General features: G+C 44.2%; 65 protein-coding genes and 3 pseudogenes (1 of these 68 running past the window's edge). 20 read left to right on the top strand and 48 right to left on the bottom strand.

All coding sequences use genetic code 11. The features are described 5' to 3' along the window. Positions 1-91: 91 nt before the first annotated feature. From ATY38_RS11120 to sdhC, 12 genes are all read right to left on the bottom strand, one after another. The gene (locus ATY38_RS11120; RefSeq protein WP_062559363.1) at positions 92-907 is read right to left on the bottom strand and encodes a peptidoglycan-binding protein; all 816 of its coding nucleotides are present in this window, start codon (positions 905-907) and stop codon (positions 92-94) included. A 155-nt stretch (positions 908-1062) separates the two neighbouring features. Continuing rightward, complete coding sequence (locus ATY38_RS16835; RefSeq protein WP_256325573.1) at positions 1063-1194, bottom strand: hypothetical protein; 132 nt, start codon at positions 1192-1194, stop codon at positions 1063-1065. Between the two features lie 4 nt (positions 1195-1198). After that, complete coding sequence (locus ATY38_RS11115; RefSeq protein ID WP_062559362.1) at positions 1199-2170, bottom strand: hypothetical protein; 972 nt, start codon at positions 2168-2170, stop codon at positions 1199-1201. Then, positions 2163-2507: a hypothetical protein gene (locus ATY38_RS11110; protein ID WP_143023494.1), complete on the bottom strand. Its 345-nt coding sequence runs from the start codon at positions 2505-2507 to the stop codon at positions 2163-2165. The genes ATY38_RS11115 and ATY38_RS11110 overlap by 8 nt, the downstream gene beginning before the upstream one ends. 286 nt (positions 2508-2793) lie before the next feature. Continuing rightward, on the bottom strand, positions 2794-3882 hold the full coding sequence (locus ATY38_RS11105) for a response regulator transcription factor (protein ID WP_062559360.1): 1089 nt from the start codon (positions 3880-3882) through the stop codon (positions 2794-2796). A gap of 230 nt (positions 3883-4112) precedes the next feature. Beyond that, on the bottom strand, positions 4113-5312 hold the full coding sequence (locus ATY38_RS11100) for an alpha/beta fold hydrolase (RefSeq protein ID WP_235590267.1): 1200 nt from the start codon (positions 5310-5312) through the stop codon (positions 4113-4115). Positions 5313-5537: 225 nt separating this feature from the next. Continuing rightward, positions 5538-5918: a hypothetical protein gene (locus ATY38_RS11095; protein ID WP_062559358.1), complete on the bottom strand. Its 381-nt coding sequence runs from the start codon at positions 5916-5918 to the stop codon at positions 5538-5540. Between the two features lie 54 nt (positions 5919-5972). Continuing rightward, positions 5973-6725: a hypothetical protein gene (locus tag ATY38_RS11090; protein WP_062559357.1), complete on the bottom strand. Its 753-nt coding sequence runs from the start codon at positions 6723-6725 to the stop codon at positions 5973-5975. Positions 6726-6751: 26 nt separating this feature from the next. Beyond that, entirely contained in the window at positions 6752-7438 is a 687-nt protein-coding gene (locus ATY38_RS11085; RefSeq protein ID WP_062559356.1) for a TIGR04211 family SH3 domain-containing protein, read from the bottom strand. Positions 7439-7507: 69 nt separating this feature from the next. Continuing rightward, a complete protein-coding gene (sdhA, locus tag ATY38_RS11080; RefSeq protein WP_062559355.1) occupies positions 7508-9271 on the bottom strand; it encodes a succinate dehydrogenase flavoprotein subunit in 1764 nt (587 codons plus the stop codon). A 1-nt stretch (position 9272) separates the two neighbouring features. Further along, the gene (sdhD, locus tag ATY38_RS11075; protein WP_062559354.1) at positions 9273-9626 is read right to left on the bottom strand and encodes a succinate dehydrogenase, hydrophobic membrane anchor protein; all 354 of its coding nucleotides are present in this window, start codon (positions 9624-9626) and stop codon (positions 9273-9275) included. Beyond that, positions 9620-10009: a succinate dehydrogenase, cytochrome b556 subunit gene (gene sdhC, locus ATY38_RS11070; RefSeq protein ID WP_062559353.1), complete on the bottom strand. Its 390-nt coding sequence runs from the start codon at positions 10007-10009 to the stop codon at positions 9620-9622. The genes sdhD and sdhC overlap by 7 nt, the downstream gene beginning before the upstream one ends. Before the next feature lie 305 nt (positions 10010-10314). Between sdhC and ATY38_RS11065 the strand changes: the two genes are divergently transcribed. The 3 genes from ATY38_RS11065 to ATY38_RS11055 all read left to right on the top strand — a co-directional run bounded on the left by ATY38_RS11065 (position 10315) and on the right by ATY38_RS11055 (position 14801). Continuing rightward, positions 10315-11181, top strand: coding sequence for a DUF6279 family lipoprotein (locus ATY38_RS11065; protein WP_062559352.1), 867 nt, complete (start codon positions 10315-10317; stop codon positions 11179-11181). Between the two features lie 216 nt (positions 11182-11397). Next, a complete protein-coding gene (locus ATY38_RS11060) occupies positions 11398-13455 on the top strand; it encodes an integrin alpha (protein WP_062559351.1) in 2058 nt (685 codons plus the stop codon). 557 nt (positions 13456-14012) lie between these two features. Further along, on the top strand, positions 14013-14801 hold the full coding sequence (locus ATY38_RS11055; protein WP_082633027.1) for an IS110 family transposase: 789 nt from the start codon (positions 14013-14015) through the stop codon (positions 14799-14801). 55 nt (positions 14802-14856) lie between these two features. Here ATY38_RS11055 and ATY38_RS11050 read toward each other — a convergent pair whose 3' ends face one another. From ATY38_RS11050 to ATY38_RS16610, 13 genes are all read right to left on the bottom strand, one after another. Next, positions 14857-15615, bottom strand: coding sequence for an IS30 family transposase (locus tag ATY38_RS11050; RefSeq protein WP_418006913.1), 759 nt, complete (start codon positions 15613-15615; stop codon positions 14857-14859). Between the two features lie 64 nt (positions 15616-15679). Further along, the gene (locus ATY38_RS11045; RefSeq protein WP_062559349.1) at positions 15680-16756 is read right to left on the bottom strand and encodes an IS5 family transposase; all 1077 of its coding nucleotides are present in this window, start codon (positions 16754-16756) and stop codon (positions 15680-15682) included. A 218-nt stretch (positions 16757-16974) separates the two neighbouring features. Beyond that, the gene (locus ATY38_RS11040) at positions 16975-17262 is read right to left on the bottom strand and encodes a hypothetical protein (RefSeq protein ID WP_062559348.1); all 288 of its coding nucleotides are present in this window, start codon (positions 17260-17262) and stop codon (positions 16975-16977) included. Positions 17263-17691: 429 nt separating this feature from the next. Further along, on the bottom strand, positions 17692-19098 hold the full coding sequence (locus ATY38_RS11035) for a hypothetical protein (RefSeq protein WP_062559347.1): 1407 nt from the start codon (positions 19096-19098) through the stop codon (positions 17692-17694). A gap of 388 nt (positions 19099-19486) precedes the next feature. Then, entirely contained in the window at positions 19487-19702 is a 216-nt protein-coding gene (locus ATY38_RS11030) for a class I SAM-dependent methyltransferase (protein WP_062559346.1), read from the bottom strand. Between the two features lie 70 nt (positions 19703-19772). Further along, complete coding sequence (locus ATY38_RS11025) at positions 19773-20747, bottom strand: zonular occludens toxin domain-containing protein (RefSeq protein WP_062559345.1); 975 nt, start codon at positions 20745-20747, stop codon at positions 19773-19775. Beyond that, complete coding sequence (locus ATY38_RS11020) at positions 20744-21037, bottom strand: DUF2523 domain-containing protein (RefSeq protein ID WP_062559344.1); 294 nt, start codon at positions 21035-21037, stop codon at positions 20744-20746. Before ATY38_RS11020 ends, ATY38_RS11025 begins: the two co-directional genes overlap by 4 nt. Beyond that, positions 21037-22356, bottom strand: coding sequence for a virulence factor TspB C-terminal domain-related protein (locus ATY38_RS11015; protein ID WP_062559343.1), 1320 nt, complete (start codon positions 22354-22356; stop codon positions 21037-21039). Before ATY38_RS11015 ends, ATY38_RS11020 begins: the two co-directional genes overlap by 1 nt. A 52-nt stretch (positions 22357-22408) precedes the next feature. Then, the gene (locus ATY38_RS11010; protein ID WP_062559342.1) at positions 22409-22723 is read right to left on the bottom strand and encodes a hypothetical protein; all 315 of its coding nucleotides are present in this window, start codon (positions 22721-22723) and stop codon (positions 22409-22411) included. Positions 22724-22776: 53 nt separating this feature from the next. Beyond that, a complete protein-coding gene (locus ATY38_RS11005; protein WP_062559341.1) occupies positions 22777-23139 on the bottom strand; it encodes a major capsid protein in 363 nt (120 codons plus the stop codon). Positions 23140-23215: 76 nt separating this feature from the next. Further along, positions 23216-23512 carry a hypothetical protein gene (locus ATY38_RS11000; protein ID WP_062559340.1) on the bottom strand — a complete coding sequence of 99 codons (297 nt, stop codon included), beginning with the start codon at positions 23510-23512 and terminating at the stop codon, positions 23216-23218. A gap of 75 nt (positions 23513-23587) precedes the next feature. After that, the gene (locus ATY38_RS16615) at positions 23588-23860 is read right to left on the bottom strand and encodes a phage/plasmid replication domain-containing protein (protein WP_235590266.1); all 273 of its coding nucleotides are present in this window, start codon (positions 23858-23860) and stop codon (positions 23588-23590) included. A 127-nt stretch (positions 23861-23987) separates the two neighbouring features. Further along, positions 23988-24599, bottom strand: a complete 612-nt coding sequence (locus tag ATY38_RS16610; RefSeq protein ID WP_235590264.1) for a phage/plasmid replication domain-containing protein — start codon at positions 24597-24599, stop codon at positions 23988-23990. A gap of 458 nt (positions 24600-25057) precedes the next feature. Between ATY38_RS16610 and ATY38_RS10990 the strand changes: the two genes are divergently transcribed. After that, positions 25058-25429, top strand: a complete 372-nt coding sequence (locus tag ATY38_RS10990; RefSeq protein WP_062559339.1) for a hypothetical protein — start codon at positions 25058-25060, stop codon at positions 25427-25429. Positions 25430-25807: 378 nt separating this feature from the next. After that, positions 25808-26590 carry a tetratricopeptide repeat protein gene (locus ATY38_RS10980; protein WP_062559337.1) on the top strand — a complete coding sequence of 261 codons (783 nt, stop codon included), beginning with the start codon at positions 25808-25810 and terminating at the stop codon, positions 26588-26590. A 346-nt stretch (positions 26591-26936) separates the two neighbouring features. Here ATY38_RS10980 and ATY38_RS10975 read toward each other — a convergent pair whose 3' ends face one another. From ATY38_RS10975 to ATY38_RS10960, 5 genes are all read right to left on the bottom strand, one after another. Beyond that, complete coding sequence (locus ATY38_RS10975; protein WP_062559336.1) at positions 26937-27299, bottom strand: hypothetical protein; 363 nt, start codon at positions 27297-27299, stop codon at positions 26937-26939. A gap of 299 nt (positions 27300-27598) precedes the next feature. After that, positions 27599-28264: a zonular occludens toxin domain-containing protein gene (locus tag ATY38_RS10970; protein ID WP_062559335.1), complete on the bottom strand. Its 666-nt coding sequence runs from the start codon at positions 28262-28264 to the stop codon at positions 27599-27601. Further along, on the bottom strand, positions 28249-28374 hold the full coding sequence (locus tag ATY38_RS15550; protein ID WP_235590262.1) for a DUF2523 family protein: 126 nt from the start codon (positions 28372-28374) through the stop codon (positions 28249-28251). Before ATY38_RS15550 ends, ATY38_RS10970 begins: the two co-directional genes overlap by 16 nt. Positions 28375-28531: 157 nt before the next feature. After that, positions 28532-28762, bottom strand: a complete 231-nt coding sequence (locus ATY38_RS16605) for a hypothetical protein (protein WP_235590261.1) — start codon at positions 28760-28762, stop codon at positions 28532-28534. 67 nt (positions 28763-28829) lie between these two features. Further along, a complete protein-coding gene (locus tag ATY38_RS10960; RefSeq protein WP_062559333.1) occupies positions 28830-29165 on the bottom strand; it encodes a hypothetical protein in 336 nt (111 codons plus the stop codon). Between ATY38_RS10960 and ATY38_RS16600 the strand changes: the two genes are divergently transcribed. Both ATY38_RS16600 and ATY38_RS10950 read left to right on the top strand, forming a co-directional pair. Then, positions 29164-29529, top strand: a complete 366-nt coding sequence (locus tag ATY38_RS16600) for a hypothetical protein (RefSeq protein WP_062559332.1) — start codon at positions 29164-29166, stop codon at positions 29527-29529. The genes ATY38_RS10960 and ATY38_RS16600 overlap by 2 nt on opposite strands. A gap of 245 nt (positions 29530-29774) precedes the next feature. Beyond that, positions 29775-30098 carry a BON domain-containing protein gene (locus ATY38_RS10950; RefSeq protein ID WP_062559331.1) on the top strand — a complete coding sequence of 108 codons (324 nt, stop codon included), beginning with the start codon at positions 29775-29777 and terminating at the stop codon, positions 30096-30098. A gap of 168 nt (positions 30099-30266) precedes the next feature. Here the strand turns inward: ATY38_RS10950 and ATY38_RS10945 are convergent, their stop codons facing one another. Then, on the bottom strand, positions 30267-30782 hold the full coding sequence (locus tag ATY38_RS10945; RefSeq protein WP_062559330.1) for a hypothetical protein: 516 nt from the start codon (positions 30780-30782) through the stop codon (positions 30267-30269). Between the two features lie 427 nt (positions 30783-31209). Between ATY38_RS10945 and ATY38_RS10940 the strand changes: the two genes are divergently transcribed. Next, positions 31210-32265: an IS110 family RNA-guided transposase gene (locus tag ATY38_RS10940; protein ID WP_062558878.1), complete on the top strand. Its 1056-nt coding sequence runs from the start codon at positions 31210-31212 to the stop codon at positions 32263-32265. Positions 32266-32569: 304 nt separating this feature from the next. Here ATY38_RS10940 and ATY38_RS16955 read toward each other — a convergent pair. After that, positions 32570-32692, bottom strand: a pseudogene (locus ATY38_RS16955) (IS3 family transposase); the annotation flags it as partial. A 125-nt stretch (positions 32693-32817) separates the two neighbouring features. Between ATY38_RS16955 and ATY38_RS10935 the strand changes: the two are divergent. After that, entirely contained in the window at positions 32818-33984 is a 1167-nt protein-coding gene (locus ATY38_RS10935) for an IS4 family transposase (RefSeq protein WP_062558265.1), read from the top strand. 17 nt (positions 33985-34001) lie between these two features. On the opposite strand, the pseudogene ATY38_RS10930 reads toward ATY38_RS10935, so the two are convergent. From ATY38_RS10930 to ATY38_RS16595, 5 genes and pseudogenes are all read right to left on the bottom strand, one after another. Beyond that, positions 34002-34196, bottom strand: a pseudogene (locus ATY38_RS10930) (IS3 family transposase); the annotation flags it as partial. A gap of 16 nt (positions 34197-34212) precedes the next feature. Further along, positions 34213-34701: pseudogene (locus ATY38_RS10925) on the bottom strand (transposase); the annotation flags it as partial. Positions 34702-34842: 141 nt separating this feature from the next. Continuing rightward, positions 34843-35460, bottom strand: a complete 618-nt coding sequence (locus tag ATY38_RS10920; protein ID WP_158441772.1) for an IS3 family transposase — start codon at positions 35458-35460, stop codon at positions 34843-34845. After that, the gene (locus ATY38_RS10915) at positions 35457-35777 is read right to left on the bottom strand and encodes a transposase (RefSeq protein ID WP_062559326.1); all 321 of its coding nucleotides are present in this window, start codon (positions 35775-35777) and stop codon (positions 35457-35459) included. The genes ATY38_RS10920 and ATY38_RS10915 overlap by 4 nt, the downstream gene beginning before the upstream one ends. A 36-nt stretch (positions 35778-35813) precedes the next feature. After that, positions 35814-36230 carry a hypothetical protein gene (locus tag ATY38_RS16595; RefSeq protein ID WP_235590447.1) on the bottom strand — a complete coding sequence of 139 codons (417 nt, stop codon included), beginning with the start codon at positions 36228-36230 and terminating at the stop codon, positions 35814-35816. Between the two features lie 272 nt (positions 36231-36502). Here ATY38_RS16595 and ATY38_RS10905 point away from each other — a divergent pair, with 272 nt between their 5' ends. From ATY38_RS10905 to ATY38_RS10870, 8 genes are all read left to right on the top strand, one after another. Continuing rightward, positions 36503-37015 carry a hemerythrin domain-containing protein gene (locus tag ATY38_RS10905; protein WP_062559325.1) on the top strand — a complete coding sequence of 171 codons (513 nt, stop codon included), beginning with the start codon at positions 36503-36505 and terminating at the stop codon, positions 37013-37015. Between the two features lie 338 nt (positions 37016-37353). Further along, on the top strand, positions 37354-37539 hold the full coding sequence (locus ATY38_RS10900; RefSeq protein WP_062559324.1) for a hypothetical protein: 186 nt from the start codon (positions 37354-37356) through the stop codon (positions 37537-37539). A 142-nt stretch (positions 37540-37681) separates the two neighbouring features. Then, the gene (locus ATY38_RS10895) at positions 37682-38083 is read left to right on the top strand and encodes a PRC-barrel domain-containing protein (protein WP_062559323.1); all 402 of its coding nucleotides are present in this window, start codon (positions 37682-37684) and stop codon (positions 38081-38083) included. A gap of 620 nt (positions 38084-38703) precedes the next feature. Beyond that, positions 38704-39015: a hypothetical protein gene (locus ATY38_RS10890; protein WP_110381661.1), complete on the top strand. Its 312-nt coding sequence runs from the start codon at positions 38704-38706 to the stop codon at positions 39013-39015. A gap of 94 nt (positions 39016-39109) precedes the next feature. Then, entirely contained in the window at positions 39110-39358 is a 249-nt protein-coding gene (locus ATY38_RS10885; protein ID WP_062559321.1) for a hypothetical protein, read from the top strand. Positions 39359-39473: 115 nt separating this feature from the next. Further along, positions 39474-39686: a hypothetical protein gene (locus ATY38_RS10880; protein ID WP_062559320.1), complete on the top strand. Its 213-nt coding sequence runs from the start codon at positions 39474-39476 to the stop codon at positions 39684-39686. A 436-nt stretch (positions 39687-40122) separates the two neighbouring features. After that, positions 40123-40416, top strand: coding sequence for a hypothetical protein (locus tag ATY38_RS10875; protein WP_062559319.1), 294 nt, complete (start codon positions 40123-40125; stop codon positions 40414-40416). A gap of 215 nt (positions 40417-40631) precedes the next feature. Then, positions 40632-40832, top strand: coding sequence for a hypothetical protein (locus ATY38_RS10870; protein WP_097106007.1), 201 nt, complete (start codon positions 40632-40634; stop codon positions 40830-40832). Between the two features lie 340 nt (positions 40833-41172). On the opposite strand, the gene ATY38_RS10865 is transcribed toward ATY38_RS10870, so the two are convergent. Further along, positions 41173-42507, bottom strand: coding sequence for a DUF3422 family protein (locus ATY38_RS10865; RefSeq protein WP_062560182.1), 1335 nt, complete (start codon positions 42505-42507; stop codon positions 41173-41175). Positions 42508-42677: 170 nt separating this feature from the next. On the opposite strand from ATY38_RS10865, the gene bioA reads away from it, so the two are divergent. Further along, positions 42678-44015, top strand: coding sequence for an adenosylmethionine--8-amino-7-oxononanoate transaminase (gene bioA, locus ATY38_RS10860; RefSeq protein WP_062559317.1), 1338 nt, complete (start codon positions 42678-42680; stop codon positions 44013-44015). A 21-nt stretch (positions 44016-44036) separates the two neighbouring features. Beyond that, on the top strand, positions 44037-45434 hold the full coding sequence (locus tag ATY38_RS10855) for an MBL fold metallo-hydrolase RNA specificity domain-containing protein (protein WP_062559316.1): 1398 nt from the start codon (positions 44037-44039) through the stop codon (positions 45432-45434). A 211-nt stretch (positions 45435-45645) separates the two neighbouring features. Here the strand turns inward: ATY38_RS10855 and ATY38_RS10850 are convergent, their stop codons facing one another. The 6 genes from ATY38_RS10850 to ATY38_RS10825 form a co-directional block, all read right to left on the bottom strand. Beyond that, positions 45646-45981, bottom strand: a complete 336-nt coding sequence (locus ATY38_RS10850) for a P-II family nitrogen regulator (protein ID WP_062559315.1) — start codon at positions 45979-45981, stop codon at positions 45646-45648. Positions 45982-46288: 307 nt separating this feature from the next. Beyond that, complete coding sequence (locus tag ATY38_RS10845; RefSeq protein WP_062559314.1) at positions 46289-48427, bottom strand: FAD-dependent oxidoreductase; 2139 nt, start codon at positions 48425-48427, stop codon at positions 46289-46291. A 46-nt stretch (positions 48428-48473) separates the two neighbouring features. Continuing rightward, on the bottom strand, positions 48474-49319 hold the full coding sequence (locus ATY38_RS10840) for a phosphate ABC transporter ATP-binding protein (RefSeq protein WP_074702158.1): 846 nt from the start codon (positions 49317-49319) through the stop codon (positions 48474-48476). Beyond that, positions 49316-50182, bottom strand: coding sequence for a phosphate ABC transporter permease PstA (pstA, locus tag ATY38_RS10835; protein WP_062559313.1), 867 nt, complete (start codon positions 50180-50182; stop codon positions 49316-49318). The genes ATY38_RS10840 and pstA overlap by 4 nt, the downstream gene beginning before the upstream one ends. Next, positions 50175-51029, bottom strand: a complete 855-nt coding sequence (gene pstC, locus ATY38_RS10830) for a phosphate ABC transporter permease subunit PstC (RefSeq protein ID WP_235590259.1) — start codon at positions 51027-51029, stop codon at positions 50175-50177. The genes pstA and pstC overlap by 8 nt, the downstream gene beginning before the upstream one ends. Further along, the gene (locus ATY38_RS10825; protein ID WP_062559312.1) at positions 51007-51849 is read right to left on the bottom strand and encodes a phosphate ABC transporter substrate-binding protein; all 843 of its coding nucleotides are present in this window, start codon (positions 51847-51849) and stop codon (positions 51007-51009) included. The genes pstC and ATY38_RS10825 overlap by 23 nt, the downstream gene beginning before the upstream one ends. A gap of 336 nt (positions 51850-52185) precedes the next feature. Here ATY38_RS10825 and ATY38_RS10820 point away from each other — a divergent pair, with 336 nt between their 5' ends. Then, entirely contained in the window at positions 52186-52404 is a 219-nt protein-coding gene (locus tag ATY38_RS10820) for a hypothetical protein (RefSeq protein WP_143023511.1), read from the top strand. Between the two features lie 36 nt (positions 52405-52440). Here the strand turns inward: ATY38_RS10820 and ATY38_RS10815 are convergent, their stop codons facing one another. The 4 genes from ATY38_RS10815 to aroG form a co-directional block, all read right to left on the bottom strand. Further along, on the bottom strand, positions 52441-53145 hold the full coding sequence (locus tag ATY38_RS10815) for an MIP/aquaporin family protein (protein ID WP_062559310.1): 705 nt from the start codon (positions 53143-53145) through the stop codon (positions 52441-52443). Between the two features lie 370 nt (positions 53146-53515). Next, positions 53516-54391 carry a hypothetical protein gene (locus ATY38_RS10810; protein ID WP_062559309.1) on the bottom strand — a complete coding sequence of 292 codons (876 nt, stop codon included), beginning with the start codon at positions 54389-54391 and terminating at the stop codon, positions 53516-53518. Between the two features lie 207 nt (positions 54392-54598). Next, a complete protein-coding gene (locus ATY38_RS10805) occupies positions 54599-55216 on the bottom strand; it encodes a PEP-CTERM sorting domain-containing protein (RefSeq protein WP_062559308.1) in 618 nt (205 codons plus the stop codon). 260 nt (positions 55217-55476) lie between these two features. Beyond that, positions 55477-55764: the final stretch of a 3-deoxy-7-phosphoheptulonate synthase AroG gene (aroG, locus tag ATY38_RS10800; protein WP_062559307.1), read on the bottom strand. The gene runs 771 nt beyond the window's last position; 288 of the gene's 1059 nt are visible here — the last part of the coding sequence; its start codon lies beyond the right edge, outside the window — the gene reads right to left on this strand; the stop codon is at positions 55477-55479.

Below are 55764 nucleotides of genomic sequence, written 5' to 3'. Positions count from 1 at the left end.
TCCGAGCATAAAAAACTGCAGTCAACTTAAAAGTGCTAAGTGCTGTATTAAGTTTAATGAGATCTATTCGAATCCGAATTTCATAAATATGCTAAGTTATATCAGGTATTTCTTTTTGCCCAATATTGTATGCTTCAGAAAAACGATCAAGACCATGACTCCCGCCATTAACAAGTTTCCGGGCTGCGCGTAGATCCCCTTCCAATAGCTCTTTCTTAATTCGCAGTTCTTTTTCTTTTAAAAAAGCAGCAAGAATTCTGGCGGCAATTTCAGAGTCATTGGCAAGTTCGGGCTTTTCTATCAGCTTATTTCCCAGTCCGATTTTTTCACCTATTACTTTATAGTTATGACGACCAGTCAACTGGATGAAGCCGCGGCCTTTGTATTTCTCTCCATCCGGTTTTCCAGTATTACCCAGGTCTGCACGGTTATCATACAAATCAAAAGGGTACCCACTGGGTGATGTATTGTATTTCGACTTATATTCGTTAATCGGCTCAAAGCCCGCGGTCTCTGCACGAATCGTCGCCAAAGCCATAAGAACCATCGGTTTATCACTTAAATCCGCAGCTAACAGCTCATCCAATACCGGAGGCAAATGCTTTTTAATATTCCCGATCGGTGCATCCGGAAATATATGCGAAACGCGCTCCACCGTGACCTCGGCAATACTGAGCGAGCGGCCTGGCTCTATAGATATTTCAGGTATATTCAGTGCAGCCGACGTTCGCCTTCCGGCAATACCATCCGCCAGCAAACCTTTACTCAACTGAAAAGCACGAACCGCGGCTTCTGTTCCACCACCGTATTCACCGTCCTGATCACCTGGATTAAAACCTATTTCAAGTAAACGCTTTTGCAGCACTTTTACTTCGTTGCCTATAGAGCCTCTTTTTAATATGGTCATAGTTTATTAATTAAGTTATGAATAATAATCCGTTGAAGACCGAATCGTGAGTTAATTTATTAAGTTAAAACTGGGTCTTCGATAAGCCTGGAGCAAGTAACAAGATACACTTACATCCGTCACGAGCTTATCAAGCCACGGAATAATCAACTTGATCAATTGCTCGCTGTAATTATCCATTTATCATCCACCTTTTTTAACATAATAGTTGTGTAGCCATCTAAAATGAATTGCTCAACAACTGCAGGCACTTTGTCTTCAGAAGTTTTCTTTATTTGTTCTTCCATTTGATCATTCCCCTTTACAGTCAATATTTTTCTCTTTGATAAATTGAGCTCGCACACCAGAAAATTCTTCTGTATAAATTAAAGAAGTTGATTTAAATTTGTGCCCATTCCCTTCCAACCACTTGTTAATTTCTTTTGTCTTTTCCTTTTTTTGTGGTAAATCTGATTCCAACCACTGTTTAATACATATGCTATTTTTATCTTCAGCAAATGTTCCTGTAATTGGACGATCCATTCGAGTTAACAATAACATTTTGATGTTGGGATCTTTTGCTAATTCAACCGCTGCACTTCCAGTAGAAAAGCTTTGCCGGTAAGCTAGATCAAACGTTTGAGGCGTGGCTGTTTCTGAAGTCATTTCAATGGATGCTAAAAATGGAGGCATTCCTACGAGATAAGGGCAGTTTTGAGTACCCTTGTCACTCCCAAATACAGGTGCCAGTGCTAATTCCTTCCGATTGAATCCAATCTTTAGAGAATCTGGAAATTGTGCCGTCATTCCTGACCAAGCTACTTTTAACCCAAATGTGGTGTCTGTTCCAAATACAAAAGGCCGTATTTCGCCTTTTGTTGGCAGAGAAAATCTGGCCAATTCAATTGGACCAAGGTGTAATTTACCTACGGGTTTAACTTGCAAGCATAACTCTGAATTATCTTTTATATTAGATGGATCCGATAACATTAAAGCTGCATTTCCTCCGGCAAAGACAGAAGAGACATCAAAACCGAACAATAACCGATTACCTGTCCTAAAGCCTGCCAATACCGGCGGAGTTTGCCCTTTCTCAAATGCTGGCGCTATAACCAATTCTCTCCTAGCAATCGAAATTTCCGCTGTCGGAGCTTTGGTATCAATATCAACCCCAACATTCGATTTGGTCATAAATAACGTATGATCGAATCCTATGGCACAACCGCTTAAAGAAACTAACAATAGAACAGAGCTACTAATATTTAGAAAATTTGTATTATTCATGATCGTTCTCTTTTTGATTATTTTTCAGTGCATCCTCCATCGGCCAAGATGAACCAATGCGTGTATTCAGAAAATTGCCGTTGGGCCAAGCCAAATCGACTGTGGTATTTTTATCGATAACTTCAATCCAGCGGCGGTTATCCCAACCCAGACTTAGATATCCCCCTTCCTTGGTCTGGCCTATACCTAAGCCTATGATATCCGTGCCCTTCACAACAGCTTGATGACTGCCTTCGGGGATTGAAACTTTCATCACCATATGCCCAATACCGAACACATGTTCTGCGCCGGTTTTTTTATCGTAATAATGCACGGCACAACCGCTTAAAATACTCATAGTAATCATCACATTAATAAAATTAAACAGTGCCTGGATTCTTTTCATAAAGATATTGGCCCTTATACTCAAATCACGAGAACCTTCCCTTCTTCAAATGATTATTGCTCATTTTATGTAAATAATTTTATGCCTCGTGACACAGCTTTGTTTTTGCTTTAATAGCAGCTCGATACTGAATATCTATACTGAGTTATTTTTATACAACAAAATAATTTGCGCATAAATAACCCAATTGAGTCATTTTGAGTAAGTAATTACAAGAATTACAATTGGAGAAATTCCCTTATGCCAGTTTCACCAGCATTTCGCTGCGTGTCGAAACACCCAATTTGCTGTATATACTTTTGATGTGGTTGCGCACGGTGTGATAACTGAGACTAATCTCTTCGGCAATATCCTTGGGGGAGTTACCTTGGTAAATCAGCGTGGCAATTTCAAGTTCGCGGCTGGTTAGACCGGTTCTGTCTAACCGGTTGAAGATTTTTCCATTTTTGTTGGTTACGCGGGATAAATGCAGGAAATAAACATCTTGTTGATAATCGGCATTTGAGTGAATTAAAGTCAGTTTGATTTCATAGAGACGTTTACCTAGTTTTGACAGAAAGCTGTAGTATCCGATTTGATTGCATTGAACAAATTGAATAAGATTCAAGGCTGTCGAAAGAAACAAGTTTAGTTCCGGCCCGATAGCTTTTACAAAGGCTTGGCTTTGTAAAAGAACCGCACCATCATTCCGGATGGCGACGACCGGATCGGCATGATCCGACCAAAAGCTCTGCACTTTCCTGCGATTCAGTGTTTCTTCGCGAAATAATATGAAATTCAGCGTCTGCAACAGAGCGGGTCTAAGTATTTTCAGCAGTTCGATTTCACGTTGACTGAAAATTTGATGATGATTGGTGAGCCGACAAAAATAAAACCGGAATGCGGATTGATGCCCCTCATCAAAAACTGTAATGAGCGTATAGTTGTTATGTGATTGCTGCCAGGATTGATCGCAAGAATGATGACAACTACTCAGACCGTCAAGACACTCAACAAGATTAGCAGAATGGACCGGCAGTGACATATTCACGTTATCGCATATAAACCCTTCTCCTGGCAAATTCTGCAAAACAACGTGTAAGAAACGCTTCCACCCTTCTTGACAACATGTCGACTGATTAATGCTGTCAAGCAACTGCAGCGTATTTCGTTCGCCTGCAAGCCGTCCGTAGAACACACCATTGCATGCCAGAAGTGGCAATAATGCCACTTTCAATGCCTGATTAAATTCATCCCTGGTTTGGCAATTATTCAACCAATTGATCGTAGCCAACGCTATCTGATGATCCCTACACGCAAGCGCATCCCAACAAATTTCTTTATCCATGCTCCTACTCCCACTTTCTTTTTAGTATTTATGAAGCATTTTTAATGAGCAAGAAAAGTGTATCCCATCTAAAAATATAGTGGTTGTGAGAATTCTCACAAAGAATGAAGTAATACTATAAAAATGACGGGTTATTTGAGTTCTCGGATTAACAAATAAATAATGGCCAGGATCAAGCTCAATCCGGCATTCCAATAGCAATAATGATTACTATCGGAACGATGTAACTGTCATTCCAATGAATATAGCCGCTGCTCCATCCATTGCACGATATTCATCAGAAGCTCCGAGCGTGCCGGTTCTTTTAAGAATAGATGCTGGTGATACTGTAGATTAGAAAATATCAGAACCTCGTTATCAGGGTGAGACTGTAAAGTCGCACGGGCAAAATCCCTGCTGCCCCATGCCGGCGTGATCGGATCTTGCTCCGAATACACCAGATAATATGGTGTTGAAAATTCCTTCATGTGACGGCGAAAACTTACAATCTCCGCTTCGATACCTTTCACGAAACGCAGCAAGGTGCGACGGACAATCCAGCCATCAGCACGCAGGCGTGCTTTTTCTTCTTCACTATCGGTCAAATAATCCTGCACCCACTCCGGAGAAACCGGCGACAGAAAGCTGCGCAAGCCGGGCCAAGATGCCATTTCAAACAGGCTATCCAGGATAGGCACCGTCACTAATGCAACTACCTGATTGAAAATTAACGCAGGCAAGGGTTCATTCTGAGGGTGCAGGAAATGGGTTTCGGCGTGAAACGACAGCTTGATCAGAGGATTCGCCATCCAACCGCGCCACCCCGGTGGTTCGCTGACAGCAAACGCCGGAGCCAAAAAGACGATTCCTAGCACTCGTTTGAGCAATGCGTTTTCGTCGCGCAATTGCATCAAGTAAGAAGCGGTCACCAAAGCGCCCAAACTATGCGCAATAATAAACACCGGGCGTTCTGATTCACTTTCTACATCACACAGCGCAATCGTTTCTCTGAGCGCACGATCCAGATTGCGCCGAAGCGGCTCCAAATTCTTCAATGGCGATTGCGCCAGATAAGCATCGCCAACCTGCTGCTCACCCGAACCGCTGGCTAATGCTGAATCCGCCTGCTGCAATACCGGATTCGAAAGCCCATGCGCATAATGATCAAAACCAACAACTATGAACTTCCGCGCAAAATACTGCGCCACTTCGCCATAGCGCCCGATATGTTCATTCATGCCGTGAACGAGTAACACACAAGCTGTTGCTTGGACAGAATTTGCTGGTGAAAGCATCCGCAGGAGCAACGGGCCATCACTCTCCGGCTGATTGACATGTACTTCTTTTCCCCAGCGAGGATAAGGCTCACTGATAAATTTTTGATGCACACAGCCGGACAAAGCCATCGTCAGCAGGAAAATTCCCGCCAAAATTACTAACCTGTCAGACACAGGATACTCGGCATTAATACGAATTGCTTTTCTATCTCGTTCGACAGAATTCGTGCAAAAAAGAATTACAAATAGAACGCCATGAACCATCATCAAGTACAGGTTAAATTAGCAGCAAAATGCACTGAGGAATTTTATCCATTGGCACGAGTTAATGCTTCGAAGCTACTCTGAGGTGATCTTGTGTAAAAATTTTTCGTAATTATTCCTATAACATCTCATTAATTACTGATTCTGGATAAATGGAGAAAGTTTTCCAGAAATGAAATGACTAGGACGCCAACCAGCTAATAATTTCTCCAAAACAAAATCGTTAACTAGTCCCGCAGCCGCTCCAATTAATGGATTCGTTGCACTCACTCCAAGTGTCAATACATAGCGAAGGCTTTTTGAAGGAAGCTTTTGAATCCAATCTTTCGACGAGATATCGTGCATATAAGTGCGAATCAAACCTTCATCGGGATTGACACCTTTTAGCCAATCTTTAAATTTTGCTGCTCGATCCAGTAAGTTAAGAAAATCTTCAAAAGAGCGCTCGCCGGAGTCGATCACTTCAGCTAAGCTTGGAGAATCAGGCAAAACCATCTCAATAAATTGTCGGCGCATATCAACGTTTATCTTTGATCTTCTGAGGAGTTCGATATGCCGAGCCTGGATGATTCAAGAATTGACGGTGGAAGTTACAAAGTCACCACCATAAAATGACGCCAAAGCTAAATCGGCACGCGCCTCCAATAGATAGCTCAGCAGGAGAGCAATAGTTAATGGTTCAACCGAGGGTATAAGTTGGGATCTTTTTTGATTGATTAACTCCAAATCGATGTTTGTATCAACAATCATCCCGTGCTCCGCATTCATTACTTCAAACTTCAGATCGTCACCGGCTACGTAACCTCCTGGCATGGCGGTAATGATTTTATGGGCTACTTGATTAGTATATTCATTATCCAATAAATCACATTTCGCTGATTCAATGATACCTCCTTGAAGAAAGTAGTTTCCAGAAAGCTTACGTTTAGGAACTTTAGTCACAAAAGCACGAGAAAATCGCATTGCCTCCGGTTCCGGAATTCCTCTGAGTTTAAGTTCGTGCTCTAAACGCTCTTGCAACGGTGGTAACTGACCGCTTTTCTGATTACCAGCATAAATGGTCGAAACATAACGATAGAAAGGAGATATACCTAAAGAATCCGATGCAGTACCCAGTATCTCTTCACAGTAAACAGCTGACACCTCGCGACGATTCAGGAGTGTGAGGAAAAGACCAGTTCCGATTTGCTCAATGAGATTAAATAATGTGCCACGATCAATAAAGATATGTACCTTTTGGTAATACAACAATGCTTCAGAAATTTGACCGATTGTAATCGGTAAGTGTCCTTCAGATCGTCGTAAAACAATACTTTCAAACATTCAGAAATCCGATTTATTGTCACGGATTAACCGAAATCACCGTAGCGTGAGCGTTTTTTTCTGCTGAACATCGGGAGAACCACGCCCAGAAATATCCCGCCGCATAAAACTAGAGCTCCGGCAATAAACCAATCCTTCTGGTTGTGGTTTTCCAGTTCACGGTTTTCCAGTTGCAATGCAATGAGGCGCTCTTCGACTGTGGTTAATTTTTCATGCAATTCCTTGTTTTCCTCGTCAATAAGCAGCACATTGGCGGAAGTTTTTTTAATGGATTCCATTTGTTCCACTAACCGCTTGTTTTCACTCTCAAGTGTTTTCAGGCGTTTTTGCGAACTTTCATACTCATCCTTGATGGCTTTTAACTGGGTGCGTATAGAACCTTCATCCACGTTTGCAAGGTCGATCTGCTTCACCATTTTTTCCAGTTGCGATCTGGCGTCAGGTTCGGCGCTAAAATAACGGCTCAGTATCCAGCCTTCCGTGCCATTGGCAATCTTGACGCGCGTATGCCCGGTTTTTGCATCATTCTCCAGCACCTCCACAGGGGTGCCACTCTTCAACATTCTGAGAATTGCATGACTCAGGGTCGGGCCTCTGCGGAAGGTTACCTCCAATTGATCCGATACGTATCGGGTTTCAGCGGAAATTGAGACAGAATAGGGAAAACAGACAATAAGAGAAATCAGCAAAACGACATATTTATTTTTCTTCATAAAATTTATCGGGTGGGTTCAAGAATTATAAAAACCTGATTAGATTAGATTTAAACCAAGGAATGGATCTTAATAGGTTCTGGCTTTGGGCGGAAACGATTCGACCGTCAGCGGCTTCAGGCGCACGGGTTTGTAATCCAGTCGGTTATCTTGACTGAAAAATAGCGTATGTTTCAACCATTTGACATCATCCCGCTGCGGATAATCATCACGCGCGTGGGCGCCCCGGCTTTCGCGCCGGGCTTCCGCCGAGATCATTGTAGCAATGGCCACTTCTTTCAAGTTATCCAGTTCAAGCGCTTCAATCCGTGCGGTATTGAATATTTTACTTTTATCCTTGATTTCCGTGCGTCCCACTTGCTCACCGACCTCAAGAATTTTCTCCACGCCTTTTTGCAGCATATCTTCAAAGCGAAACACACCGCAATAAGTCTGCATGGTCTTGGCCAAGGTAGCATGAACTTGCGCGACACTCTCGCCATTTTGTTGGTTTTCCAATCGCGCCAGACGGTTCAATGTTTTGTCCGCTGCATCCTCCGGCAGTGGTTTATGATGCGAATGCGTTTTCAAATCTTCAATGATCTGATTGGCGGCAGCGCGGCCAAAGACGATAAGATCAAGCAATGAATTCGTGCCCAGTCGATTGGCTCCATGCACCGAAACACAAGCACACTCGCCTACTGCGTAAAATCCGGATACGACTTCTTCCGGGCCGGTTTTGTATGGCGCAACGACCTGCCCCAAATAATTGGTGGGAATGCCGCCCATCATGTAATGCGCGGTGGGCACGACCGGAATCGGTTCATTAATAGGGTCGACATGGGCAAATTTAATCGCCAGTTCACGGATGCCCGGCAACCGGGTTTTAATAATTTCACTACCCAAGTGATCAAGTTTTAACAATAAGTGATCACTCTCATCGCCACAACCGCGCCCGTCCTTCATTTCCGTAGTCATGGCGCGTGAAACCACATCGCGGCTGGCCAGGTCCTTAGCATTAGGCGCGTAACGCTCCATGAAACGCTCGCCTTCCCTGTTCAGCAAATAACCGCCCTCGCCTCGCACCGCTTCACTGATCAAAACGCCCACACCGTATACGCCCGTGGGGTGAAATTGCCAAAACTCCATATCTTCCAGCGGAATTCCTGCGCGTGCAGCCATGCCCAGGCCATCGCCGGTATTAATCAATGCATTGGTGCTGGCTTGAAAAATCCGTCCGCCGCCACCTGTGGCGAACAAAGTCGCCCGCGCCTGCAACACCAGAATTTCCCCGGTTTCCATTTCCAGCGCAGTGACGCCCAATACATCGCCTTGTTCGTCGCGAATCAGATCCAGCGCCATCCATTCGATAAAAAATTGCGTGTTGGCGCTGACATTTCGTTGATACAGGGTATGCAACAATGCGTGACCGGTACGATCAGCCGCAGCACATGAACGCGTGGCTTGCGCACCGCCAAAATTCTGCGACTGGCCGCCGAACGGACGTTGATAGATTTTTCCGTTTTCCAGACGATCGAACGGCATGCCAAAATGTTCCAATTCGTATACCACTTCGTTGGCATGACGGCACATGAATTCAATGGCATCCTGATCGCCCAGATAATCCGAGCCTTTCACGGTATCGTACATATGCCAATGCCAATTGTCTTCGGTTACATTACCCAGCGCAGCGGCAATTCCCCCTTGTGCTGAAACGGTGTGAGAACGCGTGGGAAATACTTTGGACAGCACCGCCACTTTCAATCCTGCTTCGGACAACTGCAACGCCGCCCGCATTCCGGCACCCCCTGCCCCAACAATGACCACATCAAACTTTCTTTTGATTAATGACACATTAACTCCACAATATTTCCGCAGTCCAAACCAGATAAAACAGCAAAGCAATCACCACCGCGATATGCATCATTAAGCGAATCGGGGTGGAATGAACATAATCCATAAGGATATTGCGCATACCCACCCATGCATGCCAGAACATACCCATAAAAAACACAAAAGTCGCGATGCGCAACCATTGAGACTGGAATAAGCCTTTCCATTCCGCGTAATTCTGTGGGGCAGTAACACATAACACACTGACCAGAACAATAAGATAAATTGTCATCAGAATGGCGGTCACACGTTGGAGCAGCCAATCCCTCGAACCGTAGTGCGCGCCAGTGACAGCCAATCCGGACTGCTTCACCATAGCACCAATCCCGACAATGTAGTGAGTACGAACCCCGCAATCAACACCAGTTTGCTTCCTGTCCGCGCCTGTTCCAATGCGATGCCGACTTGCATATCCAGTAACAGATGACGGATGCCGGCGCATAAATGATGCAAAAAGAACCAGAGTGATAGCAGCAGCATCAGCTTGATCATTGGATTATTGATATAACCCTGCAAAATTTCAAAGCCTTGCGGTGATTCCAGCAAGAGCTGCAAACCGCACAGCAAAAACGGGATGCCGGGAAAGAAGAGCAATACGCCGCTGATTCGATGCAGAATCGAAACCACGGCTGGGATGGGCTGTCTGATCTTGAGCAGATTCAGATATTTGGGACGGTTATGATGTAATTTTTCTTCCATGCGAAAAATTCTAGTGTAGAAATGTTGTCGCCAGAGTTAAGCTTACACGCTGAAGATTGAAGCCAAGTTTAGTCTGTTATGGTTTCTGATACAAGCCATATCAAGTCATACGATAATCTCACCCCGCTGATGAACGCCATCCTATCGAGAATAAAGTGGGACAAACGAACAATTGCAATTCAGCCGATTCGATGGATAAAGCAAGTGATAAAACACAAGTTAGGTATAATAAATCCATAGTTTGAATTCGTTCCCAACCGCATAGCGGCGCACTTTCTAACATCGTTAAACTGACAAGTACCATCATGCGATCCGTTGCAAGAACCATAGTATTATTAATTACTTTTTTGTCGTTACTCAGCGCTTGCAGTATTGTGCGCCTGGGCTATGATCACGGGGCACAACTCACTTGGTGGTGGCTGGACGGTTATGTCGATTTTAATCGCGGACAGACACCGCACGCTAAGCAGGCGATTCAGCAGTGGTTTAACTGGCATCGTACGGCACAGCTTCCGGAATATGTGGATTGGCTGGCAGCAGTACGCGACCAGATCGACGGCCCGTTGACAGCTACGCAAATTTGTCATTGGTCTGACGAACTGCAAAGTATTATCGCACCTGCCTTTGAACAGGCTGTGCAGCTGAGTGCACCGGTGGTCTTGCGTTTAGGCGAAGCGCAGTGGCGTCACCTCGAACAACGCTATAGCAAAAGCAATGAGGAGCTGCGTCACGACTATCTGCAGCCAGACCCGGAAGAGCGCCGGCAGGCTTCGATCAAGCGCACCATCAAGCGCATTGAGAATCTATATGGCAACATTAACAAAGTGCAACGGCAATTAATCGCAGCCAGCATTGAATCCTCACCTTTCAATCCCGAAATCTGGATGATCGAACGCCAGCGCCGACAACAAGAGACTTTGGGAATATTGCGTCAGCTCACTCCAGAATCCGTCACACCGGAACAAGCCATTACGGCTTTACAGAATCTGATCGAGCATACGCACCGTTCCGACGATCCGGATTATCGTGCTTATCAGTTAAAGCTATCCGAATATACCTGCGCTTTTATCGCGCACTTGCACAATAGCACCACCCCACTCCAGCGCCAGCATGCGCATGACAAGTTACTGAAATGGGAAACGGATTTACGCGCACTGATGACCGGAATATAGCGATTTACAAATTATATTTTCTGCATCACAATGTCTGATCTCGTCAAAAATTCATATAAAAATAATTTAAATTAACGATTTACGGTATAGGGAACGGAATTTCCGACCGGGTAAACCGGATTATCAAACTATCCGGCCCATGGCCAGGATGAGAGCGAAATCCTTGACCAATGATAGTTTACCGCCAAATCTCTTTTTATTCCAGAGGTAAAAATAATGACAACAGCAAGTATTAATTTATCCAATCTTGATGGTAGCAATGGTTTCCGCCTGGATGGTGAAACTGTGGACGTGCATATATTTCAAGACATCTCTGTGAGCAATGCAGGAGATGTTAATGGCGATGGCTTTGATGATGTAATTATTGGCACTCTTCGTGCTGATCCGAACAGTTCCATATTGGGTTCCAGTTACGTGGTATTTGGCAAGGCATCCGGCTTTGATGCCACGTTGGATTTATCCAACCTTAACGGCAGCGATGGTTTTCGCCTGGATGGTGAAACAGTGGATGAAACTCTTCTTCATCATATCTCTGTGAGTGGTGCGGGGGACGTGAACGGGGATGGTTTTGATGATGTGATTATTGGTGTTTGTCGGGCCCGAGATGATAGTTATTATTCAGGGTCTGAGTATTCTGATTCCAGTTATGTTGTGTTTGGCAAGGCATCCGGATTTGATGCGACAATGAATTTATCTAATCTTGACGGTAGCAATGGTTTCCGTCTGGATGGTGATGCATTACGTTTTGTTGTTAATTTAAATGTCTCTGTGAGCAGTGCGGGGGACGTGAATGGAGATGGTTTTGATGATGTGATTATTGGCACTTTTGTTAGTCAGGATGGTGGCGTATATGGTTCCGGTACGGGTGGCTCTAATTACGTAATATTTGGCAAGGCATCCGGCTTTGATGCGACGATGAATTTATCCGATCTTGTTAAAAGTAGAAGTGTTTTCTTCCAGAACATTGAAACAATGGATGATCTGTTTCTTACCGGAGTCTCTGTGAGCAACGCGGGAGATGTTAACGGGGATGGCTTTGATGATGTGATTATTGTTACTAATCAATATAATCAGAATACTGTTACTGCCCCTGGTTATGGCTACGTGGTATTTGGCACGGCCCCCGGCATTGCCATGACGAAGTTATCCGATCTTGACGGCAGCAATGGTTTCCGCCTGGATAGTGGGTATGAGGCATCAATCAGTTCTATGAGTGATGCAGGAGATGTGAACGGCGATGGATTTGATGATGTGATTGTCGGTGATGCAGGAGCTGATCTGAGCGGATATAATTCCGGTTCTAGCTACGTAATATTTGGCAAGGCATCCGGATTTGATGCCACGATGAATCTGTCCGATCTTGACGGCAGTAATGGATTTCGTCTGGATGGGGAGACAGGGAATGATAGATCAGGTATTTCGGTGAGCAGTGCGGGGGATGTCAACGGAGATGGTTTTGATGATGTGATTGTGGGTGCTTTTTTCGCTAGTTCGAGTGGTCTGTATTCCGGTTCCAGTTATGTGGTATTTGGCAAGGCATCGGGATTTGATGCGACAATGAATCTGTCCGATCTTAATGGCAGCAATGGTTTTCGTCTGGATGGTGAAGCAGCGAATGATCGATCAGGTCGGCCAGTCAGCAGCGCCGGGGACGTTAATGGCGATGGTTTCGATGATTTGATTGTCAGTGCTGTTAATGCTGATTCGAACGGTATCGATTCCGGCTCCAGCTACATTATATTTGGCAGAAGCGATTTTACCGGTGGTGATGCGGACTTCCAGGGTACACCTGGAGACGATAATTTCACTGGAACCAAAGTGGCGGAAAGCTTTAAGGGTGAAGCTGGCAACGATCGCTTGATCGGCCGTGGCGGTGCGGATTCGTTCGATGCTGGCGACGGTAACGATTACATCCGCATATTGGGCGATGACTTCCAGTTTGTTGATGGCGGTTCGGGTATCGATACGCTAGGACTGGCCGGCAGCGATTTTAATCTGGATCTCTCCAGCGTGATCGATAAAATTCACGGCATCGAGACCATCGCTTTATATGGTGTTGGCGACAACACGCTGGCTTTGACTGCTCAGGATGTAACCGATTTATCAGACAGTACGAATACTCTGAGGGTCAAAGGTAACGCCGGAGATAGCATGCTTGGACTCAACAGCGGTTGGACGGATGGTGGTGTTCACGGCAACTTCCATACCTATACGCAAGGTGAGGCAGTGCTGCTGGTCGGGGTGGATGTAGCGACGGATTTCCCGATAGGCTGACAAGCCATTTCAACAATGGTCGGATTGGTATTGGAAGCTGACCCATAATGGTATGAGCTGCTTGTATTTGAAGCGGCTTTTTTATTTTGCCGATTCAAATATGAAGTGCAACGCCTGATTTGAAGAATACCTGATTAGGTGTTTGGTATCCAAGCCGTTTTCTAGGTCGATTGTTCAATCTTTCCATTGCTGTATCCATTTCCTGTTGTGTAATAGTGGTGAAGTCCCTGTTTTTGGGGAAGTACTGCCGAATCAGTCCATTAGTATTCTCGTTCGTCCCTCGTTCTCATGAAGCGTAAGGGTGGGCGAAATAGAAGTCCGCATCCAGTTGTTTGCTGATCTCATCAAATCCGGCGAATTCCCGCCCGTAGTACATTCGGAGTAATGAAAGAGTCAGCGCTATACCTCAGAATATTTGATACCTATCAACAAACTGTGAGGACATCAATATGACTGACTCTACTCATATCAATCCGGATTCTATTCTCGTGGGTATCGATATTGCTAAACAAAACCATGATGCACTGATTTTATGGCCTTCAGGACATTAAAAAGTCATCAGAATCCCGAACACGTTAGAGGGCTATCAACAATCATTGAAAGCAACCCATGCGTTGCCAGCGGAAATTACAATTGGTTTTGAACCTACTGCCGATTACCACCGCAATGTTGCTTTCTGGTTTAAACATCAGGGAGCTCAGTGCATGTTAGCTTCTTCATTGTCTGTGGCACGGGCTCGAGAGATGCTATTCAAAACCTGGGATAAACACGATCGCAAAGATGCACGGTTAATTTTATATCTAATGCAACAAGGCATGGTTCGCCCGTTTTATGATCCATTGGTTGAAAGCACAATGGATATACAAGAACTATCAAATATCTATCATCAGATTTCCCTCAGCAGAACCCGGATACAACATAGCTTGCTCAATCATTATCTCACGTTGTATTTTCCTGAGATGGAGCGCTATCTGCACAGTACGCGTGCCGAGTGGTTTTGCAGGTTATTACTAAAGTTTCCCACTCCGACTTCTATCCTACGTTATAAAAAAGCGACTTTTGTAAAGCGAGCATGGGATATCGTTGGACGGAAGGTCTGCAAACAACGATTTCTTGAAGAAGTTTACGAGATCGCAGCTCATTCAATAGGTTTGCCCGTTGCTTTAAAAGGATTGGGTATCACGACTTTTAAGTTGCAATTGCCACGTTACCTTGAGCTTTCAATTCAGCGTAATGAACTAGAAAAAATGGCAGAGTCTATGCTATCTCAGCGGACTGATTATCAGCGATTACGCACGCTTCCCGGGGTTGGACCGATTATCTCGCTGATTAAACTGCTGTGTTAAGTCTTGTCGGGCCAATACAATGGACCCTTGTATACTATGGTGAGCACCCTTTAATTTAGGTACAAGCAGCGCTTGGTCGAGATTTATTGTTAGGCACGGTACAGGTGCCAGGGATATTTTTGAGGTAAATATCAGTTGACTCCGCAGGTAGTCCGTTGTCGGAAGTAATCGTATGCACCCGTCTTCGGTGTGGCTTGAGCAGGCGAGTGGTTGCTTTTATCACTGCCTCGGTGGTCTTCCGCTCCACCTTGCGAATCAGCGTGTATCCCGTCTTTCGCTCGACCAGGCTGACGATGGCCTGCCGGTGGTTCTTGCCGATGATGGTATCTGCCTCCCAGCCGCCGATACGACTTCTAGCATCGACAATAGCCGGACGTTGCTCAATGGATTGGCGGTTGGGGATGATGCCGCGCCGATCTGTCTTGCCATAACGCTTCCGGCGCTGCTTCTGACAGCGCAGATTCTTCCAAAGAATGCCGCCGTTTCGTTTGTCGGCATAAACCCTCTGGTACACCGTCTCAATGCTGATGCCCGCATAGTTGCTGATCTGGTCTGGGCTCCATTGCAGCATGAGTTTCTCTTGCGCAAACTGCCAGGTTACATCGTCTATCGCCCGCGCATTGATGGCTTTCCGCTCGATTGCTTTGTTATGCGCTTGTTTGGGGCGATAGCCACGCGCCCCGCAGTTACGGACCAACTCCCGGCTGATAGTTGATACGCTTCGGTCGATGACGGTGGCGATCTCGCTTTGTAAGACCTCTGCACAACCGCAAGAATTTTGCTGTAGCGACAGAGAAAATTTTCCAAGTGACACTTGTTGCACGTCACTTTAATAGAAAGTGAAGTTTTTTCCTTTTTTTAGGTGAATTTTTCCCCTTTTATGTAATATTTGGACGGATCGCTCCCCTTAATGGTTGGTCTACGAAGATTTTGTTGGCTGCTTTCTTTAGATTCATGCAGATACTTTTCAGTATGACTTGGGCGTTGACTTTCGTCGTACCGAAGTAGCTGGCGCGTCCCATTCTGAATAAGCGTTTGATTGTGCCGAAACACTGTTCGACAATATAGCGTTTTTTACTGATCAATTGATTCGCCAGCTTCTGGCGTGACGAGAGGGGTTTATTCTTGTACGCGCGATGCATGATTGCGCTCTTGATCTTTTGCTTTCTTAGAAATTGCCGATTGGCATTGCTGGCGGATCCCTTGTCGGCATACACCCGATTCGCCTCGATATGCGCACCATCGATAGCGGCTTCGAAATGCATCATTTCGCTCTGGTTGGCAGGGGCGGTGTGAACCCCGCGCACATAGCCGTCTTGTGCGTCCACCACCAGGTAACTGCGGTAGCCAAACTGCGACTTCCTGCCTTTCTTCAGCCAGGTCGCATCCGGATCCGCGCTTTGTTCTTCGATACAGTTGATTCCAGGTTGACTGCCATCTTCAAACTGAACAACCTTACCTTCTTCGGCATCCACCTCCAGTGTGATGGTCTTTTTAGGGCGTGCCGCTGACTCAATCAGCGTGGCATCAATGACCGCTCCTGTCGCACCCTTGATCATCAATCCGTGGGATTGAAGCTGTTCATTAATAGTGGCCAGCAGATCATCTAGCCGGTCGTTGGTTATTAGCCGGTTACGGAACCGGCACAAAGTGGTTTCGTCCGGTATCGCATCCGACAAGGACAGTCCGCAAAATTGCAGAAAATCAATGCGTACACACAGTGCTTGCTCCAACGCAGCGTCCGATAAACTATGCCACTGACCTAGCAGGATCGCTTTGAACATCAACAACCCATCAAACGGCTCTTGGCCTCCACCATGCGATAACTCGAGCTTGTATAAACCCGTAAGTTTCGGACGTAATTCCTCCCACTCAATTAGGGCATCAATCTTCACCAGAACATTTTCTCGCTTCAATCGCTCTGCTAATTCCAGTGTTCCAAAACTCATCTGCATCTTTTGCTCCAACTGTCTTTTAACCCCCTCTATTTTAGTTGGTTATTGCACTGCCAGGCAAGGTTGTGCAGGAATCTTTTTGTGAATGTCCCGCTTTCTTCAAGGCGTATATCTGGTATCGTTCTTCTCGGGTTAGGTGTGTGTAGTTCATCTTTGCAATTTCGACTGGCTGGTCAAAAAGGCTCAGATGCTACCGCATCCACCCCCCCTAACCTGCGTTATTCAAAATTGCACTTCAAACTTGAATCTGCCTTATACAAACGATGATGCACGTTCACGAAATTCACTTGAGATTCTAAGTATGGTCGCGGAAAGTCTGTGTGCGTTTCATCTGCCATTTTTTTCAGGGTTTGAATTGCATCAATAATTAGTTTACGTGCAGTTTCAAAATCTTCTTCATATACGCTGATATTGGGAAATTCAGTTACCCTACCCACATATAAAATTACATCATCAATTTCTTCTTTACGAATCGTGATGGAATATGATTCAGGATCAAAATTCATTTTAAGTACTCCTTAATCGCTTCTTCGTGTTGTTTCACAAATTTGTATAGCTTCTTTATATACGGACGTTTAACAGTTTCACCTTTGTTATGACCACAATTATAGTTAGGATACTCAATTAAAGATACGGCTGGGTGTCTTGCGATCTTATGGCCTGCACTGCCGCAGTTTTCAATTTGGAATCCTAGCTCGATCAGAAGATTTGTAAATTCGATGCACGTTGTGTTTACGCTGTTGGTTAGAGTTTCGAGTTTTTTAATAATTTTTCGAATTCTGGCATGCCTGATAATTTTATATGAGAAGGTTATGTAATTTCGGCACTTTGATTTTTACTTTTAAAAGCTTATAAATTTATTTCTTAAGTAATCGTATTTCAATTCAATGGTAGTTATAAATGATTTCTTAAAGGAGCAAAAGTCTTCTTTTACTTTAGAGAATAGCAAAAGCTGCTAAAAATATTTGTATAAAAATAAGAATTGTAAATAATCGGGAGTAGCAGCGATGAAATTTAATGCTTTTTATTTGTAATTCAGCAGCTCCGCTTTTACAACGTTTATCAATAGATGATCTAAGCTCTTGCACTATCTTTTTTTGATGCTCAATTATCATCTCGACTCTTGCTTGATATTTACGAATACATCCAAAACTTATATATTTCTCCACGGCAATAATATTCTCATCCAGAGCATCAAGCTTTATTAATGAATTAAACAAAACTTTATATCTAACTTCAAGATCATCATCATATTGAAGTATTGCAGAATTCGCGTTTTCAGCTATTTTTTTATATTGCTTATGGCAATCCAGGAGTAAAGATAAAAATAAATGTGAATCCGAAATAGTCAATCCACAATTTGGAAAATCATCCCATTTGTCGAAAGTTTCTTTCAATTGGCTTTTTATAAAAAAAACATCTACATCAATATCCTCATCATTTTGAACTTCACAATAGCTTTCACTAGAATCATTACAAATTTTTGCATCGTAAAAGTGGTCATTTCTATCAAATAATACAAAGTTTGACCTAGAATCAATAATATCTACATTTTGATCTTTTTGATCATCAAATGACTTAAAATATGGCGCGTCAGAATCACGGTAAAAATCAGCAACTGTAATTATTTCATCTAGATCTTTTTTAATATTCCATGTATTGAGAATAGAAATTGTAGCTAATCTGACATCGTTAAAAATGGTATTTAATATTTCTTTTATATGTTCTTTAATTACTTGATTTCTTCTATTAAGTATAAGAACTTTAAAATGCTTAGAAAAAGGATTGAAAGATTGAAAATAAAAATATGATTCAACATCGCGAAGATTTGTATTATGGATTCGTGACGTAGCCTCACTTGATAATAAAAAATATAAAGACAAATATGTGAATCCATTCGGCAATCGATCGAATGTAATATAACAAGATTTACATATTGTTTCGATCGATTCAATTATTGCAAGGTTTTGGAAAAATTTAGCATTTCCAAATGAAATCCATCCAAGTGAACGATGCCGACCTAAGTCAGTGTATTTAGTTGAAAAACTATCAGAATCTCTCTTCGGATCGTAGCTCCCTGCAGGAGTTTTTCTTTTCATCCACTTATGAATCAATTCCAGTTCTTGATGATCGATACGAATAACAACTCCAACCGCTTTCCAAGAAAAATCACCCTCCAAAAAACTTCCAGTTAAAATTAAATTATTATCATTTTCATGTTTTTTAAATTCATCGCTAGAATAATAACTTGCACGTTCAGTTAGCCAATTAGGGAAAAGCCACGGAATAGAATTTACCAATTTAAAAATAAATTCACTAACATGCGCTATAGCGGGTTTCATTAAGATATATTAGTCCAATCAAGTGAGGCCACTTCTAGTATCAGTTCTAATTCTAATGGCACGAATCATAATTAATTATTATTTTGGTAATTGTATCTTGTAATTTAAATTATTTTAAAGAATGAGTAAGTCAAGATAAATCTTTACATTTAGGATTAAACAGAATGCCTATTTTAGGGTGTATATCCTTCGTAATCGTCGGCAACCATTTATGAGATGCTTGGTATTGGAGAGGGAAGAAAAGGGTTCGTGGTTTGGCAAAACAAAAAACAGGAACATACCCGTTTACGCAAACTTGAGAACTCCTACATTTTGCCTTTGGCAAAGCCTCGGAGCCTCCTTTCAAGATTTGCTACTAGTCAGGGTTTAAAGGCTTTTTATTTTTTGATTAATTTTTATAGTTCGGATCATCCAGATCAACAAAAGAAAAATAATGTTGCTCCTCAGTTCCAGCTTTCACAAGCTTATTGTTTAAAGCTATTTCCCAACAGAAATTAAAATCGTTATGTACGGTACTTCTTTCCTTTTCTGGAATAGTTGAGTAAGGATAACAAGCGACAAATTGATCATTTAGTTTACTCCGGATTAAAATCGCAGCTTTCATAATTGCCCTTCCCAAAAAATAATTTAGTTTTAAATCTTATTAACTTAATAACGGTATTAATATCCCTCCTCTAAAGTTTATTTGTGGCAATCCACCCGTAATTAATAGCCGCATTACAAGTATCCGGAACAATATTCAATCGTTGCGCCTGATGGCCATAACAGATGCAATTCGATTTGCTGGAAACGCACGCGGCAACCTGCGACCAGTCGACCGCGTCAGATAGCATTGAAAGCGATTCTTTTGTACTTGGCAATGCAATGACAGGCTGAGTTACCGGAATAACGCTTCCTGGTGGCATATCGTCGCCCTGCTCCGATTTGTTGGTTTTTTCCTCTTCATTTGAGGCAATTTCTTGCATCGGATCGGCTAGACGGTCAGTAATGCGCCCATAAGTGATCATTGCCATTGCCGGAACTGCGAATAATAGGAATATTGCTGCATAAACCATTTTAGGAATTGCTCGTTTTGGTTTTTCTACATGCAGGCTGGCTGAGTAATACAATTCAAATGCTTTCTTTTCCAGTTTGTACGGCTTCTTGACTGCATTTTGACGATTGGTTTTGAGTTTCGGGTTAGCGCAGTATTCCGACCATTCATATTGTTTATTACCAGACCATTCCTGGCTCAGGTGAATATGCCTATCTGCGTTTTCCAGTACGAACGGATGCACGAACTTGGGCGATTGCGTGATCACCAGGAAATCAAGCCCGTGCTTTCTATGTTGGGAAAGATATTTGATGTATTCCGGAGGGTCTTTCAGATCGATGGCCGGCCACGGATAAGCGGCTTCATCCACAACAATGAGACTGCCTTCGGTTATGTTGTTAAGCTTTTGCTTTCCTTCCGGTTCAGTTTCATCTATCGGTGTGCGTTCTGCCCAGGTGTTAAGCTTGGCTATCGATAGCTTGATGTGCATCAGCTTTAAATCCGGAATGCCGCAAACATAGACGATTCGTTCATTTTCAACCGCCGGTTTAATGTGGCTCCATACGGCGTGATTGGTTTTTCCGCAGCCAGGCGTTGCCGTCAGTATGATGATCATTTTGGTATCACTCCCAGTTTAGGCAACAGTACGAAAGTCATGCGGAATGTGATTGCGCCCATGATGATGCCCAAGCCCTGGCCAAATCCGGCAAGGTTTAAGGTTTGCAAAGCAAAGTAAGGTATAGCGCTAAAGTATCCTTGCGCTTGCGAGAACAGCGCATCGAGCGCCACATTGATGGCGGTGAAGCTCAAAACGCCAATACCTAGACCCGACAAGGCGCGAACTGCCAGAAAGCCGATGCTCGATGTCAGGAAAGCGCAGAGCGGTATGATCAGTAAATTGAACATTATTTAACCTCCGTGCTGCGAACGCCGGAGACGATATACACACCGGCAATCGATGCGAGTAATAAAACGAGTGGATTGATCTTTTCTGCGGTATCGCAGACTGGCGCTGTTGGAATGACCAGATTCATCGGGTAATAGGAAATGTCGATAGGGATATCCGGCGGACAGGTTCCCTCCTCCCCCCAGCTATTGCCGGTTAATGTGGCTTGAACATTGTGTGTTTGCAGTTCTGCCGGTGGCACTTCATCGAACTTGATTTCAAAGTTCTGCTGCGGTTTGTCCGGTTGCGGCTGGCTGCTGTAGCGGGTGTTGGTGGTGGTGTTGATTTGGTTGTTGTTGATGTCGTACTTAATCGTCGTTTGTGTTTCCTTGATAATGACGCGCCCCGGATTGTCTGTGGTACCCGCGTCAACGGCCTCTATTTCCGTGGTGGTGTCTTCGCGCCCTGTTACATTGCCGCTTGAATCTCTGGTGGGTTTTGATTCGAGGCCGAGTCCTTTTTTCTGGTCTGGTGTCAGAGTTGGAGCTCCGGAGGGCACGCTTTCACCTTTGTTGATGAGTTCAGGGATGAAGCGGTCATCATTGAGCAAAGCTGCTTTGGAATCCCAATCCGATGTTGTGGCAGGTGCAGAGGTTGCAGCTGGCGGCGTATAAGTTTCCATGAATGTTGCAGGTATAGGAGAGGTATATGATCCGTCAGATTTAAATCTTAAACGATAATTTGCACCTACGAGCGTACCGCCTGTATATCTTGGCTCAGTGTCTCCATATTCGCAGTTCGATGGATTGGCGGAAAAACAGGCATTAGCGGCCTGAACCACAGACCTTAAATCTTTATCAGGATAACAAGGTATTTGACTTCCATTGCTGACACACCAGCCGACATGTGTTTCAATAGCATCGCCACCAGTTAACGAAGTAAATTTATTGAAAACCCCGTCAACATTGCAAATGTCTGTTAATTCACATACCAGGGAAACTGCGGTTAATGTCATGCCGACGGGTCCAACCCGCTTGGCTAAAGTTGCGACGGATGCGCCCACCCTGCCGACATCCACAGCAGCGGTTTTGACAATATCCATTGCTTGAATGCCTTTTGGTGTGTTGATCAGTGCTGTTGAGGTGGTTGATATGCCGCCGGGTGGACTTGAGAGCGTTACTCTTGCCGATTCGCCGAATGCTTTAGTATAGGCACCGTCAGCGCCTTTGATCCATCCGGCCAGGTCGATGGCGCCGACCGGTGCGGATTGCGAGAAAGCCGGAGAACAAAAAAATAAACTGAAAAAAATTGTTGTTAGTAAGCGGTGAAAATTAGCCATAGCGCACCCATGAAAGCGAGTAGATAGAAGAAGTCATAGAGCCAAATTTCCATTATTGAAATGCCTTGATGATTGCCCGAATGGAGAAGCCAGCAATCAGGATCAATGCCAGTTCCCACATGAAGCCGGTTTGGTTGGTGAGAGAGACTTCGCATGGTATGGCTTGCGGCGTGTAATTCCATGCTGTACCTGGAGTGCCGTTTGAAGCATTATAGGATTGCATGACTACATAACCACCTGAATCAGCAGTACAGGAAAGATAGATGGCACCCAATTGACCTGATCCTGATGCGTGGCAACTTTGAGCAAATGCGACATGGAAGTCATAGAGCGTGTCATGGCAAACCGTTTGGTATTTGTAGCCCATAATTTGAAGTCCGGAGGTGTTAAAGGGGGCGAAGCGCCCCCTTGTGAGTCAGATTAGAATGCGCTTCTAATCCAACGCCAGACTTTAATACCGATATGAACCAGTATCACGGCAGCGCCCACGGTTGCCACATCGGTGGCGGCTGATGTGATGGCGGTGGTAACGCCTTCCGGTACTGCTGCGAGTGCATTACCGGCGAAGGTGAGAGAGGCACTTCCAGCGACGATCAGGCCACCTTTGCCGAGATATTCGCCTTCAATCGCCTTTTGAGAAGCTTGATTGCAAGCTTTTGATAGTTTGCTCAATTTATGCATGAAAGTGTGACATTCACGCTTGATTCTTTGGGCTACTTTGGAACCGATAGTCATCACGACATCTTTTGTTTTGTTGCAGCTGGTTTTTAAAGCTTTCAACATAATGAATTACTCCTAAAGTTAAACGGTGCGGGATTGCACCCCATACGCGCCCTTTCGTTGCGCGTATAGGCTGGAATCACGCGGCAGGTTTGGCTTGTTGCAATGGCTTAATTGAGTTGATGATGTTCTTGGATACGTTGCCATTGGTGACGCGCACGAATTCAACTTCACACATCAGCGGAAATTCCAGATGCATTAACGCTTGCGCTTTACCGGCATCGCCCAGAGGATATTTTTGCGTAGCTGTTCCTTTCGCCCTTCCCGTTTGGAAATTCAGATGCTCTTCAACAAATGCCGCACCTGAATCGATTTGCTTGCCGTCGATGGTATCTTTAAAGAAGGTGATACCGGTTACTTTGACTTTTTCTAACATGACAACCCCTTACACCACCTGTTAACGCTTTGCCTGAACCGGCGGTTATTGAGTTCAGAGCGTAATAAAAAAACTTTATGCGTATTTCTTGATGTACCAATCAGGCGCGGTGAACGCAGCCAGTTCGATTGTTTTTACTTTGATTGGCATGGTTTGCACGTTGTTGGGGATGGAGATATCAATGCCGTAAGCAAGTAAAGCTTTTCTGTGGTTATAAAAAGCAGAACGTTTAAGATCAATCGGATAACCATATTTCCAGCTCACGTAAGTTGCTCGCAACCATGGCGGCAGATCATTGAAATTTTCGTATTTGACGTTTTCCAGTCGTTGTAATTGGGTTCTGTTCATATAAACCTCGATTAATAATGCATCAGTGATAGCCCCTAGATAGGCCAAGCCATTTTGTAGAAGAAAGCGTGATTTCAGAGTAAACTCTTCTCGTATTACGCCTAAGTGTTGGCAGAAGTCGATGACTTCATCGGTAACATGCTGGCCTGATTTTTTTAGAGCGGTGTTTTTTTAGTTCAGTGGTTTTGCAGTAGAGTTTGCCGTAAACGTATTTGGAACCTCGTCCATATTCAACGGTAGCGCCATTGACGGATAATGAGCCCTTTTGTCGGCCAATGTGGTGACCTGCCATATTGCGGAGTAATGCTTCGGAGTCGATCATGGAGCCGGTGACATAATTACAGGTTATGTCTATCCGGCTGACTCTGGCACCTGTCCACGTCCAGCCCGAATCAGCGAACTTATACAATTTGCCAGCGGTAAAAGGTGGCAATCCTAAACTTTTGAGCAGATCATTGATCCGCTCGATGCTGTCGGCAAAAGTGAAACCAAATAAATTATCTTGTCGCCCATAGCGGGATATATTGCCGGAGAATTCGACCTGATGACCATCGCAACGCACTTCCACCCGACTATCAAAACTACCTTCCAAACCTTGCCGAGTGTCCACGGCGTATTCAATCTCACCATCGGAATCTATTCTCAGCACTCTGCCCCCGTTAATAACTGGCAGCTTGCCGCCGTCATGCACTTGACGGATGGTCAGATAGTCGACAAACACAGGAATCAGATTCATCATTTTAGGAGGATTCCTTAGTGCAGGTTTTCGGAGATTGTCCGGATTTTTGAACTAACTTTACCTGTCCGATTTGTCGCTTTTGTCCATGTTCGTGGACTAACTTTACGTGTAACTGGAACGTAAAGTATTTTTTGGGAGTCCTGGCCGGTTATCGCCTCCTCCGAAGTCGTCGGCTCAAACCGTCCAGGTTCAGTAAATAAACAATAATCGCTATCCAGCATTAATGCTGTTGGATGGTACGAGCGCCACAAGTCGGAATATTCGGGAAGTGTTCCATTGTTGGTTACTTCTAGGATTGCGCGGAAATAGCTATTTTTAACGTTTCTCATGAATACCCCTGCTTGACTTAAGGAAAATTGAGAAGTAATATTTATCCAGACAATATTTAATCCGACAAATATTTATCTATACGGCACGTTATCGTACAAAATTTTGTCTTTCAACAGGACATTTATACTATGGATATGAAAAAATATATTGAGTTAGGCGAACAAAAGGCAGGCACTCAAGTTAAATTAGCTGAATACCTCGGTCAATATGATAGTGGGCTTAGAGCCGTTAAAGCAGGGAAAAAAGGATTACCGGACGCGGTTTGCATCAAACTAGCAGATTTTATCGAAGTTGATAGGCTAGAAGTAATTGCTGCAAGTAACCTAGTGACAGAAAAAGACGAGGAAAGAATAAAAATTTTCAAAAGTTGCTTTAATAGAGCAGCATCTATTGTGACCGCTGCTTTTATTTTTACGTTTAGTTCAATGACTTCAACCCCTACTCATGCTGGACAATTGCTCAGTGGACACGTAAACAATTTGTATTGTGTAAAATACTAAATTTAATATATATAATAATCAATTACTTACAAAATTGTCTTTTCGGTATTGTGAGAGCCTTCTCTCGGCGTTTAAATTTAGCGTGTTACTAAGCGATCTACAAAGCAAACGTAATTCTTCTTTATCAACGCCTAACTCAATCAGGCGTTTTTTTTCCTTAAATACATATCTATAAAATTTCCTTTTCTCTGATTTATTACGCATATAGCGGATTCTCCAATACAGATTATTAAGTTTTGTATAAGTTGACATAAAATTAAAGAGATAATCTGCAGCCTAGCGGCAGAAAGAAAAAAATATTAACCGTTTAGTTAAAATTGAAAAACAAGGAAACATAGGCAATATGATAGACTTTAGCCTTACATTGAAATGATAAATATGTCAGAAATCATAACATTAAAACTTATAGAATCAGGTTTTTGGCTACTTTTACTTAGTGTATGTCTTTTAATTTTCCACAAAGAAGTTAAGCGAGTGCTTCAATCATTAAGTAATTTCAAACTTCTTGGAGCAACTTTTGAGCTTCGTGATACAAAAGAATCCATAAAATCATACATATTACTTTCAGAAACATTAATCGATCTTTTATCGACGAATACTCCTGTGGAGTCATTAAAAGATTTAATGAGTATGAATCAAATCGAAAAATTAGGTAATTTTGCTCTACAGTATACTAAAGAAGTTTCAAACAATAATTGGAATGAGCAACTACTAAGAAATATCACGCATTTATTAATTAGATTTAGCAGAATTCAACAAGCAATTGATTTGTCTGATATTTTATTGGCTAATCGACCAGACTTTGTAGATGTACTCAATTTAAAAGCATTGGCATTAATGAATTCTCGTATACCAAGCAATATGAAGAATGCTGAAAATATTTTTGCCGATTTAGTAGAGCGCTTTCCAGAAAATTCAATTTTTCGCTTTAATTTAGGACTAGTAAAGATATCTTTAGAGAATTATGAGGATGGTTTAAAATTAATATTAAGAGCTATTGACAATGGTCATTGGTATGCAGATCAAAAGATGCTACTTGATCCACTGCTTTACAAGCTTAGAGAAAATAAGCCTAATGAATTCCGTGCATTATATGATTATTTGGAAGAGTGGAAAGTAAATAATAACCTACCCCGTAATTCGACAAATATAAGCCAATAATATTGTCACTGAAATTACCATAGTATTTTAAGTCATCAGGGTAACAGAAGATGAATTTGTATGGCACGGCAAAAAATGTTCCGTTAATAGACCCGTTTACGCAAACTTGAGAACCCCTACGTTTTGCCTTTGGCAAAACCTCGAGGCCCCCCTTTCAAGATTTGCTACTAGTCGGGGTTTAAAGGCGTTTTGTCATTCTTTCGGGTATATCGAATAGTAAACACTGAAAGCGTTTGGGCGAAATAAAATTATTACTTCTCAGAAATACAATAAATAAAATATAAGTTGGCAGAAGTAATTTATAAAAAATAAAATCAATAGCTTTCATATAGCGGAAAAAAGTAATTTACGTTAAAGCGTACTGCGGCAGTGATGCATTAGAATGCACGCATTCACCCGCCCTTTCCATTTTCGTTTTAAATTCCTCTATCATTTCCATAAGCTCAGCATTAAATTCATCTGGCTTAAGCGTGAGAATGGTCTGATGCGGAAAGCTCACATAAGAAATAATTCGGCACGGGAAAGGATAAATATGTGGAATGATGTCATTTTCTTTCGGATCATAGTAAATCCAGAGTGTTTCATCATCAGGAATTTCCGGATCAGTTTCAAAAGCAACGTAAGGAACATAGCCTGATGCGAGCATAATAATTTCGGATTGGCTTAGGTTCAAACTGTAAATGCCATATTCATAATTTACTGTTTTCATTTGTTTTCCTCTAAATCTTGTTAGTCACAATCCAACCATAATTAATGGCAGCATTGCAGGTATCCGGAACAATATTCAAGCGTTGCGCTTTATGACCGTAGCAAACGCAGTTAGCTTTGCTTGAAACACAAGCGGCAACTGTGACCAGTCAACATTTTCAGATAACATGGAAAGTGATTCTCTGATGGGTTGATTGGTGAGGGTTGCAGATACCGGCACGACTGCATCATTTTGTGTTTCGATTACTTCGGCTAATTTTTCAGTTTCTTTATTTTCTGCAATTCGGATCGGCTAACCGGTCAGTAATGCGCCCATAAGTGATCATGGCCATTGCCGGAGCTGCGAATAATAGGAAAATTGCCGCATAAACCATTTTGGGAATCGCGCGTTTCGGTTTTTCTACATGCAGGCTGGCTGAGTAATACAATTCGAACGCTTTCTTTTCCAGTTTGTACGGCTTCTTGACTGCATTGGCCCGGTTGGTTTTCAGTTTCGGGTTCGCAGTATTCCGACCATTCATATTGCTTATTACCTGACCATTCCTGGCTCAGGTGAATATGCCTATCTGCGTTTTCCAGTACGAACGGATGCACGAACTTGGGCGATTGCGTGATTACCAGGAAATCAAGCCCGTGCTTTCTATGCTGGGAAAGATACTTGATGTACTCTGGAGGATCTTTCAGATCGATGGCCGGCCACGGATAAGCGGCTTCATCCACTACAATGAGACTGCCTTCGGTTATATTGTTGAGCTTTTGCTTACCTTCGGGATCAATGGGGTCTATGGGTGTGCGTTCCGCCCAGGTGTTAAGCTTGGCAATTAATAATTTGATGTGCATCAGCTTTAAATCCGGAATGCCGCAAACGTAAACTATTCGTTCATTTTCCACCGCCGGTTTAATGTGGCTCCATACGGCGTGATTAGTTTTTCCGCAGCCAGGCGTTGCCGTCAGTATGATGACCATTTCGGTATCACTCCCAGTTTAGGCAGCAGTACGAAGGTCATGCGAAATGTAATTGCGCCCATGATGATGCCCAAGCCCTGCCCGAATCCTGCCAGGTTTAAGGTTTGCAAAGCAAAGTAAGGTATAGCGCTGAAGTATCCTTGCGCTTGCGAGTGTAGCTGGTGGTGCTGCTGATTTGATTGTTGTGTATGTCGTACTTAATCGTCGTTTGTGTTTCCTTGATAAGGACGCGCCCCGGATTATCGGTGGTACCCGCGTCAACGGCTTCTATTTCCGTGGTTGGGTCTTCGCGCCCTCGCTTGAATCTCTGGTGGGTTTTGATTCGAAGCCAAGCCCTTTCTTTTGATCGAGTGTCGGCGTTGATACTCCGGAAGGCACACTTTCACCTTTATTGATGAGTTCAGGAACAAAGCGATCATCATTGAGCTGTGATGCTTTGGAATCCCAGTTTTCTGCTGTCACCGGTACTATTGGCTGAGGTGAGAAGTTACTTCTCAATTTTTTCTGAGTTTGCCCTCTCCCATATCCGCGCCTGTGGTTTTGTTTAGAAGGCGTACTTCTGCATTTATCTGCGATCACTGATTATTGAATAGGAAACGCCGCCAGTGTCGAAAGAAGTGCCCCATACTTGATTTGCACAACCCCTGTAGATCAACATCAAAAGCTCAAGCGAGTGGCGCAGTTCATAATTGCCAACCCTGCCACCGACTAGACTTTCTACTTGATCTGCTTCTGATGTGCAAAACATCCATTGCCCGGCATCATTGCAGATAGACAATAATTCACAAATCAATGAAACAGCAGTACGTTTGCCGCCGCGTGCATCAATCACCGTCTTGAGATTTCTGGCGCTATCGTAAGTGGAGTCAATGGTGCCGCGATCGGCAGATATTTCCTGCATGACGTCGCCAAAACCATTGGTAGTGTATCCCGGTATCGATATCGCGCGGATCGGATGCTTGAGTAATTTGATCCAGCACATCCAGCGTTTAACCGGCTATGCCACTGGCCGCATCGGTGATTTGCTTCAGACGGTTGCGTACATCAAATTGATAAACGGTGGTATGCAGCAACGGATCGGTGATTTGTTTCAGGTTACCTTGCGCATCATATTCCCGTTGCTGGGTTTTCGTCACATTATTAAGCGGATCAAACCGTTGCTCGTGGGTACGATTGCCCATATTGTCCAGCATATACTGCACGCGGTTACCGAGATTATCAGCAATACCGGTCAATCGGTGTGCGGCATCGTAGGTGTAATTTAGGAAGCTGCTATCCGGAGAAATGATTTTTTAAGCTGCCCGGGGTTGTCATATTGGTAGCTGTGATCTCCGTGCCAACCGTGCTTGACAGTTGCCGTTGGCGCTTGTCGTAAGCCAGTTTTGCACTGGTTGATACCGCGGTTCTTAAGCTCTGTTAACAAAAACGCAGATGTCTTGAGTTGGAAAGCGCACAGACAGTGGTTGACACTCACTATATATTTTAATTTTAATTATCTGAGGTAAGTAGTATGAAAAATTTAAAATTAATTACTGGTATGCTTTTAATAAGCATATTCTTTGTTCCTGCAGTAGTTTCTGCGGAAAATTCGAGTGTTGGCGAGTTTGTTAAAGATTCGGCTATTACTACTCAAATAAAATCTAAAATACTTGTCGCAAAGGATATTGATTCTTTACATATTAAAGTTGACACAGATAACAACGGAATTGTTGTACTTACTGGGGCGGTGAAATCAAAAGCCGAAGAAGAAAAAGTGCACAATATTGCGCATTCAGTTGAAGGTGTCAAGAAAGTTATAAATAAATTAATAATTGATCCTAATCTATTCAACTAAGTTGATTAGATGAATTGTTGTTGATTCATCTACAATCTAATAAGCCCGTTCGGCAAAAAGGGTATTTTCAGATTAAAAGTAAATTGAGTCAGGAATCGTAGAGCATGCCGCTTTTAGCGGCATGCTCTAAGCGCCGGTCGGCGGCGCAACCGTTGGGCTTGATGCGGGTTAATGAAGCGTTGCTAAAGGCTGACGTTGTGGGAACAGGCACGTGATCTGCTCTTCATGAATTTTAAACGTGCGCATAACCACATTTACTTTGGCTTTAATGAAGTGCTCAAAATTTAAATTTCTATTGAATTTAATAACAAATCGAGTAAAAAAATCCAGAACGATTTCATCCTCAATACCATGATAGGGATTAAGTATCTTATTACAAAGCAGGTGATTCCTTGATGTCAGATATGGTGTTAACCGCTTGAATTGATAAAAATCATGGGACTCATAATAACAATACAAAAGCAAAGTACAAAAATTGTTCTCCAGAGCGGCAAGGCGTAAATTTTGAAAAAACGCTGCTGCCTGGAGTTGGAATGGATTTTCCTGAATTTTTATAGCCGCTTCAAAATCAAATTCAGGCGTATACAAATTTGCCAAACGTTGCAGATGATTAAACATGGAATAACAAACCATACCAACAAGTTCATCAGTTCGTTCAACGGATTCAGAATTTATCAATTTCATTTCTATTTATCCTTAAAGCTTGTTAGTAACAATTCAACAACAATTAATAGCATCTATTCAGGTAGCTGGAACAACATTCAAGCGTTGCGCTTTGTGGCCGTAGCAAACGCAGTTTGCTTTGCTTAAACACAGGTTGCTACTTGTGACCATTTAACATTTTCAAATCGCATCGAAATACGATTTCCTGATGGCTTCATGAATGATGGTTACAGATACCGGCACGACTGCATCTTTGCTTACTTCGGCTGAATTTTGACTTCCTTTATTGCCTGCAATTTGCTGGCGAAAAAGGCGACGACATGAACCGCACAAAAAGTGACATGGTCAAGTATGAGGTAATGGAATGGACGCCCACTACCCTAAACGGCATCGAAGTGCCAAAGTAGTAGTGCAATAAAGCCCACTAAATAAGAGAGGAGCGTCCGACATGAAGATTACAACGATAGGCATTGATTTGGCAAAAGAAGTATTTCAGATTCATGGCGTGGATATGTATGGTAAGGCGTTGCTGCGCAAGCAGTTGCGCCGTAGCGAGATGTCAAAGTTTTTTGCCAATCTGGAGCCTTGCCTGATTGGGATGGAAGCCTGCGGTAGTTCACACCATTGGGCGAGAAAGCTGTGCGAATTTGGGCACACCGTCAAGCTCATGTCACCCCAATTTGTCAAACCCTACGTCAAGACCAACAAGCATGATATGGCAGATGCGGAAGCGATCTGCGAAGCGGTAAGCCGACCCAACATGCGTTTTGTATCGATCAAGAATATTGAGCAACAAGCCATTTTGTCAGTGCATCGTGCCAGGCAAGGTTTCGTCAAAGCCAGAACCGCACAGGCAAATCAGATACGCGGCCTGCTTTCTGAATTTGGTATTGTTATCCCACAAGGGATCCGTTCGATTATCAATCGGGTGCCGGATATTCTGGAAGATGCTGGAAACGATTTACCAGGATCAATGCGTCATTTACTGAAACAGTTGAATGATCATCTCAAACAACTAAGTCGACAAATAGAAGAGTTGGAATTGCAGATCAAGCTGTGGCACAAGGAGAACGAAGCCAGTCAAAGATTGGAAGCTATTCCCGGTATTGGCCCGATTACGGCGAGCGCCATTGTTGCAACAGTTGGAAATGCCACAGAGTTCAAGAACGGCAAGCAACTTTCGGCATGGTTTGGATTGGTGCCAAAACAGTGCTCCAGTGGTGGCAAGCAGATATTACTCGGCATCAGTAAACGTGGCGACACTTATCTGCGCACTTTGCTGATTCACGGAGCAAGAGCAGTCATCCGTTTTGCTGAAAATAAGGAAGAACCAGAAAGCTGGTTGCGTAAACTGATAGCTCGACGCAACAAGAATATCGCTGCTGTTGCACTAGCGAATAAAAATGCTCGTATTATCTGGGCGTTGCTCGCCCAAGGCACAACATTCCACCATAATCGCGCTACGACATCAGTTGCTGCCGAGCATGATTATGGTGTTGCATAGAAATTTATTGATAGCACTGCAGCAGATTTAAGGAGAAAAATTTCAACCGATTGCACGGGCAATCATGACAATGATGGCGAAACTGGTCAGACCGTGAGTAGCTAAACCTAAACAGCACACAGTGCATAGAGCACGCTGAGGTGATAAGGCGCTACTCAGCAAATTCCATCAGGGGCAGGGGCAATGCGCCTCATACAAAGTCCGGATGTATGGCAGCAATCTTTACCTGCTCAAAATCATTGACTGAAAGCTTGACAGAAAGTGGGCGTCCATGTATGTGCTGTCAAAAATGGAGTCCATCGGTTTAAGCAACAAGCAAATTTGCATAGTATTGCTGCGTAAATTGTGCTGGTGAAAAATAATCCAGCTTTTTCTGTTTTCTCTGCCGGTTATAGAATATTTCTATATATTCGGTCAGTAGTGTCCGGCAATTTACCCAAGATGATTGTATAACAGATTGATCTGTAGAATGAAATGGTATGTTTGGGGGTGTCACCGATTTGAAAGTGAATTTTTTGCGAAACTGGAGATTTCCCTACGTGGCTTCTTATCATGCATTCAGGCAAATTGGTATTCGCACAACTCATGGATTACTTGCCCCTTCACACATTCCGCCGCTGTGTACAGCGTTACCCTTCCAAATATCCCACCAAGACTCTTTCGCATCTCGATCAATTTCTTTGCATGGCTTTCGCGCAGCTGACTTACCGCGAGAGTCTGCGCAACATCGAAACCTGTCTGCGCGCTCACCAAGCTAAGCTTTATCACTTGGGCATACGAGGCAACATCGCCAAGAGTACGTTGGCCGATGCCAACGAGCAGCGCGATTGTCGCATCTACATGGATTTCGCGATGAGCTTGATCCAGATCGCCAGAAAGCTTTACTCCAGCGATAGCTTAGCGGTGGAGTTGGAACAGACAGTCTATGCACTCGATACCACGACCATCGATCTGTGTTTGAGCGTCTTTCCATGGGCGCGCTTTCGTCAGACCAAAGCTGCCGTCAAGATGCATACACTGCTTGATCTACGCGGCAACATTCCAACGTTCATCCATATCAGCGACGGCAAGATGCACGAAGTCAATGTGCTCGATTTCCTGATCCCCGAAGCTGGCAGCTTTTACATCATGGATCGGGGCTTTACCGACTTTGCTCGCTGGTTCACTATGCATCAAGCACAAGCATTTTTTGTAACGCGCGCTAAATCCAGTCTCCTTTTTCGCCGTGTCTACTCTCACTCAGTGGACAAATCCACGGGACTGCGATGCGATCAGACCATTGCATTGACCGCTACGAAGGCCAGCAAGGATTACCCGCAGCACCTACGACGTATTAAGTTCTATGATGCCGAACACGACAAGCATCTGGTATTTCTAACCAACAACTTCGATTTACCTGCACTGACCATCGCTCAGCTTTATCGTTGTCGCTGGCAGATCGAACTATTCTTCAAGTGGATCAAACAACATCTTCGTATCAAGCAATTCTACGGAACCACTGAAAACGCAGTCAAGACACAGATATGGATTGCCATCTCGGTTTATGTCTTGGTTGCCATCGTAAAAAAGCGACTCAATACCGAGACTTCACTTTACACAATCCTACAAATCCTGAGCCTAACTCTTTTCGAGAAAACTAACCTAGATCAATTACTTAAAAATACTGAGATGCAAATGATCACTCACCATAACAACAACCAACTGAATCTATTCAACTAAATTGCCGGACACTACTGATATTCGGTAATCTCCTGGATGGCTTGTTGCCGTGTTTTGAATCTTCTATGATGCACCAGCTCGGTTTTAAGTATCCCCCAGAAGCTTTCCATCGGTGCATTATCATAGCAATCACCCTTACGACTCATGGAAGCAATCATGCCAAATTGTTGCAATACATTCTGGTAATCATGTGCACAGTATTGGCTGCCGCGGATGCCCTTCTAAATGTCAAGCTGCAATTTGTGCGCTATTGATTAAATTATTTCTCTTTCTCAAAGTGTAATATACCTCTCTTGCGATATAACGTTTAAGGCAACGAAGTGCTTCAAGTTTAGTGTGACCCTGAGTTAAACGCTTTTCAACATACTCTTTAGTTCTGGCGTCTATCCGCAATCGTCCTATAGCAATAATATGCAGCGCGCTGTTAGCCGCTCTATCACCCCCACGATTTAACCTGTGCCTATTGACCTTGCCTGATGAGGCAGGAATTGGATTGACACCACACAACGCCGCAAAGCTAGCTTCAGACTTTAAGCGTTCCGGATTGTCTCCTATGGTAATGAGTAGCTGTGCCGCAGATTCATATCCAATGGCTTTGCCTGTAATCAGTTCGGGGGCTAATTCATCAACAATGACGGAAATCATCACATCCAAATCTGCAATTTCGTCATGTAACTCCAAATATCGTCGTGCAAGCGATTTCAATGCAATTTTGTATGCAGTTGATATATCGCGATACCCATTTAGATCCGAGGAATGACACATATGATGGTCGATCTGAGTGAGGGTCAGGAAACTTGGCAACTCCTACGGTACCAGAGCTCCAATAATTGCTCACTCAATGGTTGAGTCAAATCATTATTGAAATCTGGTGCAAGTATTCTTACTATCGCTATGGTGAATCACTTTGCCCGGTTTACGAGTGATTAACGCCATGTTCAACGCACTGATCACCAGGCTTGCTGTCATGGTTTCACCGAAAGACCAGCCCACTACCTTACGGCTGAATACATCGATGACCACGGCCAGGTACAGGAACCCTGCCCAGGTAGGAATGTAAGTCATGTCCGCAACCCATAGTTGGTTGATGCTAGTTGCCTTGAAATGGCGTTGCACTAAATCCGGTGCAGGGCGGTCACGCTTATTCCGATGAGTCGTGATCACAAAGCCTCGCCTGCGACTCACCCCTTTAATTCCAGCTTCACGCATCAATCTGCCTACGCGCTTATGATTGACCCTGACTCCACGATCGGCTAATTCAACGGTAATGCGGGGGCGGCCATACGTACAATCGCTGGTACGGTATATGGCCATGATCTGCTCGATCAATCGACAGTTGGTAATGGCCCGTCGGCTGGGTGTGCGTTTTGCCCAGTCATAGTAACCGCTGTGCGATACACCGAGTGTCTCGCATAGAACACGAGCCGGAAATTGGGCCCGGTTTGCCTTGATGAGTTGGTACACCTTCCCAGTCAATCTTTGTTGTTTGCAAACCAGGCCGTAGCCATTGCCAATATGTCGCGCTCTATCTCCACACGCTTGAGCTTCTTACGCAATTCCAGCAGCTCCTGCCGTTCGTTGGCACTCAAGGAAGCAACACTCGATGTTACAGCCAAAGCAATTGCCTGGTTTGATCTAATTGGTACACCTGCTGCCCGGCACCAGGTTTGTATCGACGTGTAGTGGCAGCCAAATTCCTTGGATAATTGCTTGGGGCATTTGCCTAATGCTACCAATTCCACCATCTGTTGGCGTAACTCAGGTGGGTAAGCAGGTTTGTAGTTTTGCGTCATATTTCTTCTCCTTTAAACAGAACATAATGTGTCCGTTCAATGGGGGCAACTCCAACTCCAGAAGGTATCAATACGAATATCTATTACCGCTGGTCGAAGGGATTTCTGGAAGCTGGGAAGAAGCGATTGGCTGGAGATATTGTTCGTGAAGCAACCTCGGATGAAGTCCGGAACCTGCGTACTGAGGCACTGTATGTCGTCAAACAACATGAGTGCAGTACGTCGGTCTTTCTTGGGGCGATGTACGTCAGCCTCCAATGCCAACAACAGTTTGGGCTCAAATGGCGTTAATTTGCCAGGAATCTTCAGCCTATAGTACTTGACCGCACTGTCGCCGGATGCCCTTAACCATTTCTTGATCGTACTCCGTGACAAACTTGTGCGGCGTTGAATCTCGCTTATCGTTAGATGTTCACGATAAAACATCCGTCGTATCTTTGCATACATAACCATGGTAATCACCTCTTCTTAACCTCTGCTTAAGAAATAAGCAGAATACGTGGATTACCTGGTCAATTTTCGACCGGCGTCAACACTTTGGGGTCTCTTGGCTTGCTCGTCGATTCTTCAACCTGAAAGCGCCCGCTGGCGTATCCTTCCAATCCTTCTGCTTGAGTTATCTATAATCCGAGCAATTTGAACTATTCTAAAAGTGCGGTAACACACCGACTTTATATTCCTTTAGAGAGATCATGATTATTCCTTCTTTCAATTGGAATAAAATCATGTCTCAACACAAAAACACAAACTCAAGTAAATCAGAAGCTGATGATATTATTAAGCTATTAAAAGCTGATCATGCTAAGGTTAAGGATTTATTTGATGAATTCGAAGAATTAAAAGATAAAAGTAATAACACTAGTAAAAAAGAAAAAATTGTTAAGCAGATTTGCGAAGAATTGACTTTACATGCCTTAGCTGAAGAATCAATTGTTTATCCCACTGCACGAGAAACAATCGATGACGATGATTTAATGGACGAGGCAGATGTGGAGCATGCTGGCGCAAAAGAACTTATTTCCCAGCTTCAATCGATGAGTGCTGAAGATAGTCATTATGATGCAAAGGTAACTGTATTGCGTGAGTATATTGAGCACCATGTTAAAGAAGAGGAAAAAAACATGTTTCCTAAGCTTACAAAATCTGAAATTGATAGATCTGAAATGGCAAAAGAAGTCATTCACTTTAAAGAAGATCATAAAGATTCAAGAAATAAGGCTTCTTCTAAAAAAACGTAAATCCAGAATCTCATCCGAAATCCATTGCTGACCGATCTAGCGCAAATCAGAATAGGAAAACAAACTCAAGCCTTGGCAGACAGATTTTCTTATTCTGAATAAAGTATTCCAATACTATTGGAAGGCAGTTGTTACTCATCCCAATTCAGAAACATAATTTACTCAGTCTTTCTTGGCCGTTCATGCAAAATTTCCTCTTCGTGCATTATCATTGTTCGATTGCGAGCTGAGTATAAATTGCTGCTAATAGATCGTGGAATCTTTTTTTGGTTGAGAAGGAGTTACATTATGAAAATTCATCAAATCTACTATATAAATAAAATTTGAAGAGACTGCTTATGCAAAGAAAAATACAAATTTTAGAAAAAGAAACACACAACTGCATAGCGCAGTATTTAATTAATTTAAGAGATAGCTCTACAAAACAAGATTATTTCGCAAAAGCGTGGGCCAATGCAGTTAGTGAAGGGTTAGTCGAAACCACAAACGAAACAGATTATGAAATGAAGTTTGTTTTTAGATAGTCCAGAGAATAATTAAATTTTCCCCTCTACCCCCTGGGGCTGATTTTATCACTTTCATATACATATTGTGGGATGCCGTACAGATAGTTTTTTTCTTTATCTTCATAATTCCGTTTCATTCAATTACTAAACGGAGATGAATATGAGCTATATAGATAAAGATGAATTAGGTATGTATAAAAATACAAATTCTGGTGGGCCAGGGCCCCAATTGATGGGAGCTAACACCCTGCTCGGCAATGATGTTTATAATTTGCAGGACGAAGACTTGGGTGATATCAAAGAGATCATGCTGGATATGAATACGGGGGAAGTAAGTTACGCAGTACTTTCATTCGGCGGTTTTCTAGGAATGGGAGATAAACTTTTTGCCGTACCATGGAGTGCATTAAAATTGGACACCGCCAATAAACGCTTTACACTGGACGCTAATAAAGAAAAGCTAGAATCTGCTCCCGGATTCGATAAAGATCATTGGCCTAATATGGCTGATTCTTCGTGGCAACATACTGTAAATTCTTATTATGGCGCTGATAAGAGATAATAAAACGATCTCGCTTCTAAATCAGAGCATGACAAGGAATATATAGCCCGCTTCGGCGGGTTTTTTATTGCCTTATTCTTATTGTGTGAGAAGACGCGCCGATCCCCCTTCGACAACATTCAACGAGAATAAAGTTTCTAATTAGAGGATATCTGGCTAGGCACTTGTATATTTCGAATCATTTTCTTGCTCAAATTAATCCAGAATCTTCGATACCGCCTGCGCCTCCACCATTCGTGCTCCCTGAACAGCCTCTGAAAGTTCCACCAAAACAAGATCCCCTCGATACTCCACCGCCGCTTACTGAATCTGAGATTACTCATCCTCGGACTAAGACATGAAATTTAGTTCTTTATGTGACAGGCCGCACAGAAAGTGTCATTAATAAAATTTATTCTTAACTTTCATTTCATCATGCAAGGAGTTAAAAATGAATAAATTTACTGCTGGTTCTAATGACAAGAAAAAAGATTCAGAGAAAAGCAAAGCCCCACCTCATAAAAAGTGACTTCTTAAAGGGCTCTTCATTTTGAAGGGTTCTACTGTTTATGGTCGCACCAAGACAGATTTAATTAATTATAAACACGAGTAAGGTATTTCATTTTTCATAAGGAGAATTGATGATGAATAATGACAACAAGCTATTTTGGTTCGTTCTAATTTTTGGGGTATTCATTTTTCCAAGCACTGATGTATTGTCAGAGTCAGATACTGATCGCAAAGAAACTTACGAACCTCAAAATGTTCGGAAATTTGAATCTGGCAGAACTAATCAACTAAAGGAAGATGCGGATTTAAGAGGTAGAACCGAAGAAAACAAGGGAAATTTTGACAAGAATGTACCACGGGGGGATGGAATTGTGCATCCGCCGGCAAAAAATTCTGAATCACCCTTACACAATCCTGATGTACCCTCCGAAGCAGGTTATTAATTACTTATCATTTGATTAGTAATTAGAACGAAATTGCAGAGGCAGATATTTTTCAAGTGAATTTTGAATTTATTTAGAACAAAGGAATCATCTCATGATTAATTTATTAGCTAATGGTTTAATACGTGCGCTTTTATTTATTAGCGTATCTGCCTTTGCCGTGGAAGAATCTCAGATTCAGAAAAATGTTGATGATTCGCTAAAACCAAAACCCGCGCAGGATATTCATCCCATTAAAAAAGATAGCGTTACTAATCAACAAAATTACGATAAGAACGATGCCGGAGTAGAAATTCAAGAGGACATTGACCCTGAAAAGATCGATCCTACAGAATCAAAATAACTATGACAAACCGGCTCCACCTGGTTTTTTTTCCAATCCCTCGATCGTTTGCCTATAGATTGGAAACAGCGCAGATTCTCTACCATTCTATTTATTAATGTAAGGATAGTTATTTATGACACAGTCCACTCCTCCAATATTAAAAAAGAAGTATAAATTCGAAAATTTGCAATTTTCCGACAATGATTATGATGAATTACAGGAGCATCCTGACGACGAGGAATCGCCAGCAGGCATCTCAACGATAGATTTAACACCAGAAGAAGCGCTCCAAAAAAAGATTGTTCCGGATGATGAGAGTCACATTAAAAATAATCCCGTGGAATAATTGCTACCGGAAATTCCGTCCGCTATTTTTTATTAGATGAGTTACGTTACGCCCATACACAGCTATAAAAATTTTCCAATATTCATTTCTTAAACTGCGTGGAGATTTTTTATAATTAATAAAATCAGAATTACTGATAAATTATCACAGCAAATAATTGCGGAATATCCAATTGAACGGGTTGAAAATGATTTAAAGGAAGATTTTTTCGCAGAAGCTTGGGATCATGCAGTTGATAACGGGTTAGTAGATGAATCCAATCGATCAAATTATTCTATGAAATTTGTTGATGATAATACCTCTCAATATGACAGGTAATTATTCATTGTTCTAACTTCCCCCTTCAGCGGTTTATATTTTCTAATGTTGGTTTTCGCACAGACCTTCCCATTGAAATTTTGCATAGTGACAATCTTTGCTTTTCAGGAGAGCTCAAATGCGTTATGTCAATGATTTAACCATCATTTTCTTGGTTTTTGCTTTATTTATGTTTCCAGGAACTCATGTTTTAGCACAATCCTATGACAGTAAAGATCGTTTATATGAGAAGCAGAAATGCGAAAAACTAGAATCCGGTCATTATCATGAAAGAATAGATGGCGGAGATCCATGCGAGACAGATTCTATAGATAAGAAAGATTCAAATGCCAGTAGTCCACCAGAAAAGATAAACAAAGACTCTGGAAGAAATAATTCAACACCCCGCCCTCCATCAGGCACGGAACATTAAGGAGTAAGATTATGAAAAAAATACTGACATTAATCCAAATGATCATTCACCTTGTGTGGAACCACCATCACCTAACAGAATATCACCGGAAGATCTTTCCTATGAAAATCTAATACGTGAAGGTGCCCCACCTGGAAAAAATGTACCCGACGGGATTTTATGATGTTAATTTCGAGATATTTGTAAGCAGAATATCAATTTATGGAAGTGTTTGTATGTTAAAAAAAGTACAGATTATTGAAAAATCTTCAGGAGAAGTAAAAGCTCAATTCTCCCTGAGCCTGGCAGATGATATGTTAAATAAAGAAGACTACATTACAGATGCTTGGAATAAGGCTAAAGCTAACGGTGTTGTGAATGATGATAATCAAGACAATTATAAGATTGAGTTTATAGAAGAAACATCAAATGAATAAATATATTTGTGACTACACGTGACAAACGAAGGCTACCGGATGGGATATAGCAAGAGCAAGCCTTTTGAATCCATCTTATAAAAATAAAAAATAAACTAAAAATCAAATGAGTATGACCTCATCAAGTAAAAGCGGACAACCCACTTAAGCGACTTTTTTCAATATTTCTGTTTCCGCTACATATTGATTGGGGCTTTTGTACCCCCGGTATGAATACAACCACCTATTTTCAGAAGCCGTCGCTATTGGCACGCACTATGCTAAAACTTCAGCATCCTTCCTTACCGCTATTCAAATCCGAGGTATCGCTCTCTAGGTGAATGTCTTGTGACGACGCTATCTACGGTAGCTTAAAAAATTTATCGTGAATGCGGCGTGTGGCACGCCAGACCAACCACACGACAACAGGAATCATCAATCCGGTCAGCAACTCGGGTTGTATTGGCAAGCCGGCCGCTTTGCCTGCCTTCGCCAAATACAACAACAGACTGATGACGTAATACGAAATCGCTGCAATCGATAAGCCTTCCACTGTACTTTGTAAGCGCAATTGTAATTCCTGGCCACGGGTAAGTTTTTCCAATAACTGTTGATTCTGGGTTTCCGTCTGGATATCAACGCGCGTGCGCAGCAAAGCACTGGCTCGTGATACGCGTGCGGAAAGATAGCTCATACGTTGTGCCGTCGCATCCACTGTCGCTATCGCTGGAGAAAGCCGTCGTTGCATAAATTCCCCAATGGTTGGAGTACCTGGTATGGCTTTTTCTCTAAGTTCGCTAATACGTTGTATCACCAGTTTGTTATAAGCTTGTGTCGCCGCAAAACGATAGCCATGTTCAACCGTGGCACGCTCAATGCGTGCAGCCAGAAAGATCAGCGTATCGAGAAGCTCCTGGTCAGAGCTGGCCTTATTCTCGAGTTGCGCTGTAATATCCGATAATTGCTGTTCAGCAGTGGTTAACTCGGGAATAAGGCGCTTAGCGAACGGTAATCCTTTTAGCGCCATTAATCGGTAAGTTTCAATTTCAAGCAGACGCTGCGCAACACGTCCGGCGCGTGTCTCGGATGCATCAGCCGACATAATCACCAGCATGCGCTCAAAACCACTTGGACGCAGCCTGAAATCCGTCACTGCAAGCGAGTATCCTTCTCTGCCCATCAGCGACGCTACCACGCGATTACCGCCAAACCAGTTACGCGCTTGCTCAAGCGTTTTGTCCGCTTGACTTAGTTCATCCTCCATCATCGCCAATTTGATAGCCGCAAAGGTTTTTCCAGGAATTCCGGCCAGCCATCCTTGCGGTAACGCAATATAAGCCAGTAGTTCAGGATCTATCGCACCAAGTTGGACATTTTCAGGCAAGTGTTGTAATAACGCATAGCGTGTAAACTCCGTATGACGCTCCCACCTTAAAACATAATCTTGCAGGTACAATTGTAAAAAATTATTTTGCAATTGCTCCGGCATTAGAGCCTGTTGCCCGGGGAGGCGGCGCAAATGTTCACATTCCTGTTCGCGTGTAATACCCGCATTGATTACAACCACATAGATCACCAAGGCGGGTAACTGGATGCGCTGACTGGGACGGGCATGCACCTCATTGTGCAGCAGTATGCGTTGCGCATCGTTATCAGGCAGCAAATTGGATGAAGGTGTATTAATTTCTGAGTCCATACCCGCGAAAACAATGAATTTTATTGGAAAACCTGAATGTATCAAGGATCCTGTACAAGGTCAAAAATACTCAGAAATGTCACCTCATAGTCTACAATGGTCAATTGATTATCATTGAAAATGTTAGCAACAATCTCCAAGAATTTTCGCACTTCGATTAACAAATTTATATGACGAAAACTAATCTCAATACGCCTATAGCTCCATCACATCTGCAACAGCGAAGTCTTGAAACTGTATGGCATCCGTGCACGCAAATGAAACAACATGAAGCCTATCCGCTCATTCCAGTGACCAGCGGAAAAGGCGTATGGCTTCATGATGCGGATGGCAATTGCTATTTGGACGCAATCAGCTCTTGGTGGGTCAATCTCTTTGGTCATAGCAATGCTTATATCAATGCCGCGATTCGTGATCAGCTCGAGAAAATAGAACATGTCATGCTGGCAGGCTTTACCCATGAGCCGGTTGTAGCGCTATCGGAACGGTTGAGAAACATGGCGCCGGGCACACTCGGGCATTGTTTCTACGCCAGCGACGGCGCTTCAGCAATTGAAATCGCATTGAAAATGAGCTTTCACTACTGGCTTTTGTGCGGGCAGCCGCAGAAAAATCGTTTTATCAGTTTGCAAAACGATTATCATGGTGAAACCTTGGGCGCACTATCAGTCACCGATGTCGCCATTTTCAAGCAAACCTATGCGCCATTGCTGCGGCAGTGCACACACGTTCCAACCCCCGACTGGCGCTACGCAGAACCTGGCGAATCTGCGCATGATTACGCTATTCGCGCTGCCGCCGCTCTCGAGCAGCATGTCGCGGAAAACTACGAACAGATCGCCGCGCTCATTCTTGAACCGCTGGTTCAAGGCGCAACCGGCATGGGCATGTATCATCCGATTTATTTGCAGCGCGCGCGGGAAATATGCCATCAGTACCAGATACATATGATTGCTGACGAAATTGCGGTCGGTTTTGGTCGAACGGGCACTCTGTTTGCTTGCAACCAGGCTGATATCGCTCCGGACTTCCTATGCTTATCGAAGGGCCTGAGCGGCGGTTATCTGCCGCTCTCGGTCGTCATGACCACCGATACAATTTATCAAGCTTTTTACGATGACAAAATAGCCCATGCATTTCTACATTCGCATTCGCATAGCGGCAATGCATTAGCCTGTCGCGCAGCTTTAGCCACGCTGGATATTTTTGAACAGAATCAAATCATTGATGCCAATAAAATCAAGGCAGCGTATCTCAATAAAATTGCAACCGCACTTGCAGCTCATCCCAAAGTCATCAACTTCCGCAATTGCGGCATGATTTGGGCTTTTGAAGTTGAAACAGAAGAGGCGGATTTTGCTGCAACGTGTTTCCAAGCCGGGTTGAAACAACAATTATTATTGCGTCCATTGGGGAGAACCATTTATTTCATGCCGCCTTACATCATCAATGAACAGGAAATGGACTTACTGGTTAATGGCACGCTGCAAATATTGGATACACTCTAATCCACCGATGAAATATATATCATGCAACTGACTTTCTTAGGCGCAGCCGGAGAAGTCACCGGCTCCAGTTACCTCATTGAAACAGGAACAGTAAAATTTCTGGTCGATTGCGGTATGTTTCAAGGCGGACGGGAAGCGGACAGAAAGAACCGTACCGCTTTTAAATTTGATCCTAAAACAATTGACTTCGTATTATTGACTCACGCTCATATCGATCATTCCGGATTATTGCCGCGGTTAAGCGCCTGGGGCTTCCGAGGGCCGGTATACTGCACTACGGCGACCGCCGATTTACTCCATGTCATGCTCAAGGATAGCGCCTATATTCAGGAGAAAGAAATCGAATGGCGCAATAAATCCCGTCGCCGTAGTCGATTTCCACAAGATCTCGCCCCGCTTTATACAGTGACGCAAGCGGAAGCTCTGCTGAAGCAATTACATCGTATTGATTACGATATCGAAATTACCCCTCATCCCACAATACGATGTTGCTTTCGCGATGCCGGACATATTCTTGGCTCTTCCATCATCGAGGTTTGGATAAAACAATCCGCAGGACAGAAGAAAATTGTATTTTCCGGCGATCTCGGACAACCCGGACATCCGGTCGTGCGGGATCCTGCAATTATTCGGCAAACCGATGTTCTGTTGATTGAATCCACCTACGGCAACCGGCTGCATCGCAATATGCGCGATACACTGGATGAACTGGTGCATGCAATTAACGATACCCTGATTCAAAAAGGTGGCAACGTCATCATTCCGGCATTCACGGTGGGACGCACTCAGGACATTCTGTTTCTGTTGGTTGATCTCCATCGGCAAGGCAGGCTTGGAGACATGGAAATTTATGTGGATTCACCGATGGCTCGGGCAGCCACTGAAATCACGCTGCAGCACCTTTCCCTGCTCGATCAGGAATCCGCCAATGCATTGCAATGGATAAACGATAGCGCACGAAAGCCCCGGATACATTTTGTGCAAGACACTGAGGAATCGATGCAACTCAATGACATAAAACGCGGCATCATCATCATTTCAGCCAGTGGCATGTGTGATGCCGGGCGTATCAAACACCACCTCAAATACAATCTGGGACGACCTGAATGCAGCATTCTGATTACTGGCTTTCAAGCTGCGCGAACCTTGGGCAGGCGACTCGTGGATGGCGCCAGACAAGTTAATATTTTGGGTCAGGAAGTTCGAGTCAGGGCAACCATTCATACCATCGGCGGTCTCTCAGCGCATGCCGATCAAGCTGATTTACTCGCTTGGCTTGGACACTTCCAGAAAATGTCCGAAAAGATTTATGTCGTGCATGGCGAGATCAGCAACTCCACTGCCCTGGTAAATGCAATACAACAAAAACTTAATTGGACGGCCAGTATTCCAGAGTATTTGTCGGTAGCTACTCTTTAGATATGGGCGTTATCGGCGCTGTAAATTTTCTGATTGTGTCACAGTAAAATTCTACTATTTGTCTGAAAAACTATTAATTTGGGCGAAAAAATTCATCTCAAACCTAAACTAACAGACACCTAAAAAACGGATAACTGTTTGATCAAGTCGGAATTAGTATAAATAATTCAAGCATAGATCACCTTGTGAGATTTAACTTGGCAATACCAGCTTAGATGTATGCCTCTCCTTTTTGTTTGGTTGTGATATCAATAACATCATCAATTGTAGAGATGAAGATTTTGCCATCACCTAAATTGCCCGTATGAGATGCTTCTGTAATTGCTGATACTACTTTGTCTACTTTAGAATCCTCAACAACAATAAAAAACGTCAAAACATCATTGTATCGTTCAATGTAACGACCCAGCCCTGGCTGGACGTCTCTAGGCCCTTTCCCACGACCCTTTCCAGGGGTTACGGTCAGCCCACCAATTCCTAATCTTTGCAAAGCATCTAAAATGTTTTTTTCTCTGGATGCAAGAACAACTGCCTCTATTTTTTTCATATATTTCCTTGTGAAGATAGTTTAAAAATATACTTCTGAAATACTCCAAATCTATATGCCTCAAATATTACAAACAAAATATACCAAGCTAGGACAAACAACTCAAACAATTTATACCAATTACTTTACAAATTCTTAGATTGTCGGAAGGTAATGAAAGAAGTTAAATTACCTGCGAATAAGCCGGAGGCTTACATTAATTAATACTCTTCGATCCCGACCAATACATACCCGAAGCGCAACTAGCTATCAAAGAAGGCGACGATGGAATCAATATACCAATATCTTTTTCTCAACATCAATCCTCTCAACCCTTTAATCGCCGTTTGGCATGATACTTCTCCACCCATTTCATCAGCCATTGCGGCACATGCTGACGCTTCCATTCCCCCGCCGCATATTTATTGGCTTCCGACCAAGTTGGATAGGTGTGGATGGTGCCCAGAATTTTGTTTAAACCCAAACCGTGCTTCATCGCCAAGACAAATTCCGCCAGTAAATCGCTGGCGTGAACGCCAACGATACAGACGCCGAGAATGCGATCCCTGTCCGGTACGGTCAGCACTTTGACAAAGCCATGCGCGGCTTCATCAGCGATTGCGCGATCCAGGTCCTGCAGATTAAAACGCGTCACTTCGTAAGCGATACCGCGCTGTTTCGCTTCATTCTCCGATAATCCAACACGCGCGACTTCAGGATCGGTAAAAGTTGTCCATGGAATCACCGAATAATCGGCCTTGAGCCGCTTGAAGGCACCAAATAATGCATTAACCGATGCATACCACGCTTGATGAGCAGCCGTATGGGTAAATTGATACGGCCCGGCAACATCACCGCACGCATAAATATTCGGGTAGAGGGTTTGCAGCCAGGCATTGGTTTCAATGGTGTGCTGAAAAGATACCGGAACACCAAGCTCTTCCAGTCCGAAGCCCTCGGTGCGTGCTGTTCGCCCGACGGCACATAGCAGCGCATCAAACGGCAATTCCATTTCCTCGCCATCTGAACTACGCACCACTAAATACTGGGCATCACCCTCTTTTTCGCAGCGTAGTGTTTCAGCGTGCGTCAGTATCTTCACGCCATCAGCTTGCAATGCGGTTTCTATCAACGCTACCGCATCGGTATCTTCACGCGGCAACAAATCGCTGCGGACAATCTGCGTTACACGGCAATCCAAACGCGCAAAAGTTTGCGCCAGTTCGCAGCCAATCGGTCCGCCACCCAATACGATCAAACGTTGCGGTCGCTGCGTCAGTGACCAGATAGTGTCGGAAGTGTAATAGCGTGCCGCTTCCAATCCGGGAATTTGCGGCACAATCGGGCGTGCACCGGTCGCAATGACGATGGCACGCGTGGTCAGTGTTTTCCCATTGACCTCCACCGACCACGGTGAAACGATGGTTGCTTTGCCTTGCAATACCTCAACGCCCAGGCGCGTGTAGCGTTCAATTGAATCATGCGGTTCAACGGTCCTGACCACACGCTGAACACGCGCCATCACATCGGCAAAGTCATAATCCACATCGACCTGTTGAATTCCCAATGACCTGGCATTCTTTGTTTGCTGCAAAAAAGTCGCGGTACGAATCAAAGCCTTCGATGGAACGCAGCCATAATTCAAGCAATCGCCTCCCATCTTGTGGCTTTCGATCAACGTTACTTTGGCGCGCGTAGCGGCGGCCATATATGCGCTCATCAATCCGGCGGCACCAGCGCCGATCACAATTAAATTTCTGTCAAAATGTGCGGGTTTGGACCAGCGCGCATACAGCCGCCGGGTTTTAACCCGCTCGACGGTCCAACGAGCCAGCCAGGGGAACAACGCCAGTACAGTAAATGAAATAATCAGTACTGGCGACATCACATCCGACATCTGCGTGATTGCCGCCAGCTGCGTGCCCGCGTTAACATACACGGCTGTTCCAGCAAACATTCCAACCAGGCTGACCCAGAAATAAGTTATGCTGGGCAGCGTGGTCAACCCCATCAATAAATTGATTAAAAAAAATGGAAAAATAGGCGCCAAGCGCAACGACAATAAATAGAATGCGCCATCCCGTTCCAGACCTTTATTGATTGTTTCCAGATGCCCGCCGAAACGGCGCTGCACGGTATCGCGCAATACATAACGTGCCATCCAGAACGCCAGCGTGGCACCAATCGTAGCCGAGACCAATACCACCGGCACCCCGATCCATATTCCGAACACGGCGCCGCCAGCCAATGTCATTATTGTTGCGCCGGGAAATGATAATGCAGCCAGCATAATATAGATTGCCGAGAAAATGCTGATCACCAGAAACGGTTCTGCTTGATAGATCTGTTGTAATTCTTCATGCCGATCCTTGAGCATTTCCAGGGTAAAAAAACGCTCCAAGCCAAAACCAAAAAATAACATTATCACCACACCAAGCAGAGCCAGTATCCACCAGCGATGTTTCATATTTCTCCTTTTTTCTGATACGGAGTTATTCCAATTTCTTATGAATTTATCCTCTTGCGCCATTGATATACGCAGCTGTCAGTTCATGGCTGGGCGATTCAAAGATATGCCGGCAGCGGCCAAATTCGATCAGCTGTCCGGCATGCCCGCTGATCCAGAAAAAAGCCGCATAATTAGCGATCCGCCTAGCCTGGGCCAGATTGTGCGTAACGATGACAATGGTATAACGACCGCGCAGACGACAAATCAGATCTTCCACGACGCCGGACGCAATCGGATCGAGCGCGCTACAGGGCTCGTCCATCAATAAGATTTGCGGCTTCAACGCCAAGGCGCGTGCAATACAAAGTCGTTGCTGCTGCCCGCCGGACAAGCTGAGCGCGGAGGCATCCAGTCGATCATGAACTTCATCCCATAAACCCACATCGCGTAGCACCTGCTCAATGATTGCCGCTACTTCCGTTTTTTGAGTGATACCATGTTCATTGAGTGGCAAAGAAAGGTTGCGGCGAATGGAAAGTGGAAAAGGCGTGGGTTTCTGGAACACCATACCAACTTGGCGGCGCAATGTCTGCGTATGCGTATCAGGATGATGTATATCCTGATTATTTACTAGAATCTTTCCTGCGATACTGCAGCCCGGGATCAGATCAGTGAGGCGGTTGATGGCTGAAAGAAAACTGGTTTTCCCGCAGCCGGATGGCCCGATCAATGCAGTAATACAACCTTGATAAATATCCAGCGTCACCTTCTCCAGGGCAGCCTTGCCGTTATACAACAAAGACAGATCTTTGACCTGAATCGCTGGTTGCGGATCACAACACGCTGGTCCTGCCTCAAGCGGCCCCAGGGTAAAAGTATTTGATTTATCAGTCCATTGATTGCAATTCATGTCATGATCTTCCTGCGATGCAGACCATGGGCAAATTTCATGGCCAAAACGTTAATGCATAATAACAAACTGACCAACACCAGCGCTGAGGCATAAGCCGGCGTGTCACCGCCAGGCACATTCATGGACAAATCGAAAATATGCAATGCTAGTGCACGTCCTGAATCCAGCAACGAATCCGGCATGCGTTCGGAATAACCGCTGGTAAACAGCAAAGCTGCCGTTTCCGCCAAGGCACGCCCTATTCCCAATAGGAGTCCGGCAGCCAGAACCGGTGCCGCAACTGGAAGTATCAAATGAACCAGTGCTGCCGTGCGTGTCAGGCCCAAAGCAGAGGCTGACATGCGGTAAGCACACGGTACAGCGCGCAGCCCGGCTTCCGCAGTACTCGCCAGAATCGGCAATAACATGCAGGCTAGCGTCAAACCACCGGATAAAATCGAAAATCCCAGTCCCAGATAAATACTGAAAAAAGCATTGCCAAATAATCCGAAAACAATCGAAGGCACTCCTGCCAATACATGCAAACTAAATCGCACGGTCTTGCCGAAAACGCTATCAATCGCCACAAATTCCACCAGCAGGATCGCAGTTGTCCATGCAACCGGCACCGCCGTCAGCACTGCCACCAACAGGATTAATAGCGTGGAAACCAGTATAGATGCGATGCCTCCTGCACGTCCGGTATCGCGCGGGGATTCCATCAGGAATTCCCAGGAAAGATGCGCCACGCCACCCCGCACCAAATCAGTCAATATCCATATAAAAACCGCGCTGACCAAGACAACTGACGCATAAATCAGAAACTGCACCGCACGATCGCGTAAAATTTGCTGCGTATGAATATTTGTCATTTTATGCATGACGTTGCTTCTCCAGCAACTCGACCAAACCCGACAGCGCCATGATCAGCAACATCAAGAGCAACCCCGACACAAACAGAACAGCACGATGGTCACCCATGGCATAGGCGGTTTCCAACGCAATGTTAGCTGCCAGTGTGCGCACCGGATCAAACAATGTTTCCGGATATTGCACCACGTTACCCGCCACCATTAACACTGCCATGGTTTCGCCGAGTGCGCGCGCCGCAGCCAGAATGATTCCGGTGGTAATTCCGGTTTTTGCCGCAGGCAATGCAACACCTTTGATCATCCCCCAACGTGACAACCCCAACGCAGCGGCATTACGCAGCAATTCATCCGGTACAGCCGCCAACGCGGTATAAGACGTCAACGTTACCGTTGGCAGAATCATCATAGTCAGCACCAGTATTCCAGCCAACAGACTTGCACCGGGCGGGTTCCACTGGTTGATCAGCGGTACCAGAGTCGTCAACCCCCAGAACCCAAAAACCACCGAAGGGATGCCGGACAACAACTCTATCAAGCGTTTATAAGCCGTTGCCAGATGCAATGGCGCGTAAAATACAATAAATAATGCGGATGCCAAACTCAACGGAATAGCCAGCAGCAACGCACCAGAACTTGTCCATACCGTGCCTGACAGCATGGGCATTAAATTATAGGTATTCTCCAATGGGTGCCAGGACACATCGTTGATAAAACGGGTGATGGGTAGACTTGATAAAACCGGCCAGGATTCGTGCAGCAGAAAAATCAGAATGAGCAGCACAACCAATGCTGCCAGCATTGCGCCCACACGCAGAATACCGATCAGCAGTTTGTCAGTCAGTATTAGCCGGAACAAAATATTGCGCCCTGACGAGATCTTGCACTTGCGGTGAAGAGGCAAATTCAATGAATTGGCGTGCCAGGCCTTGCGGTTCTCCGGATGTAATCAAATTCAACGGACGCGCTAATGGGAAAATACCTAGCCGGACATTCTCCACCGAAGCCTCCACGCCATCCAAGAACAATAACCGTATCCGCGCACCGCGCCGTGCTTCAAATTCAGCCGCACCGATAGATACGTAACCGATGGCTTGCGGATTGCCAAGCACCGTTTTGATGCCCTGCGCATTATCACCGATGATGACATGCGGTTTGATTTCACTGTTTCTGAGTTGCAAATAGCCCAAAAACAGTTCCAGGGTAGATCGTCCTTCGGCTTTATTAACCACAGTGATACGGGTATTCGTGCCGCCCACGCCACTCCAGCGAGTAATCCTGCCGGAATAAATATCCGCAATCTGTTCCCGGCTAAGGGCTCTGACCGGATTATCAGCATGCACGATGATGCCGACGCCATCCTGCGCGATCACAAACGCATGCAGGTCCGCCTCATCCGGCTTCAGCGCACGCGACACCATGCCGATTGCGACTATTCCTTTCCGTACATCATGAATGCCGCGTGAAGAGCCGCCTGTTTGCACATCGATACGCACGCCTGGATGCTGCGATTCAAACCGCCGCGCGATTTCACCGACCAAAGGCGCCAGGGTACTTGAGCCGGTTAAAACCAAGCGTTGAGAAGCAGATTTTGATTGCGCCTGTAGCTGTGATGCGCAACCAATCGCAATAGCAAAAAACAACAGATTGGCTAATAGAAATCGTAAACTTCGTGACATTCTCATTTTCTCACCCGGCCATCGGCTGCTTACTTCTTATGACGCACTGAATTGCTATGCTATTCGGTTTACGTTCATAATATTTTGCGCAGAGTAATTTCGTATTAAAATCGATCTAAAAAAGTGGCCATGAAAGCCTTGCTATTTGTAACATTGATTTCTTTCTCGTTTACGGTTTCAGCATACAGCTTAATAGTAATTTCATGCCCAATAATCAATTGAACAGATAAATTCAACACAATGAACATGCTATGGATCGTCAAAAAATTAGAAATCCAGAAAGACCCAGAGATTCAACAAATCCAAGAGCATATGATCATTACGGAGGCTCAGATCATGGATAAGAACGTAAAAATATTCTTAATCAAACTGTTTGGCACGTTTGCCGTTCTTATCTTGATTATTATCCTTGGCAAGGAACTTAAATCATCTAAGGGTCTGAACGAATTATCTTATTATGACCCAATGTATTTGCAAAGTCTGGCTAAGGCGAATGAATCGCATGAAAAAGCAGAATCTCCGATTCAACTCATAATAATGTATAGACTGGGTTAGGCGCTAGCCAAACCCAGAATACACTTTAACAAAACTTCACAGCAGCGAATACACCACAGCGGCAACCAATCCGCCGATAATACCACCCACTACCGGCACATAAGCATAACCCCAGTCGCTATCGCGTTTGTTGGTCATCGGGAGGATCGCATGCATGATGCGCGGACCCAGATCACGTGCCGGATTGACTGCAAAACCGGTTGGTCCGCCCAGCGAAAGGCCGATACCAAACAGTAGCAAAGCAACCGGCAATGCATCCAACGCACCCAGGCTTGCATGCGGTGAGACTATCATCATGACGCCAAACACTAGCATGAAGGTACCAACCGCTTCAGTGATGATGTTATTGAATGGGCTTCTGATCGCCGGCCCGGTGCAAAATGCCGCCAACTGCATATCGGGGTCGGTCGTCGCGTCAAAATGCTGACGGTAGGTAATCCATACTATCAAAGCACCCAGCATGGCGCCCAGCATTTGTCCCGCCGCATACATGGGTATGTCATTCCAAGCAAATTTGCCTGCCGCAGCGAGACCGATACTGACCGCAGGATTTAAATGCGCCCCACTGGAAGCAGCTACGGCATAGACCGCGACAAAAAGCGCAATTCCCCAACCGGCTGCAATAGTTAGCCACCCGGCATTATTTCCTTTGGATTTATTCAGCACGACATTAGCAACTACGCCGTTACCCAACAACACTAAAATAAAAGTACCGATTAATTCGCCAAAAAAAGGAGTCATAGTTATCACCTCACCATTGAGTTGAACTTCGGAGAACCTTCGCGGAAATGAGAAAGATTAATGGATGGATTCTGCTTTATAAAAACTTTCTGTCCATTCCGGAATGGTGAATTGATTATCACACAAAATGTACGAGTGAGATATTCCGGCTGAATTGATCTTATTAGCCCGAATTAATGTTCCAATGTTCGTGGTAGTGCATTACGGTTATGGTACGGTAAGCCATGACGATCAGCGAAGATGCACTGCATTCGCGCGAAAGCACCGACAATAGCGTACTGTTTAAAGAAAGTGCGCCGGAATGCAGCGCACTTTGATTGCTGTCACATTGAATCGTAACAATTAACAATAATTGCTGACCTTCAATCCTCTACCGATTTGAACCCTGAGATACGAAAGTACCCTCGTCATTGATCCAGGATTCGCCGGTCACCGTATTGTAGATCGAAGCCGCATCAGTGGCGAAGCAATCAGCCACAACCACATTAGTGGATGTAGTATTAAGATTCATCGTAACCGGAGGGGTAACAGTGATTCCTGGTATGCCTTGGAACCCACTGCTCTGCGCTGTAATATCAAAACACACATCGGAATTAATGATCAAATTGGCTGTATCGGCTGGAACATGCACAGTGCAATGTTTGCTGTTGGAGAATCCGTCCGCAAAAGATTGAATTGGGTTGGGAATACCAGGAATATCTATCGAAATTCCGTTAATTCTTGACGATGAGTTGGTCGTCGAAGTCGTCAACACGGAAATTCCTGTTTCGGTCGGCTGCGAAGGTGTTGAGCAAAAATTATTATTGTTAGGTAATGCCACACAAGCCCCCCCCGTACTGATGTTGACGACATTGCCGCTTTGCGTATAAGTCAACCCAGCGGGTGCACCCGAGGTATCACATCCCGGAATACTGGTGTTTCCGCCGCTATCGATGATTTGCGCAATTAATTCCGGCACGCCCGCGACTCGGGTCGGCGTAGATCCATAAGGCCCGCCTAATACGTAAGCGCTATTATCTCCCCTGTTCACCCCTGCATAAATGCCGGTCTCCGGATAAAACCGATATATCCATGGATCTATGTTTTGTGTCACTTGGTGACTTGGGAAAAGATCCCGATAGGTATTTTCAGCCCAATTCAGCAGCGTCTCGGTATCGCTGTTGATGTCAGCCGATGCAAAATGCGCACCGCCCATCAGCGTAACCGTGCAAGTGGATAGAATAAATTTCTTGATTGACTGTTTCATAAATAATCCCCCTAAGTGTCAGTATGACTTGAAAAGCATATCACAACTCAGATTGACTCTGAGTGCAGCTTAAAGGTATTTTAATAGAATCTGTAGCGCTTCCTTATCTCATGCAAGAAAGGATATGATTCGGAGGTAAAGAAAAATAATAATCCAAAATAAAAAACCCGCCACTTGACGGGGTTTTATGATAGTTAAATTTTTCGGTTATACATTTCGCTTTTTCTGGCACGCGACTAAACTGAGCAGCCCTAATCCGGCCAACAGCATCGCATACGTTTCCGGTTCCGGAATTGCGGCCGTAAGCGTATCGAATGCTACGCCGCCAAAGATTGCGACATCGCCCTTGGTTGAATTTGGATTGTGCAGGCCGAGTTGCACCACTCTTAAAGAATGCGCCAAAGAATCCAATCCAGTCACCATCAGAATTCTATTACCGGTTTGAAACATATCGTAGGTACCCACATCGATGCCATCGACAAAGAACTGTGCAAAGCCATCGTTATGATCTCCTGCCATCACAAAACCGATACTAGTGCTGCTCACTGAGAATGTCGTGGTTGCCTCGCTCGTTCCGGGTATTCCCGCAGCTGAATTATCAAACAACCATAATTCACGTATACCCAGCCCTCCCCTGGGACCATCACCCGAAGCTTCCCATTCAATTCCACCCTGTCCGGCGTTTTTATATTCAAGCACCGTTTTTCCATTGATATGCAATGGATTGCCGCTCTTTTCCGCTGTTTCTAGCGGTATCCAGTCGATCGTTAAGGCTGACACATGCGAACTGATCAACAGCAGTGTAATTCCCAGTATTCGTATCATGCTTCAATTCCCCATCACAGATTTTGAGCCAATTAATATCAAGCGGTTATAATTGCTACATTATCAGCGCGTACAGATAGGCTTAATTCTTAGAATAAAGGGGTGATTCTTCCTCAAATACGGGAATTATCAGTAAGAGGATAAGATAATGAGAACCTCAAAGGTGCAATTGCAGCCTACGCAACAATGCTTATTTTACGATCCGGAATATTAACAATAGCCGACCACGGCTAACCCTGTGCCTTGGTAAAGATAAAGGATTATTTTCTGCGTTTTTCCACTGCAGTGGCAAGCTGATGAAGTACTTGCTCGGTCGTATCAAAACCTATGCAGCCATCCGTAATACTCTGCCCATAAACCAATTCCTCGCGTTTTTTCCCGTCAGCTTTTTGGTAACCTTCAACCAAATGACTTTCGATCATCACACCGCAGATGGCACGGGTTCCATTGGCAATCTGCCCGGCCACATTAGAAGCTACCTCTGTCTGACGGCGGAAATCTTTGTGACTGTTCGCGTGACTGAAATCAATCATCAATTGTTGTGGCAG

The organism is Nitrosomonas ureae, from assembly GCF_001455205.1.
GTDB lineage: Bacteria > Pseudomonadota > Gammaproteobacteria > Burkholderiales > Nitrosomonadaceae > Nitrosomonas > Nitrosomonas ureae.
Note: the sequence above shows the minus strand (reverse complement) of the source record. Positions and strands in the feature narration are given on the sequence as shown.

Bases quoted from the DNA above. Each gene is read 5' to 3' on its own strand.
- ATY38_RS10945 (WP_062559330.1), bottom strand. From the start codon at position 30,782: ATGAAATTGATAAATTCTGAATCCGTTGAACGAACTGATGAACTTGTT.
- ATY38_RS11020 (WP_062559344.1), bottom strand. From the start codon at position 21,037: ATGTTCAATTTACTGATCATACCGCTCTGCGCTTTCCTGACATCGAGC.
- ATY38_RS11030 (WP_062559346.1), bottom strand. From the start codon at position 19,702: ATGAAAGCTGCGATTTTAATCCGGAGTAAACTAAATGATCAATTTGTC.
- ATY38_RS10915 (WP_062559326.1), bottom strand. From the start codon at position 35,777: ATGACGCAAAACTACAAACCTGCTTACCCACCTGAGTTACGCCAACAG.
- ATY38_RS10880 (WP_062559320.1), top strand. From the start codon at position 39,474: ATGACACAGTCCACTCCTCCAATATTAAAAAAGAAGTATAAATTCGAA.
- ATY38_RS10960 (WP_062559333.1), bottom strand. From the start codon at position 29,165: ATGCAGGAAATATCTGCCGATCGCGGCACCATTGACTCCACTTACGAT.
- ATY38_RS11060 (WP_062559351.1), top strand. From the start codon at position 11,398: ATGACAACAGCAAGTATTAATTTATCCAATCTTGATGGTAGCAATGGT.
- sdhC (WP_062559353.1), bottom strand. From the start codon at position 10,009: ATGGAAGAAAAATTACATCATAACCGTCCCAAATATCTGAATCTGCTC.
- ATY38_RS10805 (WP_062559308.1), bottom strand. From the start codon at position 55,216: ATGATACGAATACTGGGAATTACACTGCTGTTGATCAGTTCGCATGTG.
- ATY38_RS10845 (WP_062559314.1), bottom strand. From the start codon at position 48,427: ATGAAACATCGCTGGTGGATACTGGCTCTGCTTGGTGTGGTGATAATG.
- ATY38_RS11015 (WP_062559343.1), bottom strand. From the start codon at position 22,356: ATGGCTAATTTTCACCGCTTACTAACAACAATTTTTTTCAGTTTATTT.
- bioA (WP_062559317.1), top strand. From the start codon at position 42,678: ATGACGAAAACTAATCTCAATACGCCTATAGCTCCATCACATCTGCAA.
- pstA (WP_062559313.1), bottom strand. From the start codon at position 50,182: ATGCATAAAATGACAAATATTCATACGCAGCAAATTTTACGCGATCGT.
- ATY38_RS11065 (WP_062559352.1), top strand. From the start codon at position 10,315: ATGCGATCCGTTGCAAGAACCATAGTATTATTAATTACTTTTTTGTCG.
- ATY38_RS11120 (WP_062559363.1), bottom strand. From the start codon at position 907: ATGACCATATTAAAAAGAGGCTCTATAGGCAACGAAGTAAAAGTGCTG.
- ATY38_RS16835 (WP_256325573.1), bottom strand. From the start codon at position 1,194: ATGGAAGAACAAATAAAGAAAACTTCTGAAGACAAAGTGCCTGCAGTT.
- ATY38_RS11040 (WP_062559348.1), bottom strand. From the start codon at position 17,262: ATGAATTTTGATCCTGAATCATATTCCATCACGATTCGTAAAGAAGAA.
- ATY38_RS11110 (WP_143023494.1), bottom strand. From the start codon at position 2,507: ATGAGTATTTTAAGCGGTTGTGCCGTGCATTATTACGATAAAAAAACC.
- ATY38_RS10825 (WP_062559312.1), bottom strand. From the start codon at position 51,849: ATGTCACGAAGTTTACGATTTCTATTAGCCAATCTGTTGTTTTTTGCT.
- ATY38_RS11085 (WP_062559356.1), bottom strand. From the start codon at position 7,438: ATGAAGAAAAATAAATATGTCGTTTTGCTGATTTCTCTTATTGTCTGT.
- ATY38_RS11000 (WP_062559340.1), bottom strand. From the start codon at position 23,512: ATGTTAGAAAAAGTCAAAGTAACCGGTATCACCTTCTTTAAAGATACC.
- ATY38_RS10875 (WP_062559319.1), top strand. From the start codon at position 40,123: ATGCGTTATGTCAATGATTTAACCATCATTTTCTTGGTTTTTGCTTTA.
- ATY38_RS10940 (WP_062558878.1), top strand. From the start codon at position 31,210: ATGAAGATTACAACGATAGGCATTGATTTGGCAAAAGAAGTATTTCAG.
- sdhD (WP_062559354.1), bottom strand. From the start codon at position 9,626: ATGGTGAAGCAGTCCGGATTGGCTGTCACTGGCGCGCACTACGGTTCG.
- ATY38_RS10895 (WP_062559323.1), top strand. From the start codon at position 37,682: ATGAGCTATATAGATAAAGATGAATTAGGTATGTATAAAAATACAAAT.
- ATY38_RS10950 (WP_062559331.1), top strand. From the start codon at position 29,775: ATGAAAAATTTAAAATTAATTACTGGTATGCTTTTAATAAGCATATTC.
- ATY38_RS11095 (WP_062559358.1), bottom strand. From the start codon at position 5,918: ATGCGCCGACAATTTATTGAGATGGTTTTGCCTGATTCTCCAAGCTTA.
- ATY38_RS10980 (WP_062559337.1), top strand. From the start codon at position 25,808: ATGTCAGAAATCATAACATTAAAACTTATAGAATCAGGTTTTTGGCTA.
- ATY38_RS11105 (WP_062559360.1), bottom strand. From the start codon at position 3,882: ATGGATAAAGAAATTTGTTGGGATGCGCTTGCGTGTAGGGATCATCAG.
- ATY38_RS11035 (WP_062559347.1), bottom strand. From the start codon at position 19,098: ATGAAACCCGCTATAGCGCATGTTAGTGAATTTATTTTTAAATTGGTA.
- ATY38_RS11025 (WP_062559345.1), bottom strand. From the start codon at position 20,747: ATGATCATCATACTGACGGCAACGCCTGGCTGCGGAAAAACCAATCAC.
- ATY38_RS10865 (WP_062560182.1), bottom strand. From the start codon at position 42,507: ATGGACTCAGAAATTAATACACCTTCATCCAATTTGCTGCCTGATAAC.
- ATY38_RS16600 (WP_062559332.1), top strand. From the start codon at position 29,164: ATGACGTCGCCAAAACCATTGGTAGTGTATCCCGGTATCGATATCGCG.
- ATY38_RS10850 (WP_062559315.1), bottom strand. From the start codon at position 45,981: ATGAAAAAAATAGAGGCAGTTGTTCTTGCATCCAGAGAAAAAAACATT.
- ATY38_RS10905 (WP_062559325.1), top strand. From the start codon at position 36,503: ATGTCTCAACACAAAAACACAAACTCAAGTAAATCAGAAGCTGATGAT.
- ATY38_RS11090 (WP_062559357.1), bottom strand. From the start codon at position 6,725: ATGTTTGAAAGTATTGTTTTACGACGATCTGAAGGACACTTACCGATT.
- ATY38_RS10935 (WP_062558265.1), top strand. From the start codon at position 32,818: ATGCATTCAGGCAAATTGGTATTCGCACAACTCATGGATTACTTGCCC.
- ATY38_RS10855 (WP_062559316.1), top strand. From the start codon at position 44,037: ATGCAACTGACTTTCTTAGGCGCAGCCGGAGAAGTCACCGGCTCCAGT.
- ATY38_RS11045 (WP_062559349.1), bottom strand. From the start codon at position 16,756: ATGCAGATGAGTTTTGGAACACTGGAATTAGCAGAGCGATTGAAGCGA.
- ATY38_RS16595 (WP_235590447.1), bottom strand. From the start codon at position 36,230: ATGGTTATGTATGCAAAGATACGACGGATGTTTTATCGTGAACATCTA.
- ATY38_RS10990 (WP_062559339.1), top strand. From the start codon at position 25,058: ATGGATATGAAAAAATATATTGAGTTAGGCGAACAAAAGGCAGGCACT.
- ATY38_RS16615 (WP_235590266.1), bottom strand. From the start codon at position 23,860: ATGAACAGAACCCAATTACAACGACTGGAAAACGTCAAATACGAAAAT.
- ATY38_RS10870 (WP_097106007.1), top strand. From the start codon at position 40,632: ATGTTAAAAAAAGTACAGATTATTGAAAAATCTTCAGGAGAAGTAAAA.
- ATY38_RS11005 (WP_062559341.1), bottom strand. From the start codon at position 23,139: ATGTTGAAAGCTTTAAAAACCAGCTGCAACAAAACAAAAGATGTCGTG.
- ATY38_RS10970 (WP_062559335.1), bottom strand. From the start codon at position 28,264: ATGGTCATCATACTGACGGCAACGCCTGGCTGCGGAAAAACTAATCAC.
- ATY38_RS10975 (WP_062559336.1), bottom strand. From the start codon at position 27,299: ATGAAAACAGTAAATTATGAATATGGCATTTACAGTTTGAACCTAAGC.
- ATY38_RS10810 (WP_062559309.1), bottom strand. From the start codon at position 54,391: ATGAAACAGTCAATCAAGAAATTTATTCTATCCACTTGCACGGTTACG.
- ATY38_RS10840 (WP_074702158.1), bottom strand. From the start codon at position 49,319: ATGAATTGCAATCAATGGACTGATAAATCAAATACTTTTACCCTGGGG.
- ATY38_RS16610 (WP_235590264.1), bottom strand. From the start codon at position 24,599: ATGATGAATCTGATTCCTGTGTTTGTCGACTATCTGACCATCCGTCAA.
- ATY38_RS10820 (WP_143023511.1), top strand. From the start codon at position 52,186: ATGGATAAGAACGTAAAAATATTCTTAATCAAACTGTTTGGCACGTTT.
- ATY38_RS10900 (WP_062559324.1), top strand. From the start codon at position 37,354: ATGCAAAGAAAAATACAAATTTTAGAAAAAGAAACACACAACTGCATA.
- ATY38_RS10885 (WP_062559321.1), top strand. From the start codon at position 39,110: ATGATTAATTTATTAGCTAATGGTTTAATACGTGCGCTTTTATTTATT.
- ATY38_RS10890 (WP_110381661.1), top strand. From the start codon at position 38,704: ATGATGAATAATGACAACAAGCTATTTTGGTTCGTTCTAATTTTTGGG.
- ATY38_RS10815 (WP_062559310.1), bottom strand. From the start codon at position 53,145: ATGACTCCTTTTTTTGGCGAATTAATCGGTACTTTTATTTTAGTGTTG.
- ATY38_RS11115 (WP_062559362.1), bottom strand. From the start codon at position 2,170: ATGAATAATACAAATTTTCTAAATATTAGTAGCTCTGTTCTATTGTTA.
- ATY38_RS11010 (WP_062559342.1), bottom strand. From the start codon at position 22,723: ATGGGCTACAAATACCAAACGGTTTGCCATGACACGCTCTATGACTTC.